The following is a 57,671-nucleotide window of genomic DNA, read 5'->3' as shown; positions in this document are numbered from 1 at the left end:
ATGTTCAACCAAAAAAGTGTCTAAGCCAATTTCACCCACCGCGACACAATGCTGTTGTTGCAAAAAATGTTCTAAATCTTGTAAATGTTGGTCTTGATGTTGTTCGATATAAAAAGGATGCAAGCCTGGTGCAAGATGACTTTGTGGCACATGCTCAAGTTGGTTTAAAAACTGTTGTGTAGAGATTAAATCTTGAAAACGTGATTGTACAAAGCCAATCAGTACCAAATGTTCTACGCCTGCTGCCTTGGCCGCATACGCCAATTGCTCCCGATCTGAGTCAAAATCAGGTACATCAAAATGGGTATGCGTATCAAACAGCGCAATGCTCATATTAAGATTTCGCTTTGGTTGTGTTTACTGCACTGGCTTCGGCAGATTTTGCGGTTGCTTCAGAGGCTGCTTCTGTTACAGGCAAATACGCAGCTTTTAAAATCCCCTGCAGTTCTGCATACGGAATGGTTAAACGCGGTAAACCAACGACATAAGGGCCTATTTCATATTCTGCGTATTGCAGAATTAAACCCTGTTGACCTAAATAGTAATTTTCCGACAGCTTAAATTTCCACGCTTGTTCATATTCTTGCACATTGGTGGAAAGTTCAGATGCGATGACCCATTGTTTAAACGCTTCGTAGGCTTTGCGCTCCAATTGTGGACGCTGCTTCTCTAACAGAATGTCATTTAACAATACTAATTTTTTCTGTTCTAAATCAAAATTATAGTATTGCTGTGCCGATGCACCATGCGCTCCGCCCAAATAACTACTGCTATTCAGTACCACGGTTGCCAAAGGCTGATCTGCATTCAAAATTTTAGGCTTAATCATCAAACTGATTTTATGATTTGAGCTTAAAGCTTTCAGTTCCTGATCAAGTACCAAAAAGCTTTGCACATAAGGCACAGTTTGTTTTTCTAATTTTTGCGCCAAAGTTTCCACTTGTGCAATGGCTGCTGCAGTGGGGTTGCTGGCAGGTGCATCTGCAGCACTGGCTGCTGTATTTTCACTGGCTGCATTCTCAACTGCTATAGCCTCAGAAGCCGCCTGCTGTGGTGCAATTTCTAAAATTTGTGCCAATTCTTGAATAATTTTCTGATCAATAAAATGGTCGATAAAGGCCTGATTACTATTCAAACGCTCAATTGAAATTTCAGGGCAGTTATTCCCTTCACATTTAGGCAACGACAAATTCAGTTTTTCAGTATCCCCGACCAGTTTTAAGCTTTGTTGTTCCGCCTGCGTCTGCTCTGGCTCGACTGTTTCTGGTTCGGTTTTCTTTGGCTGACATGCAGTAATCCCTAGCGTTGTAATTAAAATACTGATCGCCAAAATACTTTTATTTTTCAACATGGATCCAACCTTGATTTCATCTATTTTTGCTTGTCACCGCACTCACCTACTAAAACATAGATGGATAGATGTCTGCTTTTAAAACTTGTTGTGTTTGTGCTTTGCTTAGGTAAATATCTAACTGCGTGCCATCTTTGACAATTTCATGGGTGCGATAATGCAATCCTAAGCCCTGATCATCAAAAAACCAATCTGCCTGCCCCCAGTATAATTTGGCAGGTGCTGCTTTTTGCACGTCACTGCTTTGTGTTTTGAGCCAATCCTGATAGGCCTGCTGTACAAAAGTATTCATACGGGTTTGTTGTTTGGCATCAATCACATCTAAAACAGACAAGGCTTTTTGCTGCTTCCGATCTGCCACAAAGAAATAATAGCGTTCCTTGACTTGCGTGCCTTCCTGTTTGCTATCTACCCCGACTTGCAACAAAACATATTGATTGCGTTGATATGCCATACGGGTGTACATCGCCAATTCATAAGCTTTATTTTGATCTAATTGTGCCTGCCAAGCATCGGATTTTTTCACATAGGCATCTACGGCTTGCTGCAAATTCATGTTTTGTTTTAAGCCAATTTGGTCTTGAATCACCATGGCCTGATTTTTTGCAATCCAACTGTTGAGCCATGTATCTTGGGTATTTAAAGTTTGTACTTCTAATTCAATGCAGTTTTTATTTTCACAAAAAGGTAAGGCAATTTCTGCCGCCTGTTGTTTGATATTCAAATACGGCAAAACATCTGCTTGATCTTTCTGAAAAATAGACGTTTGCTCATCTGAGTTTTGATCTTGTTTAGATGAGTCACAGGCGCTAAGCAAAACCATCCCGCTCAAAATTGCACCCAGATAAACCGATTTTTGCTGCATGATTTCCCCAATTCACTTATCAAAAATAATCTTTAATCTTTTACCGCCCCCATAATAAAACAGCTTCCTAAAGAAGCTGTTTTAATTTTGAAACTTTTAGCAACGCTGAACATTCATCTACGCTACGCTGATCGCACCTGCCAGATCAAACATTAGCAACGGCTTAGTGCTCGCGCGTGTTTCTAAACTCAATGTCAGGGTAACGCTCTTGCATTAACTGTAAATTCACACGGCTTGGCGCGAGATAAGTTAAGTGACCACCACCATCGACAGACAACTGATCGTGGGCTTTTTTCTTAAATTCGTTAAACTTTTTCTCATCGGCACAAGACACCCAGCGTACCGTGTTGATGCTGACAGGCTCGTAAATACAATCGACTTTGTATTCTTCTTTCAGGCGATAGGCGACGACTTCAAACTGTAGCACACCAACAGCACCTACGATTAAATCATTGCTGTTTTGTGGCATAAAGACTTGCGTTGCACCTTCTTCTGAAAGCTCTTTAAGGCCTTTTTGCAGCTGTTTGGACTTCAATGGGTCTTTCAAGCGTACACGACGGAACATTTCAGGTGCGAAGTGCGGAATCCCTGTAAATTGCAACTTTTCACCCGAAGTGAAGGTATCGCCAATTTGAATCGTCCCGTGGTTATGTAGACCAATAATGTCGCCCGGCCAAGCTTCTTCGAGGTGCTGACGGTCACCTGCCAAGAAGGTCAAGGCATCGCTGATACGTACATCTTTATCAATACGCACATGCTTCATTTTTAAGCCTTTTTCATACTTGCCTGAACAGATTCGCATGAAAGCAATACGGTCACGGTGCTTCGGATCCATATTGGCCTGAATTTTAAAAACAAAACCACTAAAGCCTTCTTCATTGGCTTCTACAATACGGTCTTGCGTTGGATGTGCTTTTGGCGGTGGCGCATATTCACTGAATGCATTCAATACATGATCTACACCGAAGTTACCCAAAGCAGTACCAAATAGCACTGGTGTTTGACGACCCGCTAAAAACTCTTCACGGTCTAAAGGCTCATTCGCCATTTGTACCAATTCAAGTGATTCTTCAAATGCCGCCCATGCCAATTCACCTACTTTTTCACGTAGGTCTGCATGGTTATAGCCATCACGTACTTCAATTTCAGGAATGGTTGAACCAAAACCTGATTTGTACACATAAAACTTTTCTTCGATGAGGTTAAACACCCCTGCGAAATCACGCCCTGTACCCATTGGCCAAGTGATTGGCACACACTTAATTTTGAGGACATTTTCAATTTCATCCAACAACTCTAATGGTTCACGAATTTCGCGGTCCATTTTGTTGACGAATGAAATGATGGGTGTGTCACGCATACGACACACATCCATTAATTTAATGGTACGGTCTTCGACACCTTTCGCACCATCAATCACCATCAGTGCAGAGTCCACCGCAGTTAGAGTGCGGTAAGTATCTTCAGAGAAATCTTCGTGCCCTGGGGTATCGAGCAGGTTAATCATTTTGTCTTTATACGGGAATTGCATCACCGAAGTTGTAATGGAAATACCACGTTCTTTTTCCATTTCCATCCAGTCAGATGTTGCGCCACGATCTGACTTACGGCTTTTTACCATCCCTGCAACTTGAATGGCTTGTCCCCATAACAGCAGTTTTTCTGTCATGGTGGTTTTACCAGCATCGGGGTGGGAAATAATCGCGAAAGTACGTCGCTGTGCGACCTGCGCCGCTAACTCATCTTTAAAACTCATGCAAGACACCTACTGCAGAACCGCAGTGTATAAGATCAAAATGATCAATATGAAAAATTGGCGTAATTGTAGCAGATTTGAATCAAATTTTATTGATTGTTGATATGTTCTAATTTACCCACAACTGAGAATATAGTTATTTTTTCAATCTATACTTTTGCTTTTGGCTTTTCGGTTTTTCTGGAATCGTACGTTCAATCAAACCTACTTCTATGGCAGGATTCATATCGTTCTTTTGGAATGTTGCGCTATGAGTTAAACCTAACAACTGCATCAACTCAGCCAAACTATATTCATCTTGTTTCATCACTGAAATTAAACGCTGGACTTGGTCGCTCACTTGTACGCTATCTTGAGCGGTAGCATGATCGCTAGCTTAAGCCGAATGTTTAAACAACTCTTCTAAACGCTCAACATCCATAGGTAAGCCTAATAAATAACCTTGCAACTGCTGACAGCCTAAACGGGTTAAAATCTCAGCTTGCAATGGCGTTTCCACCCCTTCAGCGGTCACAGTTAAACCCAGTTTAATGGCTAACTGAATAATACTTTCTAAAATTAATTCTTCTTTGCTGTCCAAACACAAATCTAAAATAAAAGCACGGTCAATTTTCAACTCATCGACTGGCAATTTTTTCAAATACAAGAAACTCGAATGTCCTGTACCAAAATCATCAATCGCCAATTGAATCCCCATTTGACGCAAACGCTCAAAACTACGAATACTCGATTCAATATGATGCATTGCTGTACTTTCAGTCACTTCAATCATCAAGTGTTGGGGTTGAATCTCATAGCGTTTAAACAAGTTTTCTAACGTCGAAAATAAGTGTTTATGTTCAAACTGCACTGCCGATAAATTCACAGCCACAGGAAATAACGGTGCACCCGATCTTTCCCAAATTTGAATTTGTTTAAAGGCTTCTTCTAGCGTCCAATAGCCAATTTGAATAATCAACCCCGTCTTTTCAGCCCCTTTAATAAACATATTTGGGGTAAGTAAACCATGTACGGGGTGATACCAACGAATTAAAGCTTCTACGCCACAAATTTTATGGTCAGCGGCTTTAAACTTTGGCTGATAGAACAACGCAAATTGTTGTTGTTCAACTGCTTTATATAAATCATTAATCAACTTACTTTGGCTTTTAGCCTCAAGTAACTCCAGATCATAATTAAATATTGAACTGGTGTTACGCCCCTGATATTTAGAGGTCAGCATCGCCGCATCAGCATTCATTAAAATATCTTGCAAATTGGTGCCATGCTCTGGATACATCGCAATGCCAATACTGCCTGAAATATTAATGACCTTGCCTGCAATTAAGAAACTTTGCTGAATCAGTTCTAATATTTTTTCAGAAATGACAGTGGCTTCTGCAATGTCGGTATGTTCAATCACCAAAAGAAATTCATCGCCACCAATTCTTAATAACTGGGTATTTTCGCCCAAGTGGGATTGCACACGTTTAGACAACTGAATCAGCAATTGATCGCCAACATGATGCCCAAATACGTCATTCACCGCTTTAAAGCGGTCTAAGTCGATATACAAAAATGCAATTTTAGTGTTTTTTTGCCGATGCTCAGAAAAAAGCAATTGTGCATATTCAGCTAAATATAAACGGTTGGGCAATTTGGTCAGGTTATCTTTGACTGCCTGATTGGCCAATTCACGGTTGGCTAAAGACAATTGTCTGCTTTTTTTTTCTAAGCGCAGCTCCAGCAGAGATACGCCCACCGCAGCAGCAAAAATCAGACTGGTCACTAAAATAACCACCAACAGAGCTGGCCCTTGCCCGATCTGGAAGTGCCCTGATTGAGGCAAATCTGCTGTAGAGTAAAAATGCAGTGCTTCCATGCCTATATAGTGCATGGCAACAATGCTCAGACTCATGAGCACCGCAATGAAAATTTTATATTGTGCCTGACGCCCCATTCTGCACTTGGAATGAAACATAAACCAAAAGGTAAGTATTGCACCGCCAATGGCCACTAATACAGACAGCAAAACAATGGTAGGATCATAATAACTACGGTAGCCTTCTACCTGAATTCCCATCATGCCCGTATAGTGCATGCCTGAAATACCCAACCCCATTAAAATGCCGCTCAGGATCAAACGCGCCACAGGCAAGGTCGATTGCGTGGTCAGCCAAACCGCAAACGTAGAGGCGATAAATGCAATAACAAAAGATAGGGTCGTAAAGCTAAGATCAAATTGATACGGTGCAGGTAACTGGCATGCCAACATGCCCACAAAATGCATACTCCACACTGCCGCACCCAGCAGCAAACCACTCATGATTAATGCAATTTTTTTTAGTTGTTGTTGTACATTTTGAAAGAGCATTTGCTCAACAGACACTGCAAAATAGCAGGCCAATACTGAGATTGCTACCGAGCCAATTACCAAGCTCAGATCATAATGTACATGCATCATTAGATGTGTCCATCTCTGTCATATTTTATTGTTTTTCGGTTACTCAATCTCACACTCTCTTATAAATAATAACTAAAAAGCAACCTGAACGACGGATTGATCTAGCAAAGACCGCATTGACTTTAGAATCTAATACTATTCCGCTTTGGTCAATAGTCAAATATATAATATGTCATCATGAAATAATGGCAATTTAAAACTGCTGAAAATAGCTGTCTGACTCAAAGCTATATGCATCTTGTCACTTTACTTTTCGCTTTAGCCTGAAAAAACCAGCAACTTTTAGCTGCTGGTTCTATTTGATTAAGATTCTAACATTGTTTTAAGGTTGATTCGGCTCAGAAACACCTTTTTGCAACATGGCATAGTCTTGCAAAACCTGTGCTGCTTCAATCACAAAAGCTTCTTCCTCAGGCAAGGCAGGACGTTGTGCCGCCTTCATTTTGGCACGCGCTTCTGCCAAAGCATCAATAGATGCCTGATAGCTTTCCCAATTAGCAAATGGTTTCAAACCTGTTTCCTGACGGCGTTTGTTTTCCGCAGTCAGCGTTTGTTGCTCCAAAGCTAACAACTCTGCTCTGCGTTGTTCAATATCTAACACAATGCTTTTGCGATCTTCAGTTTGTTTGGCAATTTGCTTACGTTGTTCCAAATATTGAAATTGCGGATCAAGCGTGACACGTTGCTGTGACAATTGCCCTAGCTTGGTGATGTACGGCTGTACTGAACCTTCACGCTTAAATGGCGCAGTTGGAATGGTATCCCACTTCAAGGCATTTTTCGCTTTGCGTTCACCAAACTCCTCATTGTAAATATCCACCAGTTTAATGTCAGGAATCACACCTTTGTTTTGGGTACTTCCACCTGTAATACGGTAGAACTTACGTTGAGTTAAGGTCGCCTGCCCATAGGCTAAGGTGTCGAGTTGTACCTGCGCTGTACCTTTACCTGTGGTGGTGCTACCAATCACAATCCCGCGCTGATAGTCCTGAATTGCAGCAGAGTAAATTTCACTGGCCGAAGCAGAAGCAAGGTTAATCATCACTGCCAATGGGCCTGCATAAGTCTGTGCACCGCCATCGTCATCTTCAAATACGCTCACGTTGCCATTGCCATCACGAATTTGCACTACAGGGCCTGATTTGATTACTTGCCCAAGCATACGTGCCACTTCTTCCAATGAGCCGCCAGGGTTGTTACGTAAATCGACAATAATCCCTGCGACATTTTTGGCCACCAAACTTTTCAGAGCATTGTTGGTATCTTCCGACACCGAGCGATATTCATTACCTGCACGACGCGCACGGTAATTCAAATAAAACGATGGAATTTCAATCACACCATAGGTATAAGTTTGACCATCACGTTTGATGTCAATCGTTCGTGAGCGAACTCCCGCATCTTCTTCCTGAATCACATCACGCACAATGGTCACATTACGCGCCTGATTCATCGCCGCACCCGCACCCAACAAACGCACAGTGACTTTGGTGCCACGTTTACCGCGAATCAGCCCCACAATTTCATTGCTCGGCCAACCCACAACATCCACCATTTTTTCGCCATCTTGCGCTACACCAATAATGCGGTCACCCGATTTCACCTGCCCAGTTTTACTGGCAGGACCACCTTCAACAATGGTTTCAATTTTGGTGTAGTCTTCATTGCCCCGTTCAGGACGAATCGACACCCCAATTCCTTCAAGCTGCAAAGTCGTTTGACGGTTCAGCTCCATCGCATCGACAGGTGGGAAATAATTGCTGTGCGGATCATAAGTCAGCATCATCGCATTCAAAGTTTTATCCAGCACGTCATCGCTCTTTAAACGATCCATTCGCTCTAACTGGCGGGTATAACGCTTGGTTAAAGTCTGAACTGGTGTCAAATCTTCTGGACTTGCCAAATCCTGACCATTGGTCAATTCAGGGTTATCTTTAATGGCTTTTTGTTTTGCCAATTCTTCTTCTTTGCTAATGGTCAGGTTAATGAGCTGCGACACCAGCATTTTTTGCCAATGTGTACGCATTTCTGCTTCAGTATTAAAGAATGGTGCTTTTTCACGATCTGTCTCAATCGTAACATTTGGCTGTTTTAAATTTTGTGGTTTTTTCAGCTCTGCCAACATGAAATGATAAAACTGTTTTAAGCGTTCACGATACTGTGCATGAATTTGATACGGTCCAGCCAAATTGCCTGCTTTTAATGAAGCACCAAAAGTTGCGGCATATTGTTTGCGGTATTGTTCAACTTCTTTAGCCAAAAACAAAGTATGGTCTGGGTCTAAACTGTCGATATAAAAATCAAAAATGCGCTGCGACGTCGCAGCATCTAAACGCTGATTTAAATAATGCTGACGATCGACCAAGGTCGCCAATTGACGCGAAACCAAAGCTTGTTCCTGCGTCGGCACAATACTGTTAGCAACGACAGCGGTATTATTGGCTGCAATTGCCTCGTTAATGGCGTGAGAAAAGAAAAAACCGCCAGTTGCTATTGCAACCGCACAAGCGATGGTTTGAAGTTTCATAAAAATATTTACGTCCTTGGTTTTTGACCAATCTCTGCTTTTCACAATGAATTGAGCAGATTCAAAATCTTATACAACTTAATTTAGGTCTGTCGTGTAGTTTTATCATAATCTGTGCTGTCAAAATGTAGCAAATCATTGCAGAATTCAGGTATTGTTTTTTTATTGATAAAAATCGAATACGGACACCCAATATGATTGGCGCATTGATGCTCGACATCGCTGGCACAGAACTTACTCAAGAAGATATTGAACTATTAAGCGCTCCGCAAGTCGGTGGAGTCATTTTATTTGCCCGAAATATCCAATCTCCTGCGCAAGTACGCGCCTTGACCGACCACATGCGTCAGGTGCGCCCTGATATTTTAATTGCAGTCGATCAAGAAGGCGGACGCGTACAACGCTTAAAACAAGGTTTTACCCTATTACCTGCCATGGGTAGATTTGGCGAGTTATACCAAAACGAACCTGAACGTGCCTTAGATTTAGCCGAAGAATGTGGCTGGTTGATGGCCACCGAAGTATTAGCCGTAGGCATTGATTTTAGTTTTGCACCCGTTTTAGATTTAAATGACATCAGTGATGTCATTGGAGATCGTGCTTTTGCTGCGCGTCCTGCCGATATTATTGCTTTGGCAGATGCTTTTTTACGTGGAATGCATCGTGCAGGAATGGCAACCACAGGCAAGCATTTTCCTGGGCATGGATCGGTTAAAGCAGACTCTCACGTTGCTGCCGCGATAGATTCACGTTCTTTTGCCGAAATTCAGCAACAGGATATGCAAACCTTTATCCAACTGCAAAATCAACTGGATGCGCTCATGCCTGCGCATGTCATTTATGATCAGGTCGATCCGAACCCTGCAGGTTTTTCTGAGTTTTGGTTACAGCAAGTGCTTCGCAAAGACTTGGGCTATGATGGTGTACTCTTTTCGGATGATTTAAGCATGCAGGCGGCTTGTGTAGCAGGCGATGCCGATGCACGTATTCATGCCGCTTTGCTTGCAGGCTGTGACATGGGATTGGTCTGCAACAACCGTGCTGCACAACGATTGGCTTTAAATGCGATTGCCGATTTACCCTTGCCGAATCAGGCACGTTTAGAACGCATGCGCGGTAAAATCCCTGAGCTTAGTGCAGAGTTTAGCATTGCTGAAGTTTTAGACTTGGGTGATGAATGGCGAAGCGTCCGTGATCGTATCTTGGTATTTAAAGAACAAAGTGCCACGCTACTGGCAGCACAAACTAGTCACGACCCGACCAATTATTCAAGTACCACTAAAAACGCTGCGACTTGAGATCACCACAAACTAACTAGGGTCTGTTGACAATTCGTCTATGTTTGCGACGTGAGAGATATATCTCGCAAGATTTTTTAGCTGATATAAGGCATGGGACAGGAAATTTAGTCATTCTAAATGACTGGCACATAACGCAATAGCAGCAAAAAATATGCTCGTCCTGAAAGGCTGTGGCTAAAACTTTCTCAGATTGCGTTATGGAACTTGAAAATAGGTCCACTATTCCCTGCGTTTTATGCCTGATCTGCTCAGTTTTAGCCTACAGCGCAAGCCATTTATGAAATGTCAACAGACCCTATACGCCTTCACTTTTTCACAGCATTTATACGACAAAGGAACACGACAGCTTGTTCCTTTTTGATTATGATAAACTTATTCTATTTTGAGTATATGCCTGACACCGCAGCTTGAGTGTCAAAGCATGCCTAAAAAGACAACGACCACCATACAAACAATTAAGGTCTATACGAAAATGACAAAAACATTGCTGAACAGCAAAATCACGACAGAAAAAAGGACTGAAATGCACAACTCGGATGCCAAGCCAACTCGCTCAGACACGACTGCATTGTCCAAACATCGGCATATTTCTTTTACCGCACATTATACGGGATATATCTGGTATCAAAGGGGGATTTCACATCCTGTATTTGCGACCCGAAAAGGCAAGTTTTTAGCCAAATTGGTACATCCTTTAGAAAACTGGGCAGAACGTCATGTGGGCGGCAGTATGCGCAGCACCCTCAAACAACGTCACCAAATGATTGATGCACACTTAACCGCACTGATTCAGCAACATCCGCAATTACAAGTGCTCGAAATTGCATCTGGGCTGTCACCACGCAGCTGGAACTTTCGACAAAAATATCCTGAACTGAATTACCGTGAACTGGATTTGCCTGATATGGCGCAAATTAAAACTCAAGCGTTACGACAAATTGACCACGACGCACCTGAAGTTCTCACCGCCGATATTTTTAGTGAATCCTTTCAACAGGCCTTTGAATATTTTGATCACTCGCAGCCCTTAGTAATTATTAGTGAAGGTTTAATTAACTACTTCAGCAAAGACATGCTACAACAGCTGTTAAATGGCATGTGTAACTACACCCAAGACTTTCCAGAACTGCATTATTTAACCGATATTTACCCTGAACCCGTCAAAAACAAGCTCGCCAATTTTATTTGGAACTGCAGCCGATTATTGAAATTTATGTCACGCAGTGCTTTCACCTTTCACTTTCAATCTCCGCAGGAATTAACTCAGTTTTTTCAAAATGCAGGTTTTGAGCAAGTGCAGCTACAACAACCACAACTGTATTTTTCCAACAGCTCTTTAGAAAAAACAACCGCAGAACATTTAGGCGATTTAGTCTGGATGGTTCATGCCTACAAAAAAAATAGCGTGGTTTAACACGCTATTTTGATTCTATTTTCTTTGGATAATTTTAAACCAAGCACTGATTTTATCTACTAACGGGCATATTCCAAATTTTGTGCAGCCGCTTTTTGACGTTCCACATAACGCAACAAACGCTCTGCCACCTCAAAACTACCATGCTTAAATAATGCGCGTAGTTGCTGCCCTTGGCTTTCAAAAATTAAACATTCAATGCTAAAACTGCCTTCCTCATCCTGTAATTCTAAGGCCATATCTCGTTCAAACTGTGCTGCTTGTGCCGCCAACGCAGCATTTTCAAAATCAAGCAATACACCAAAGAAGTTTAAATCGACAATGTGCGTGGCAATTTTCAAATCAGAATGACGATACTGCAAATGACTTTGCGGATTTTGCACCCGAATACGCGCTTCTCCACGGCGTTCCATCGTCAATAGTTGCGCACGTGTCATTGGAATAATGCCATCTAAGTCCTGAATAGATTCATCGCTTAAAAAGGTCGCAAATAAATTCATGGTTTCTTTACGGCGCTGTAATTGCGGCACATGATCTGCATTGGCAATCATGGCAAACTCCATGTTCGGGCACTGTAAGGCAAAATTGGCATTTTCATGCGGCAAGGTAAAACTGTCATATTGCCCACACGCCACCAAAACCTTACATTGCGGAATAGGCACATTGGTTAACCGCAATAAACGGTTGCAGTTCACATCGTAGCGATCTTGCTCTGTAGCGGTAAAGTCGGCCATTTGTCGGTAAAACAAACGCTTTGCAGTCGGTGACATGCGAGTTTGTTCCATTTTGGCATGATTGACCAAGTATAAAATCACCGCCTGACCAAATTCATCCATGCGCTGCTCTTTCATTAAATGCAGTGATTCTTCAAGCAACATGCGCCAACTTTTACGGGTCTTTTGCATAACCCCCATTAAAATCATGCGATCAATCAATTCAGGACGCTGATCTGCTAGACACGATGCCACCACCGAACCCAATGACATGCCCATGACGGATACTTTATCTAAGCCGACAATATCCAGCCAATCACCCAACATCTGACCTAAATCATGCAGTTCTAGCGTTCCTGCCGACTCACCTGTTTCCACATTGGTCATTTGCTGATTGGCGCCCATAGATGGCATATCAATTAAAATGATTGGCCCTGCACGAAAAAGCTGCTCGACACAATATTTATATGAATTAAAGTTTTGGAATGCACCACCAATAATCACAATTGGAGTTAAATGTGCGGTTTCTGGCTGAGCAATTGCCATGTATTCCACTTTCCAGCCGTTGATCCAAGTGGTACGAGCGGGTTGTTTAAAGCTGTGTTTATCGTAAATATCAAAAAAACAGACATGCGAACTTGCGTCCTGTACATCCGTGTCCATCTGGATCATGGAATTCATATTCCTTACCTCCATGCGCATTTTATTTTTATTGTGCAAGTGTTCGTCATTGAACGATTACCCACTTATCTGAATTAAAGTGGCATCCTGCTTATTGTTGTGAATGACATCAATGTCGTTATCGCATCATTCTATACAGGTGCTGATTTTATACGCAACATTTTCTATGACCGCTCATCTACTTTTAAATCATAAAGCATTTCAAAATATTAATTTTTGTGATGAAAGCATTGAAAAATATGAAAAGATTGAACAATTTAGTCGATTTTCCGCTGAGACGCTTCATTGTGCAGGCACAGACTGTTAATATCGAGTTGAAATTTCTAAGTGATCAAACCGCTATGCAAGAGTCTATTGAACAATATATGCAAACGGTAGGACAACAAGCACGCCAAGCCTCTCGTGTCTTAGCAAGCGCTTCTACCCAATCTAAAAACAATGCGTTATCGGCTATTTATACGGCATTGGAAAATAGCGAGTCCGCTATTTTAGCTGCCAACCAAATTGATATGACCAAAGGTCGTAACAACAACTTGGATAGCGCACTGCTTGATCGCTTAGAACTTAACCCCGCACGCTTTAAAGGCATGTTACAAGGTCTGAAAGATGTGATTGGTCTCATGGATCCAATTGGTGAAATTACCGATATGGCTTACCGTCCATCTGGTATTCAATTGGGCAAAATGCGTGTACCGCTAGGTGTGGTGGGCATGATTTACGAATCACGTCCAAACGTAACCCTTGAAGCTGCGTCTTTGGCATTAAAATCAGGCAATGCGATTATTTTACGTGGTGGTTCTGAAGCACTGGAATCTAACCAAGCGATTGCTGCCGCGATTCAACACGGCTTAAAAGCATCAGGCTTGCCAGAAACATCGGTGCAAGTGATTAACACCTCAGACCGTGCTGCCGTTGGGCAATTAATTACCATGTCTGAATATGTAGATGTAATTGTGCCACGTGGCGGTAAAAGTCTGATTGAACGCATCAGCAATGAAGCGCGTATTCCAGTGATTAAACATTTGGATGGTAACTGTCACGTATTTGTAGAAGCACAGGCCGATTTACAAAAAGCCCTGCCTATTGCCCTGAATGCAAAAACTCACCGTTATGGCGTCTGTAATGCCATGGAAACATTGTTGGTCGATGAGGCTGTTGCCGCACAATTCTTGCCACGTATTGCCGAGCTATATGCAGAAAAACAAGTCGAATTACGCGGCTGTCCTGCAACCCAAAAGATTTTGGGTACAAGTGTTAAAACAGCAACCGAAGAAGATTGGTACACCGAATATTTAGGCCCAATTTTGGCAGTTAAAGTGGTTTCAGGAATTGATGAGGCAATTGAACATATCAATAAATATGGTTCACATCATACTGATGCCATTATTACTGAAAACTTTAGTTTGGCGCGTCAATTCTTGGCTGCGGTAGATTCTAGTTCAGTCATGATTAACGCTTCTACACGCTTTGCTGATGGTTTTGAATATGGTTTAGGTGCTGAAATTGGAATCTCTACCGATAAAATTCATACCCGTGGCCCTGTCGGTTTGGAAGGTTTAACCTCACAAAAATGGATCGTGTTTGGCGATGGTCAAATCCGCCAATAAAATCCATCTGTAATTTTGCAATATCCAAATATAATGTTCAGTTTCACAGGAAGCTGAACATTATTCCCTTCTATTTTTTAGACATTGTTTTAAGACACAGTTCCACTACACATTTCTGCCTCACGCTCACTTAAAATAAAAACACCATCAAGATTAGAAAAATCATCAAAAAGAGTGGCGATGCTTATGTTTTATTATTTGATTATTAGTACCTTTGCTTTAGCACTGTTGGTGTCGTTCATTGTCATGGGTCTGTTTTCCAGCTCCATCAATGCAATTTTGGCGCGTATCATCCACGACCCAATTCATGAAGCATGGGCAAAGTACACCAAATTTGCAGGCATGGTGGTCGGCACATCTTCAGGCATTCGTATTTACGATATGGAAAAATACATTACCCCACTCACCTATGCCGAAAATGACAAAAGAATTGTGATTGAACTGACGCAAGAACGCTGGGTATTGGAAATTTACCGCACCATTATTGAAACCTTACAAGGCTTGGCGTGGATGATGTTGGTGTTTTTTATGGTGGCACTGATTGCTTATGTGATTGTCCGTTGGTCGGAAATTAAATACGCTGCCAAATCAAAATAAACCGACAAAGATTGAGGAAATAATTTAAAACAGTTTGCCACTCGCCTGCAGAATGAAGTGTGCTATGTTAAGAGAATACAACAGGAATTAAGCAGAAATTTTAGACCATCATTTCATGAAAAAATGAAAGTTTTGGGCTGATAAATTTTAATTATTTCTGATTTCATGGTCGATAATGCTTAAGTCTAATCTCCTAAAGTCTATCTAGGAGCAATAAAAAACCCATGATAAAACATACGTAATGATCAAGATTGCAACACAATAGATTGCCGTTTGCCATATCTTGCAATGCAGCTTGATTGACTAGGGATAACTTCAATTAGAATTCGGGTACATAAAAGTGACTACATCAGTATTAGTGATTAACTGCGGATCTTCTTCTATCAAATATGCGCTTGTATCTGAAAGCGTTGGAGATCGTATCTTTGGTTTGGCAGAAAATCTAGGTTCTGCTGATGCGCGCATTAAAGGCATTACCGCAGGTGGTGAGCCGCTCGAACTTTCTATTCCACATGCTGACCATGAAAAAGCATTGGAAACTATTCTTGGTCGCTTATCTCAATATAAGCCACAAGCCATTGGTCACCGCGTTGTACACGGCGGTACTTTAACCAAAGCAGAATTATTAACTGAAGAAATCGTGCAACGTATTCGTGAAGCAACTCCGCTTGCACCTTTACACAACCCTGCACACTTGGTGGGTATTGAAGCAACAATGCGTTTGTTCCCAGAACTTCCGCAAGTGGCTGTATTTGATACTGCATTCCACCAAACGATGCCTGCTCACGCTTACCGTTATGCAGTGCCTAAATTCTTATATACCGACCACAACGTACGTCGTTATGGCTTCCACGGTACAAGTCACGCATACGTTTCAGAGCGCGGTTCAGAGTTGGCTGGCAGCTTCAAACAAGGTGGCTGGTTAACTGCTCACTTGGGTAACGGTAGCTCGACTTGTGCAATCTGGAATGGTCAAAGTGTAGACACATCGATGGGCCTAACCCCACTTGAAGGTTTGGTGATGGGTACTCGTAGTGGTGATGTAGACCCAAGCTTACACAGCTTCCTTGCAAGCAACTTAGGTTGGGATATCTACAAAATTGACAAAATGCTAAACAGCCAAAGTGGTTTACTTGGTTTGTCAGGCTTATCGAACGACATGCGTACCCTGATTGAAGCATCTGAACAAGGCAACGAAGATGCAACGCTTGCAATTGAAGTATTCTGCTACCGTTTAGCTAAATCTTTAGCTGCACTTAGCTGTGGTTTACCACGCTTAGATGGCTTATTCTTCACAGGTGGTATTGGCGAAAACTCTGCGTACATCCGTGAAAAAACTGTATCTTACTTGCCACACTTTGGCTTTAACTTCAGCAAAGAACGCAATGACAGCTTAAAACGCGGTACCGAAGGTCGTATTGATGCAGGTACAGGCGGTCCACAAATTTGGGTTGTACCAACTGACGAAGAAGGCCGTATTGCGAAAGAAACTGCGCAAGTTGCAGAGGAGCTAAAGTCAGCTGCAAAAAAGTCTGAATGTGACGCTGCGATTGCTTAAGCAATCGTAGTGCTCAGCCACTTTCAATCAGTCCCTTTACGATTTAGAAAAAATTATGAAAACAATACTTTTGGTTCCTACAGAAATTGGTGTTGGTTTAACATCAGCATGTTTAGGTTTAATTTACGCTTTGGAATGCCAAGGCGTAAAAGCAGGTTTCTTAAAGCCTTTTTCACAAGAATTACAACCTGAAGCAGACCGCACAACTGCGTTGTATCGTCACCTGTTCAAGCATGAAACAGTTGAGCCGATTTCTTATACTGCGCTGACTGAGCGTTTAAAAAATGATGAAAATGACGAATTGCTTGAAGATGCAGTTCGTTTACATCGTGAAATTTCTAAACATCACGATATCATTATTGTAGAAGGCGTGTTGCCAAACGGACGTGATCCATTTGCAACTGAATTGAATGCAAATTTGGCTAAAGCACTTGATGCAAAAGTCATTATTGTCAGCAATGCCGACATCAACAATGCTGTTAAAACAGCGTCAAAAGTAGACAATCAATTACGTTTCTTTGGTGGTGCAACTTGTGAGCGTACTGCGGGCGTATTGTTTATGCGTACCAAAGGTTTACCAGAAGATTCTGCACAAATTCCTGTTACGCTTGATCCAAACTTACGTTTAATTAGCGACACCAACCAGTTTGTCAGCAAAATTCAAACTACACATCCAATGATTGGTAAAGATTGCATGCCAGTGATTGGCTTGGTGCCATTCAGCAATACTTTAAGTGTGCCACGCATGTCGGACTTGGCTGCACACATTTCTGCAGAATGGATTAACCAAGGTGAAGCAGCGCAGCGCCGTGTATTACACAGCAGCTTAATTGCATCGAATATTGAACACGAAATGCATAAATTCGTTGCAGGCGAGCTGATTATCAGTGGTTCTGACCGTGTCGATGTATTGCTTGCCAGTAGCTTAGCCAGCAGCAATGGTATTCCACTTGCAGGTTTGGTGTTAACTGAACATCAAGCACCAAGCGCACAAGCTTTAGAGTTCTGCCAAGCAGCAATGAAAAATGGCTTGCCAATTTTACATACTAAATTGAGCACCTTTGAAACTGCACAACAGTTATTAAACCTGAGCAATGAAATTCCTGTAGATGACACTGAGCGTGCTGAACAAGTTACTCGTTTTGTTGCGAGCCACATCAACGCTGACTGGTTAACGCAATTAATCAGCGATACGCATAAACCACGTTTATCGCCTTCTGCGTTCCGCCATGAATTGGTGCAAAAATCAATTGCAGCGAAAAAACGTATTGTATTGCCTGAAGGTGATGAACCACGTACCGTTCAAGCTGCAGCAATTTGTCAATCACGTGGTATTGCCCACTGTATTCTATTGGCAAAACCTGAAGCTGTTGTAGATGTTGCCAAAGCACGTGGCATTGAGCTTCCACACGATTTAGAAATCATTGATCCTGATTTGATCCGTGAAAACTATATCGAAAAAATGGTGGAAATGCGTAAAGGCAAACTTACTGACGATCAAGCACGTGAACAGCTGCAAGACACTGTCGTATTAGGTACGATGATGTTAGCACTTGATCAGGTTGATGGTTTGGTGTCTGGTGCTGTGCATACTACAGCCAATACAGTTCGTCCCGCATTCCAGCTCATTAAAACTGCACCTGATTATTCATTGGTATCTTCAGTATTCTTTATGCTGTTACCAGATGAAGTATATGTGTACGGTGACTGTGCGATTAACCCAGACCCAGATGCTGAACAATTGGCTGAAATTGCGATTCAATCTGCTGACTCTGCAAAAGCGTTTGGTATTGACCCACGTATTGCCATGATTTCTTACTCAACTGGTACTTCGGGTGCAGGTGCTGACGTAGAAAAAGTAGCGAAAGCGACTGAAATTGCGAAACAACGTCGTCCTGACTTACTGATTGATGGCCCATTACAGTACGATGCAGCATCGGTTGAAAGTGTTGGTCGCTCTAAAGCACCAAACTCTCAAGTTGCAGGTCGCGCCAATGTGTTCATTTTCCCTGACTTGAACACAGGTAACACGACGTATAAAGCAGTACAGCGTTCTGCTAACGTGGTGAGTGTTGGCCCAATGCTACAAGGCTTGAACAAGCCAGTGAATGACTTGTCACGTGGTGCATTGGTAGATGACATTGTGTTCACGATTGCATTGACTGCGATTCAGGCAGAGCAACAAGCAGCTCAATAATTCGTAAAGTTAAGTTTTACAAACCACCTGATTGAAAAATTGGGTGGTTTTTTTATTCCACACTGTAGATTCATAGATCACTACAAAAATTGATTAGCTCCATCCAATCTATTTTTAAAACCTCTGCACCAACCACACCGTATGCCCTGCACAGTCCTGATCTTCCGCGAGCATTTTCACAACTTTAAAGCCATAATCTTTTAACAATTGCCGATATTCATCCTGCGACAAACTGGCGTGATAAAGTGCTTCACCAAACATTTCCCCAATCGCCTCACCCGCAGCAGGTCCACTGCTAAACATTAAAACTGTATTGGCGGTAGACCATTGCGCAAATTTCTCGAACATGCAGCGCTGATCGTTTGGCGTTAAATGAAAAAAGCTATCCCACGCCAAAATACCATCAAAGCACCGATTCAAGTTCACTGAGCGCATATCGGCTTCAATCCAGCACTGTTCAGGAAAATGTTCACGTGCCATCTCCAGCATGCTGTCTGCGCTATCTACCCCTGTAAGTTGATACCCATGCTGTAATAGATATGCAGCAATAGGACGCCCCGAACCACAGCCCAAATCTAATATTTTGGCCTGCGCAGGCAAATAAGCAAGAAAACGGTCCAGCCAAGTTTTTTCATATAACAACTGACCGCGCAAGTCTGTCCACGCTTTTGCATGCCGTTGATAAATGGGGATAATCTGAGCAGCTAAATGCGTGTGATCATTCATATTTACCCCTAACATCATTCCAAAGAAGTCTTTGAACATAGCTGAATTTGCACCAACAAAACAGCAAAATCATGGCCCGTTTTGACGACATAATTTTATGGATATTTCACAAATTCTCTCAAGCTAACGACTGATATTAAACTTTCGCCCAAAGCTTGATCAAAGTGCCCACAATCGCTGCATTTTATCTTATAATTTAGCCCGCTAGCTATCCGCCCGCTCAAGAGATTTTTGATATGACAACTATTATCAAGCAAGATGACTTGATCACTTCGATCAAAGACGCGCTTCAGTTCATTTCCTACTATCATCCACAAGACTTCATCCAAGCGATGAGCCGTGCTTATGATCGTGAAGAAAACAAAGCTGCGAAAGATGCGATTGCACAGATCTTAATTAACTCACGTATGTGTGCAGAAGGTCATCGTCCAATCTGTCAAGATACTGGTATCGTAAACGTATTCCTTGAAGTGGGTTTAGACGTTAAATTTGATTTAACCATGAGCTTGGACGACGCGATCAACGAAGGTGTACGTCAAGGTTACCTAGAAAACTCAAACGTACTTCGTGCATCGGTATTGGCTGATCCTGCATTTGGTCGTAAAAACACCAAAGACAACACCCCTGCAGTAATTCACTACAAACTCGTTCCGGGTAACAAAGTAGATATTACAGTTGCTGCCAAAGGTGGCGGTTCAGAAAACAAATCTAAATTGGCGATGTTGAACCCATCTGACTCAATTGTAGATTGGGTACTTAAAACTGTTCCGACTATGGGCGCAGGCTGGTGTCCACCGGGTATGCTTGGTATTGGTATTGGTGGTACTGCCGAAAAAGCCATGATGCTTGCAAAAGAAGCACTCATGGAAGAAATCAACATGGACGAATTATTACGTCGTGGCCCACAAAACAAAATGGAAGAACTCCGTATCGAGATCTTCGAGAAAGTGAACGCACTTGGTATTGGTGCACAAGGTTTAGGTGGTTTAACCACAGTTCTTGATATTAAAATCAAAGACTACCCTTGCCACGCTGCAGGCAAACCAGTGGGTATGATTCCAAACTGTGCGGCAACTCGTCACGCACACTTCCAGTTAGATGGTTCAGGTGTTGCACACATTCAAGCACCTAAACTGGATGACTACCCAGAAGTGACTTGGGACTCTTCTAAATCTAAACGTGTAGATTTAGACAACATCACTCAAGAAGAAATGAACACTTGGCAGCCGGGCGATACTTTATTATTAAACGGTACGATTTACACAGGTCGTGATGCTGCACATAAGCGCATGGTCGACATGATCAACAATGGTGAAGAATTACCAGTCGACTTAAAAGGCAAATTCATTTACTACGTTGGCCCTGTTGATCCTGTTGGTGATGAAGTCGTTGGCCCTGCAGGTCCGACAACTGCAACTCGTATGGACAAATTTACTCGCCAAGTCTTAGAACACACAGGTTTGTTCGGTATGATTGGTAAGGCAGATCGTGGTCCTGCAGCAATTGAAGCGATCAAAGATCACAAAGCGACTTACCTCATGGCTGTAGGTGGTGCGGCTTACCTCGTATCTAAAGCAGTACGTGAAGCAGAAGTGGTTGCTTTTGAAGACTTAGGTATGGAAGCAATCTACAAATTCAAAGTTGAAGATATGCCTGTATCTGTTGCGGTAGATGTCAATGGTACATCTATCCACGCGATTGCACCAAAAATCTGGCAAGCTAAAATTGGCAAGATTCCCGTTGTAGATGCTGCAGCAGAATAATATTCCAATTTAGTAATAAGCGAAAAAGCACCCAACATTGGGTGCTTTTTTATGCTTACTGGAAATAAATAAAAGCAATGCATGAGATAAAGATGCAAAACCTTACCACGTTCTCGGATCCCACAATTTAAAGGGTTGGGTTAAGTGCACATCTTCCGCAGGGTCATATTTCTCATGCTTGATTTTTTGTGGCTTTTTACGCAACTTGCCTGTGGTTTGATCTTCCGCGACAAAGTTATAGCTTTCTGTTTTTAGTTGAGTAAATGCAATTTCCTGTTGTGCCGTACTTGCAGGCATGAGCATTAAAGGCCCAGAAACTTCTTTGCGAGTACTTAGGTTTTCTTCATCATACTTAATAAAATACGACTGCCCTGCCTGCACCTGAAAATCCAAATACTTCGGTTTTTGGAAATGTAATGCCCCCAAAGGACGGCTCACACTCAGACGATACGCACCTGGTGCCAGTTCAACCCAGTAATAATGATTGTGTAGTAAACTTGGAATCCGATGTTTGTTGATAAACATACTGGTCGCGACAATTTCCTGTCTGTTCCATTTGGAATCTGGACGATATAAATACACGATGGCAGCATCGGCATGTTGAGCCTGAACAGGTTTAAAATTTTGCCCTAGTTTTTGATTGACCCAACCACCAATGGTCATCATGCCCAAACGGTGTTGTTCTACAAAACCAGGTTTTTGTTCTAAATCTAAAACTTTTAAGGTACTAGGTGGTTGCGTTTGTTGCACCACGTTTTTTTTGCCATGACATCCCAGCAACATTAAACTGGTCACGACCAAGATTGCGACACCACGCATGTCTATCCCTCACTGCGTTTCTTATTTTTGTAAATCACGTTTTTGAAATCACGCTGCAAATTCATTTTGCAATTGTTGTTTTGAATAATGGGCATCCACGCCTAGGTCTAAGATTAACACTGCCTTGATTTTTTTGACAATAAAAAACGTGCCGAAACCTAGCGTTTCGGCACGTTTCAGACGAATAGCGTATTAAGCAGTTTTGCTGTCTAATACTTTTAAGTCAATTTTTTCTGCTGCAGGTTCTTCTGTTTGAGGCTGACGTTCGGTCTGAAATTCAGGTTTAGCACCTTCTTCAATCACCGCTTCAGTCACTACCACTGTGCCAACATCGGTACGGCTTGGCAAGTCGTACATGGTTTCGAGCAAGGCATTTTCCAGAATTGAACGCAAACCACGCGCACCTGTATTACGTTCAAGGGCTTTTTTCGCCACTGCACGTAATGCCGCATCTTCAAAGACTAAATCGACATTTTCCATCTCGAATAAGTATTGATATTGACGGGTTAAGGCATTTTTCGGCTCGGTCAGAATTTGCATCAATGCATCTTCATCTAGCTCGTCTAGCGTTGCAATTACAGGCAAACGACCAATGAACTCTGGAATTAAGCCAAATTTCACCAAATCGGTTGCTTCTACCTGACGAAATAAATCAGACAATTTCTTGCCTTCATCTTTTTTCTTCACGTCTGCCGTAAAACCAATGCCGCCTTTTTCTTGGCGTTGCTGCACAATTTTCTCTAAACCAGAGAATGCGCCACCGCAAATAAACAAGATATTTGAAGTATCAATTTGAATGAATTCTTGCTGCGGATGCTTACGTCCACCTTGAGGCGGAATAGAAGCCACCGTGCCTTCAATCATTTTGAGCAAGGCTTGCTGAACACCTTCACCAGACACATCACGAGTAATTGATGGGTTTTCAGACTTACGCGTGATCTTGTCAATTTCATCAATGTAGATAATGCCTTTTTGTGCTTTTTCTACATCGTAATCGGCTTTTTGCAACAGCTTTTGCACGATGTTTTCGACATCTTCACCCACATAACCCGCTTCGGTTAAAGTCGTGGCATCTGCCATTGCAAAAGGCACATCTAATAGACGTGCTAAGGTCTGTGCAAGTAAGGTTTTACCCGAACCCGTTGGACCTACCAACATGATGTTACTTTTTGAGATTTCGACAGCATCTCCTGCTTTATGCGCCTGATTGCTCACTTTTAGGCGTTTGTAATGGTTATATACTGCAACCGATAAGGTTTTTTTCGCAGTATCTTGACCAATTACATACTGATCAAGCGCAGCACGAATTTCATGTGGTTTTGGCAATGGACGTGTTGCCCAATCACCCGACTCAACTTGTTGACTGGTCTGAACCAAGTCTAAGCATACGTCCACACATTCATTACAGATGTATGCGTCCTCGCCTGCAATCAGCTTCCCGACTTCAGACTGCGTTTTACCGCAAAATGAACAATGTTTTTGTCCCTGAGGATGTTCGGACATAGTCACTCCAATATCTCAATCTTTAAAACTTATGGACGTTTTGTTAAAACTTCATCCACAAGACCGTATTCCTTCGCTGCCTGCGCAGTCATGAAGTTGTCACGGTCGGTATCTCTTGCGACAGTTTCATAGTCCTGACCACTATGTTCTGCCATTAAACGGTTCAAACGCTCTTTAATGAATAGAATTTCACGCGCATGAATTTCAATATCTGATGCCTGACCACGGAAACCACCCAATGGTTGGTGAATCATAACGCGGGCATTCTCAAGACAGTAACGCTTACCTTTTGCGCCTGCATTTAACAGGAATGCACCCATAGATGCTGCTTGTCCCATACAGTAAGTCACGACGTCTGGTTTAATAAATTGCATGGTATCGTAAATTGCCATACCTGCAGTCACAGAACCGCCTGGTGAGTTAATGTATAGGTGAATATCTTTATCCGGGTTTTCTGCTTCTAAAAACAACATCTGCGCCACAATTAAGTTGGCCATATTATCTTCGACTTCACCCGTCAAAAAAATGACACGTTCACGTAAAAGACGTGAATAAATATCAAAAGAACGCTCACCACGAGAGGATTGTTCAACCACCATGGGCACTAAAGCATTTTCAATTGTTGGAACATACATATGGTTATTTATTCCTAAATTCTTGTGACACGACTCATGTTCACAATATGAGGGATAATTGTCTAAATTGCAAAATATTCACAGCTTAAATCGTAGATATTTTGAGTTAAATGTTGTCGATCTGTGAAAAACCCAAAAACTGCGATGCAATAAAAAAGGCGCACAAAGCGCCTTTTTTACCTAAAGCCTATTAGCCTTGTTGACGAGCTTGTTGCTCTTTCAATAAGTCTTCATAGCTTACAGATGTATCAGTCACTTTTGCAGAAGCCAAGATGTGATCTACAACCTGATCTTCTAAAACAACTGCTTCGATTTGTGAACGCTGTTGTTTGTCATTTTTGAAGTATTCAATCACTTCGTTTGGATCTTCATAAGAAGAAGCCATATCTTCGATGTAAGCATCTACACGCGCTTGATCTACTTCAAGTTTAGCATCTGCCAATACTTTGCTGACCAATACGCCTAGTTTTACAGATTTTTCAGCTTGTTCTTTGAACAATTCATCTGGAAGCATGCTTGAGTCAAATGCTTTTGCACCTTGCGCACCAAACTGCTGAGTGAATTGCTGAATCATTTGCTGACGTTGACGGTCAACTTCTTGAGCAACCATCGCTGCTGGAAGTTCAACTTCGTTTGCCGCAACGAGTGCATCAAAAGTTGCACCTTTTACTTGGTTACGTAAACCGTTTTTCACTTCACGTTCCATGTTTTTACGAACGTCAGCTTTTAACTTTTCTACGCCTTCTTCTTCAGAAATACCGAAGATTTGTAGGAATTCAGCATCAATTTCTGGAAGTTTTTGCTTTTCAACCAGCTTCAATGTGATTTTGAATTGTGCTGCTTTACCTGCAAGGTTCGCTGCTTGGTAGTCTTCAGGGAAAGTTACATCAATCACTTTCTCTTCGCCTTTTTTCATGCCCACGATACCATCTTCAAAACCAGGAATCATGCGACCAGAACCAAGTACCAGTTTAAAGTCTTCAGCTTCACCGCCTTCAAACTTCTCGCCATCTACAGTACCTTCAAAGTCAAAAGTCACTTGCATGTCTTTTTTCGCCATGCCTTTGGTTTCAACCCAAGAAGCACGTTGCTTTTGAAGGTTTTCAAGCATTTGTTCAACATCGCTATCATTTACTTCAGAAGACTTGCGTTCAACTTCCAAACCGTCAAATTTCACTTCAACTTCTGGATAAACTTCAACAGTCGCTTCATATACTAAAGCGTCGTCTTTCATTTCAGTTTTTTCGATGTTTGGCATACCCACAGCATTGATTTTTTCTTGTTGGATTGCTTCAAACACGGTGTCACGAATAATGTCGTTGACCACTTCTTGATAAATACCCGCACCGTATTCACGACGAACAACGTTTAGAGGCACTTTACCTGGACGGAAGCCGTTGATCTTCACAGTTTTGGCAGTGCGTTTCAAGCGAGCTTCAAACTGCTCGTTAATACGGCTCGTCGGTACAGATACATTTAAACGACGGGCAACGCCCGAAACCGCTTCAGAAGTTACTTGCATGGCTTCCTCGATATAGTTAGTAATAACAGTTTATAAAAAAGTGCCACATTATATGACAACATTAAAGGATATACAAAATACGTTCTGATCTCGACTGAATTTTTTTAATCGGAGCGCTATTTTCTGTAAATTTTCAACTTTGTGTATATTTCTTGTTGTAAATAAGAATCCTTATCATTATTATTAGCCAACTCCTTCATGAATGATTCTAATTACCATATAGGTCTAAATTAGGATCATTGATTCATATTAGAGATATAATTTTATGGCTAAGTTCAACCTACACCCGCTGTGTCTTGCATTACTTGGGGCAACCTCTACTGCTGTTTTCGCAAATACCTCTACCGATGCGACTTCAACCCACCAACTTTCCACAATTGTGGTTTCAGCGGCAGGGTTTGAACAAGAACTAAAAAATGCCCCTGCTTCTATTAGTGTGGTCACCAAAGAAGATATTGAAAAGAAAAATGCCACTAGCATTGCTGACTTACTGGCTGATGTCCCTGGAGTCGATATTCGTAACGGCGTAGGTAAAACCTCAAACTTAAATATCGGTTTGCGTGGTATGGGGCAAGAGTACACGCTGATTCTGATTGATGGACGTCGTCAAACCACATCTTCAGATGTCACTCCGAATGGTTTTGGTGAAACATCAAATGGATTTTTGCCACCACTTGCTTCAATTGAACGCATTGAAGTAATTCGTGGCCCTATGGCAACGCGCTATGGCTCAGAGGCAATGGGCGGTGTGATCAATATCATTACCAAAAAAGTGTCAGATGAATGGAATGGTAATGTCACTATCAGCGGTAATGTAATGGAAAACAATGCCGAAGCCGACTCATGGAAAACCAATTTTGTTGTCAATGGCCCACTGATCAATGAACGTTTAGGCTTACAACTACGTGGTAGCTATTTAGACCGTCAGCGTTCAGAACGCATTCAGGGCTCAACAGGTCGTGACCCACGCCCAAGTACAGCAGACAATTACGATGTTGGTGCTAAACTCGACTTTAAACTGGATGATCAAAATTCATTTTGGATAGATGGTTTTCATTCTAGCCAGCAATATAAAAATGAAGATAACCGTTTAGGGACTTTAGATACCGCAACCAAAGCATCAGGTTATAAAGATGAATTAGAATTCAACCGTACTCAAATTTCTTTGGGACATGAAGGTAATTACGATTTTGGGATTTGGAAAAGCTATGTTAGCCATTCAGACACTGAAACTAAAGGTCGTACTCTACCAACCGATGCTTTTGACAAAACTGCGCAGCAGAACAATCCACTCATTGGCAGTGACCGTACTTTAGAAAATACCGATCTGGTTGCAGATAGCCATCTAATTTCCACCTTTGGTGCGCACAAAGTTACAGTCGGTGCAGAATATAAAAAGCTCACCATTCGTGACAATATTGCTCAACATAAAAGCGGCAAAGATGAATTTGAGAAAGACTCTTGGGCAATCTATGCCGAAGATGAGTGGAGCTTACTCGACAATTTGACCTTCACGTTTGGTACACGCTATGAAGACCACTCTGGTTTTGGTGGCGAGTTTAGTCCACGTGCTTATTTAGTCTGGAATACCAATGATATTTTAACCATTAAGGGTGGTGTCAGCACAGGTTATAAAGCACCTTCGCCTAAGGCACTCTACGATGGTTTAATCAATATGAGTGGTCAGGGTTCGACCTATGTATTTGGTAACTCTGCTTTAAAACCAGAAACATCAACCAATTACGAACTTGGTTTTAATTTACAGCCTAATGATCAGCTGAATTTTACCGCCACAGGCTTTTACAGCCAAATTGAAGATGCTATTGTTTCCCAAGACATCTCTAATTTAGCGATTTGCCCTGTAGATGATTGCTCTAGAAGTGTAAATGCCAACGAAGCCAAAATCTATGGTGCTGAAGCTTCTTTGCAGTACAGCATTATTCCTGAATGGAATGTTAAAGCGGCCTATACCTACACCAAAAGTGAAATTACAGATGGTAAAGATGAAGGATTAAATTATAACAATAATCCACGCAATGCCTTTAACCTAACCTCGACTTGGCACATTAATCCGAACGTTGATATATGGTTACAGCATGAATATAAATCAGAGCGTACTCGTTTTAGTTCTAAACCTACAGGTGGTAATAACCTAATTATTTATAATATGTATGGAGATAAATTAGCTGGCTATAACTTGTTTAATTTAGGTGCAAGTTACTCACCGACAGACAAGATACGCTTCAATATGGCTGTGAACAATCTTCTAGATAAAGACTTCACTGAACATAAAACAAATGGCAATGTTACTGGCTACAAGTACCTTAGCTTAGGTTCAAGCATACAAGGTACTTACATTTCAGGTCGCAACTACTGGCTTTCTGTTTCTTATGACTTCTAAGCCTTAAATTTCTTTTTTCAACCCTGCTTCGGCAGGGTTTTCTACCTTTTCTCACTCCTTTTTTTACTGTTGTATCGTTTTTTTAAATAAAAATATTGATAATGATTATTATTTTCAAATAAAAACCACACAAACCCACCCCTCACACATTGAGATTGATAATGATTCTCAATACAATTAGCAACACTTGTTATAGACGTCATAACAATAACTTCACACTTTATTCACATTTTGAGCTTGAACCAACGAATAAAGCTTGACCTCGTGTTGGTACATACTTAGGGAAATCGCATAAATGGCACAGATCAAAAGTCGCAAACACAACCGCTCTGCGCAACTGATGGCTTTAGCCGCCTCTCTTCCACTACTTGCTCATGCAGCAAACCCTGAAGATGACGTCACCCAGCTTCCCACTATTACCGTTAAATCTGAAGCTGAAAGCAAATACAAGGCAGATAACTTAAGTTCCGCAAAACACACTCAGCCGTTGTTAGATACCCCACAAACAATTTCTGTGATTAAAAAAGAAATTCTACAAGAACAAGGCGCAACGTCATTGGTTGAAGCCTTACGCAATACACCAGGCATTACTCTACAATTGGGAGAAAATGGCAATACTAGTGCTGGCGATGCCTTTCAAATGCGTGGTTTTTCCACCCAAACATCGACCTATGTTGATGGTGTCCGAGATTTAGGCGCAATCAGCCGTGATGTATTTAACATTGATCAAATTGAAGTTGTCAAAGGCCCATCGGGTTCAGAAGCGGGTCGTGGTGCAGCATCGGGTTATATCAATTTGGTCAGCAAATTACCGCAAAGTGAAAGCAGTCAGGAAATTTCTGCAACTTACAACACAGCACAACATACAAGACTTTCTGCAGATATTAACCAGGCTATCAATCCAAATACCGCCTTTCGCCTGAATGTGATGGGTCAAGAAGGCGGCATAGAAGGACGCGACTATATTGAAAACAATAGTTATGCCATCGCCCCTTCTATTGCCTTTGGATTAAATACTGCCACACGCCTGTATTTATATTCTCAACACATCAGACAACGCAATATTCCAGATGGTGGCATTCCAACTGTGGGCATGCAAGGCTTTTACAATACCGATTCACTGTTAGCCACTGCGCCTAAAGTCAATCGGGAGAATTTTTATGGCCATGTCAATGACTATGAAGATGTCGATGCTGATATGTTCACCGCAAAAATTGAAAGTGATTTAACCGATCAACTCAAACTGACCAATATCACCCGTGTAGCGAAAACCCACATGAATCGGGTTTTAACAGGCATCAATACAGGTGCAAATGGTCTTCGAACCAATGGTTCATCAAACCCTGCCGAATGGGAAGTGAACCGCTCCCGCCAAGGCGTCGATCAAGAAAATAAAATTCTGGCCAATCAAAGCACTTTAAACTGGAGTGTCAAAACGGGGGCAGTACAGCATGATGTTGTTGCAGGCATGGAGTTTTTAAAAGAACAGCAATCTAGCAAACTCATGGCAACTCAGCTGCCTGGCGAAGCCACTGCCGATACACCGTGGGCCAATCTTTATCACCCAGACCGCAATCAAGCCATGCCAGCGCTTATTTATAATGGCGGTTATACCGATGGTGAAACCCAAACGGCAGCCGCATATTTATTTGATACTCTAAAATTTGGGGAGCGTTTTCAACTGAATGGTGGCGTACGGGTCGATTATTATGAAACAGATTATCAAGGGCTTACTCTGCCACGTGGGGGAAATGCTTTGGTGGCCACAGATCTGAGCACCCACGATACGCTGTTCAGTTGGAAACTTGGCGCTGTGTATAAGCCTACGTTAAATAGCAGCATTTACGCTGCGTATGCAAAATCACTAACGCCACCCGGCAGCACCAACTTTACCCTGTCTGAATCAGGCAATGACGCGATCAATGCGCAGCCTCAAGAAACTCATCATTATGAAGTAGGCAGCAAATGGGAGTTACTCCAAGGCAAGCTGGCTCTGGCTGCTGCAGCGTATCGTACAGAAAATGAAAACCAATCAACCATAGATCCAATTTCTCAGCTTGCAGTACAAGAAGGTAAAAAGCGAGTCGATGGCGTTGAGCTGAGTGCCGTTGGTCAAATGACCGATAACTGGAATTTGTCTGCAGGCGTTGCGCACATGAAAGTGAAACAACTCAATCAACGTTCAACGAGTGCCACAACCGTATCAGAACGTTGGTCGCCTGAATGGACTGCAAGTTTATGGTCAACCTACGACTGGGCGGGCTTTAAATTAGGTTTGGGCGCGCGTTATGTCGATGAACAAAAACGTGTTGTGACTGACAGCAACGCACCAGCCAACATGCCAAATATTCCAGGCTATGTCGTGTTTGATGCATTGGCAGGCTACAACTTCAACAAAAATGCCTCGTTAAATTTAAACCTTTATAACCTTGCCGATAAAGAATACATCAGCACACTAAACAATGGTGGTGGTCGCGTCGTTCTTGGGCAGCCACGCTCGGCAGCAATCAGCTTAAACTACAAGTTCTAAGTTATAGCAAATCTGTAGTAGCCCGCTTAAAACAGGCTACAGATTTAGATTCGAGCGATAGATTATTTTTCATACCATCTATTGCTCGAACTTTGCATGCTGAACAACGGTGTAGAATGTTCAGCAGTTTGAATTCAAACTTTTTCAGGAAGAATCGGTATGATGCTTCACATTCCAGAAGTCCTCAGCAAAGTGCAAGTCCAACGAATTCGTGCTGAATTGGACACCGCATCTGCATGGCAAAATGGTCAACTCAGTGCAGGTGCACAAGCACAGAAAATTAAACAGAATTTGCAGTTTGACCTGCAACATCCGAGCTATGCAACACTGTCACAAGACATCCTCAGCGCACTGAAACAACAGACTTTATTACAGTCGTTCGCGCTCCCTTTGCATATCCTCCAGCCGATGTTCAATTGTTATCAAAACACAGCAGCCTATGGCAATCATGTTGATAATGCCGTGCAATATTGCGCACAGGTACAACGTCCGATTCGCACGGATGTGTCCATGACCCTGTTTTTAAGTGAGCCTGAAGAATATCAGGGCGGTGAACTGATTATTGAAGACAATTACGGTAGTCATGAAGTCAAACTCAGTGCAGGTGATGCCATCGTGTACCCTGCTACCAGTTTACATCGGGTCGAACCTGTCACCGCAGGTCAAAGAATTGCAGCGTTTACATGGTGTCAAAGTATGGTTAAAGATGACTGGCAACGCAGTATGCTGTTCAATTTAGATATGACTATTTTGCAATTGCGTCAACAACTTGGAGATACAGCAGAAGTATTGGCACTGACTGCACATTATCACAATCTGATTCGTCAATGGAGTCAGTTATGAATACCACGCCATTGGCAGCTTTGAATCACATCCCGCCACATTTACACACCATTGCCGACTATCAAAAACAGGCTCAATTACATTTAGATGCAGCCACTTGGGCCAATTTAGAAGGCGCTGCAGGCGATGAATATAGTCTGAACAACAATTTACGTGCGTTTGCCGATATTCAATTATTGCCCCGTCATTTAAATACTTTTGCAGGGGCAAATACGCAAATTCAGCTCTTGGGCGAACAGTATCCACACCCAATTTTTTTAGCGCCCGTGGCTTACCAACAACTGTTTCATCCACAGGGGGAAATTGCTACAGCGCAAGCGGCAGCCGCCCTACAAGCCCCCATGATTCTCAGTCATTTAAGTACCACTTCAATGAGCACACTGAATCAGGTTTCGGGCGCGGCAAAATGGTTTCAACTGTATTGGCAAGGCAGTCGTAAAGCTGCTTTGGATTTGATTTTTCAAGCGCAACACTATGCCTATCAAGCCATTGTACTCACGGTTGATGCACCGCACATGGGCATTCGAGATCGGGAACGTCGCGCTGCTTTTCAATTGCCTGCACATATTCGGGCGGTATATCAATCATCTGTAAATACCACTCCGCTTAAGGAAAATCAGCACCCTCTTTTTGATGGATTGATGCAGCAGGCTGCCACATGGGAAGATATTGCTTGGTTGCTACAACACAGTCCACTGCCTATTTTACTCAAAGGTATTTTACATCCTGCCGATGCGCAGCAGGCATATCAGTACGGAGCACACGGTATTATTGTGTCTAATCATGGTGGCCGAATTTTAGATACCGCGGTCAGCCCAATTCAAATTTTAGGCACGATGCGAAAAATTTTATCGCACGATTTCCCAATTTTATTAGACAGTGGGATTCGTCGTGGCACAGATATTTTTAAAGCACTGGCCTTGGGAGCAAGTGCGGTTTTGGTCGGTCGTCCATATATTTATGGCTTGGCAGTTGCAGGCGCGCTAGGGGCAGCGCATAGCATTAAACTGTTAAAGGAAGAATTTGAAGTCACAATGGCACTTATGGGAACAAGCTGCATCAAACAAATCAACAGCAGCTATATTTATCACCAAAATAGCTAATATCAGAAAAATATTTCACAACACATGCCGTATCTGTAAAAAACAGGGAATTATTACCCTTGCAGATCGATTAACATACAGATATTGGTTTACAAGTGCCATGATTCTACTTTTAGCGATAGCCTCCTGAAAACAGCTTGTAAATTGATAGAATAGACACAATCTATATTTATAGTAAGTTGCCGTTATCCACGCGATGCAACCGCTACTATTCAAGGAGTTTTCACATGATGTTGGCAGATCCAAGCAAAAAATACCGTCGTATGTACCAGCGTGTCGATTTACCAGACCGCCAATGGCCGAATAACGAAATTACCAAAGCGCCAATTTGGATGAGTACCGACCTACGTGACGGTAACCAAGCGATCTTTGAGCCAATGAACATCGAACAAAAATTCAAAATGTTCCAAATGCTTGTGAAAATTGGTTTTAAACACATCGAAATTGGTTTCCCATCGGCATCTCAAGTTGACTTCGATTTCACCCGTAAATTGATTGAAGAAGGTCATATTCCAGATGACGTGTATATTGAAGTCTTGGTACAGGCGCGTGACCACTTAATTCAACGTACTTTTGAATCTTTACAAGGTGCTAAACGTGCGATTGTGCATATTTATAATGCCAACTCACCAACCTTCCGTAACAAAGTCTTGAATGTTGATGTTGAAGGTGCCAAACAATTGGCAATCAATGCAGCAAGCAAAGTAAAAGAATACGCAGCGAAGCAACCTGAAACAGAATGGGTATTCCAGTACAGCCCAGAATGTTTTACTGCAACTGAGTTGGAAGTGGCTAAAGATGTTTGTGATGCCGTGACTGAAATTTGGGAAGCATCGCCAACCAATAAAGTAATTTTAAACTTGCCTGCAACGGTAGAAGTGTCTACACCAAACGTGTATGCCGACCAAGTGGAATGGATGCACCGCAACATTGCGCGTCGTGATGGCGTGATCATTTCAGTACACTGTCACAATGACCGTGGTTGTGGTATTGCCGCATCTGAATTGGCAATCATGGCAGGTGCAGACCGTGTAGAAGGCTGTGTATTTGGTAATGGTGAACGTACCGGTAACGTAGACGTTGCTGCAATTGCCTTGAACATGTACACCCAAGGTGTTGCACCAGAATTGGATTTCTCGAACATCAACGAAATTATTGCCACAGTTGAAGAATGCACAGGTTTGCCAGTGCATCCACGTCATCCGTATGCAGGTGATTTGGTGTTTACTGCATTCTCTGGTTCACACCAAGATGCGATTAAGAAAGGTTTTGAATTCCAGAAAAACGAAGAAATTTGGGATATGCCTTACTTGCCAATCGACCCGAAAGACTTAGGTCGTGACTATGATGCGGTGATTCGTGTCAACTCACAATCGGGTAAAGGCGGGATAGCTTACTTGTTAGAATCGAACTACAACGTGACTTTACCACGTCGTTTACAAATCGAATTCTCGCAAATTGTGCAACAACGTACCGATGAGCAAGGCACAGAAATTAGCGCAAGTGAAATCTGGAACTTGTTTAAAGACACTTACGTTGCAGTAAAAGATGCGCACTATGCGACGCAAAACTACAAATTGTCTGATGAAAATGGCAATCAAGTCATTGAGTTAGATGTGGTCGTGAACGGCGAAACACAACGCTTACGCGGCGAAGGCAATGGCCCAATTTCAGCAATTTTGAATGCACTTCAATTGCCAATTGATGTCTTGAACTATGAAGAACGTAGCATTAGCTCAGGCGCACACGCAAAAGCGTTGGCATTAATTGAGTTGCAAGTCAAAGGCACAGGTAAATCTGCCTTTGGTGCAGGGGTACATGACAACATCGTGACCTCATCTATTGATGCGATTATTGCCTGTACCAACCGCTTGATTGAACAAGATGTGTTAAGCACAGATCAAGTGGTTGCAGCGGCAGTGTAATCTTGCGCTAACATGTAAAAGCATTTTGAAAAGGATACCCCAAGTGGTATCCTTTTATTTATTCATCCTCAGGATTTAAGGCGAATTATTCCCGTGTCTTTTCCAGCTGACTCAGTAGGTATTGTTGTTCCAGAAAAATTCCAATTTGAAGAACCTTTAGAACTCGAATGCGGTCGTGTTCTGCCCCGCTTTGAACTCATGGTCGAAACTTATGGCACGCTAAATGCCGATAAATCCAATGCGATTCTGATCTGTCATGCACTATCAGGGCATCATCACGCTGCAGGTTATCATCATGCCGACGATAAAAAAGCAGGCTGGTGGGATGCCTGTATTGGCCCTGGAAAAGCCATTGATACCAGTCGTTTCTTTGTGGTGGCGCTAAACAATATTGGCGGCTGTAACGGTTCTACTGGCCCCACATCGCCTAACCCTGAAAATGACAACCGTCCTTATGGCCCAGACTTCCCGTTAGTTACGGTGCGAGATTGGGTAAAAACCCAAGCCATGCTGTCTGATCGTTTAGGCATTGAGGTCTGGTATTCGATTATTGGCGGCTCTTTGGGTGGTATGCAGGCCTTGCAGTGGTCGGTAGATTATCCTGACCGTCTGAAAAAATGCGTGATTATTGCCAGTGCACCAAAACTGTCTGCACAAAATATTGCCTTTAACGAAGTCGCACGTCAGTCCATTTTATCTGACCCAGATTTTCATCATGGGCGTTATTTGGAACATGACAGCTATCCAAAACGTGGATTGATTTTGGCACGCATGGTCGGACACATCACCTATTTGTCTGAAGAAGCCATGAAACAGAAATTTGGTCGTGACTTAAAATCTGGCAAGTTTATGTATGGTTTTGATGTCGAATTTCAGGTCGAAAGCTATTTGCGCTATCAGGGCGAACAATTTAGCCGTAATTTTGATGCCAATACCTATTTAATTATGACCAAGGCACTGGATTATTTCGATCCTGCACGTGAATACGAGCAATCCTTACAAAAAGCCATGGCGAATACAAAATGCAAGTTTTTAGTGGTGTCTTTTACCACCGACTGGCGCTTTAGCCCTGAGCGTTCGCAGGAAATTGTGGATGCGCTAATTAGCAATCATAAACCTGTCAGCTATTTAGATATTGATGCCGAACAAGGACACGACTCGTTCTTGTTCCCAATTCCACTGTACGTGAAAGCCATGCGTGCATTCTTGGGCGGAACAGAACATCTTCAAGCAACCCCACAGGAGGCCGTGTAATGCGTCTTGATCAGCAACTTGCCGAAAAGTGGATTAAACCCAATTCTAAAGTACTCGATTTGGGTTGTGGCGATGGTGAACTGTTGGCACACATGAGCAAACAGCATAATATTCGTGCATACGGATTAGAAATTGATCAAGAAAAGATTGCAATTGCGATCAGTCGCGGGTTAAATATCATCCAACAAGACTTGAATTTGGGGCTTAGCCGTTTTGCCGACCAGTCTTTTGACTATGTGGTCATGGCACAAGCCTTGCAAGCAGTAGATGCACCTGACGTATTATTAAGAGATATGGTACGTGTGGGTAAACAGGCGATTATTACCTTTCCAAACTTTGCGCATTGGAAGACTCGTTCTTTTCTTGCCTTAAAAGGAAAAATGCCTGTTTCAGATGCATTACCTTATATGTGGTACAACACCCCAAATATTCATTTATGTACGTTTCGTGATTTTGAGGCACTTTGTGCTGAAAATAATATTCGCATCATTAACCGACTTGCCGTGAATGGGAATCAACAAGATAGTTTACTCAGTAAGCATCTGCCTAATTTGTTTGGTGAAGTCGCAATTTATCGAGTGAGCGCTCTATGAAAAAACTATTATTAAGCACCACGCTATTGGTTGGACTGTTGAGCATTCAAGCCCATGCAGATTATGTTTCACCGTCATCTTCTGTAGCGAGCCAAGCGGCTCAATATTCAACCATGGATATTAATGGCTTGATTAAGGCAGCTAAAGCAGGTCAGGCAGGCGCACAATTTTACTTAGCGACAAAATATCAACAAGGTAAAGACGTTCAACAAGACAGCCGTCAAGCGTTTGCTTGGTACAAAGCTGCGGCAGATCAAGGTTTATCGGCTGCGCAATTAAATGTAGGTCGTATGTTGGCAGATGGTATTGGCACGAAAAAAGACGAAGTCTTAGCACGTCAATATTTTGAAAAGGCGGCTAGCCGTGGTGATAACCGTGCCAGCTTTAACCTTGCCATGATGGAAGAACAAAAGAAAAACTATATGGGTGCGTATCAGTGGTATGAGTTATCTACCCGTGATGGCATGCTCGACAATAAAGTAATTTCTTTGTCTGAAGGTAAGAAAACCGCTTTGGCAGCTAACTTAACTCAAGAACAAATTCGTCAAGCACGTGACCGCGCAGACCAATGGATTCAAGCGCAATAAATTTAACTACGTTTGAAGTGATCTCAAAGCACCTTCGGGTGCTTTTTGTTTTATCCGAAATAAACTGCCTGCATGGCCTGTAGCAGTTCAGGACTGAATTCTTCTAGTGCAGCAGAACCTAATACCGCATCTATACCACAATGCGGACAAATTGCGGTTTGCTCATCATCACACCAATCTTCAATTTCGCTATAAGCAAAAGTTTCCAGACAGTAAAAACAGCCAGAACGCTCACTTTGCTGCAATAATGTACGGTGCTGACTCGAATAACGGTAGATCTCTGAAATTTTGCTCATCATGATTCCCCTATTTTTTTATATCTCAGCATAATTGGTATGTATTAAAACAAATCTATCTAAGATTAAACTTTTAAGTCTGCAAAATCCGTTAAAATATCCAAGATTATTTTGAATTAAGATCTGAATTATGGCTGCAACTGATTGGCGTGCTCAAGGTACTTTGGTTTTAGCAAGCAATAACAAGGGAAAAATTGCAGAATTTGAAACCCTGTTTGCGCAATTAGACTTGCCTGTGCAAGTGATTCCGCAAGGTCAACTAAATATTGAAGATGCTGTTGAAGATGGTTTGAGCTTTGTTGAAAATGCCATTTTAAAAGCACGCCATGCCGCAAAAATTTCAGGAAAGCCTGCCATTGCAGATGACTCTGGTTTATGTGTGCCTATTTTAGGCGGCGCACCGGGGATTTATTCTGCACGTTTTGCAGGCGAACATGGCAATGATGCAGCCAACAATGAAAAACTTTTGAATAAACTCAAACCACTACGTCAAGACGGCGCAGCAATTGAAGGTATGTTTGTTTGTGTTTTGGCTTTGGTTGAACATGCCGATGATCCATTACCACAAATTTTCCAAGGTATTTGGAAAGGCGAGATTTTAGCAGAAGCTCGTGGTGAAAATGGTTTTGGCTATGACCCGCTCTTTTGGTTGCCTGAATTGGGAGTGTCGAGCGCAGAAATGTCGAAAGCAGAAAAGAATAAAATCAGTCACCGTGGTCAAGCGATGCAACTGTTTAAAGCAAGTTTACAAGCTTAGATTTAACAGATGTGATTGATCTTACAGCCCGTTTTCAAACACGGGCTGTTTTATTTTCAAGCTTTACAAATCAGGTCAAACATCCCTTGTCGTCAAATCGCAACACATTCGTCACCGCATTGTCATACAGACCTGTTGAGATAGGCTCAACTATTGAGAGGTCTAAATCATGGCAGGATTATCTATTTGGCACGTGCTGATTTTTGCAATTGTGGTCATTTTATTATTTGGTACATCTAAGCTTAAAAACTTAGGTAAAGATGTAGGTGGCGCGGTCAAAGATTTTAAAAAATCAATAAAAGATGATGAGGCAGAAGCGGCGCAACTGAAAGAACCTCGTACGATTGAACATCAAGCCAATAGCAGTGATGTAAATTCGACTGTAAAGCATTAAGGCTGAGGGTTTGAGATTATGCTCAATATTGGAATGACGGAACTGCTGATTTTCGGCATCATTGCATTATTGGTGCTGGGTCCTGAAAAACTCCCTGAAGCAGCGCGTTTTGTCGGCAAGTGGTACGCTAAAATTAAACGTATGGTCAGTAATGTTCAAAATGACATTGACCGCGAATTGCGTTTATCTGAATTACGCGAGCAAATGCAGCAAGAAATGGCGCGTATTCAGGAACTTGAAGCAAAGATGCAAGCACAAATGCATGAAATGCAGCAAGAAAAAATATTTGAAGATATAACTGCAAAAAGCACACATTCCCCGCATGCCGTATCAAAAAATACCTTACAACAGCATCATTACACCTTGGTTTTAAATAATGAAAAAACCTCTGCGGTGTTACTCCCTAAAACTAAAATGACATCACATTCAAATTTATCTGCGCTACAACATACTACAGCGCCCTATACTGAAATGAAGGTTGCAGTATGAGCCAATCAAACGCTTCTGAGCTTTCGCATTTGCCTGTGAAGGCAGAGCAAGCCGCATTAGAAGAAATGCCAATTACCAAGCACTTGATGGTGCTGCGTAATCATCTTTTTAAAATTGTAGGGCTTATTCTTGCCTTATTCTTCTGTTTATTGCCCTTTGCCAATAAAACTTATCAAGTATTGTCGGAACCATTACGTGCACAGTTGCCACATACATCAACCATGATTGCGACTGATGTTACCGCAACCTTTATGGCGCCGTTTAAACTAAACTTTTTTGTCGCGCTGTTCATTGCGATGCCATTTATTTTGTATCAGATTTGGGCATTCGTAAAACCAGCGTTATATGAAAAAGAAAAAAGTTTGGCGCTGCCTTTGCTGATCGGCAGTATTTGCTTGTTCTATATCGGAATTAGCTTTGCTTACTTTGTCGCCTTGCCATCCATTCTGCACTTTTTCATTAGCGTTTCCCCTGAAACAGTCGCCCCGATGACCGACATTAATAGCTATCTTACGTTTTGTTTGAAGCTGTTTTTGGTTTTTGGTTTTACCTTTGAGATTCCAATTGTCACACTTTTGCTGATTATGATTGGTGTCGTGTCTACGCAAACTTTGGTTGAAAAACGTCGCTTTATTATTGTTGGCTGTTTTTTTGTGGCCATGTTTGTCACACCGCCAGACGCTTTATCGATGATCATGCTTGCCATTCCGATGTGGATGCTGTTTGAAATTGGTTTGTTTTTTGGCAAATTAATTGAGAAGCGCCGAGTCAGTCACAGCTAATCTAAAATATTGAATTTTAAAAAGAAGCACATAGTTGCTTCTTTTTTTGTGCGTGTAGATCACAACTGAACGGATTTAATCAGTTTGACACATAAGCTTAACCCGCATGTCATGTTTAGCCACTAATTTACATATAACTTTCAAACGACTAAGCAATTTGCTAGGAAAAAAAATGACTGATTTTATGCCTTACAATGAAGATCAAGAGTTAGATAATAACACTTCAGACAATACGCACTTTCGTGACATTCTAGAACAACGCATGAGCCGTCGCAGTTTAATTAAAAAAACTGCAAGCGGTGCAGCAGCTTTAGCTTTAGCTTCTTCTTTATCTGCATGTAGTGATGATGATGAAGATACAAATGTAACACCACCAACAAGTAAAGAAGAACCCAATACCAAGCCTGAAACATTAACATTTAAAGCTGTAGATAAAAATTTAAATGATATTGTTACTGTTCCTGAAGGTTACCAAGCAACTGTATTATATGCTTTAGGTGACTCAATCAATCCTTCTTATAGCAATTGGAATGCAGATGCAGATGTTCCATCTGGCCCAAGTTTCCAATTCCGCTCTGGTGACTGTCACGATGGCATGAGCTATTTTGGCTTAAGTACTAAAACTGGTCGTTATGATGAAAATGCATCAGATCATGGCTTATTGGTTTTGAACCACGAATATATCAACCAAACCTTCTTACATCCAAAAGGCGCAACTAAAAAGGATGGACGTCGCCCAGAAGATGAAGTGATTCGTGAAGTAAATGCACACGGTGTTTCAGTCGTTCATATTAAGAAAAATGCTGAAACTCAAGCTGTAGAGATTGTGAAGTCATCACCATTTAACCGTCGTATTACAGCTTCGACTGTCATGGATTTTGCAGGGCCTGTAGCTGGTTCTCCATTACTGCACACAGCATTCTCTCCCGCTGGTCGTCAAACTCGAGGCACACAAAATAACTGTGGTAATGGTTATACACCATGGGGCACTTATTTAACTGCTGAAGAAAATTTTATTGGTTATTTCCAACGCTCAGGTACAGACCAATACTCAGCCCGTAGTGAAGCTGAAAAAATAGCACTTAAACGCTATGGCTTAGGCTTAGAGATCTCTTATCAAACTGAAAAAAATGCAGACGGTAGTGTTAAACGTGATGCGAAAAACAACATCATTTATATTTTAGATGCTGATAGTAAAAAAATTCCAGAACGCGATGAGCAAGATCGCATCGTGTATTTGAATAAATCTTCACGCTATGGTTGGGAAACAGCAGAAGCTGGTTTTGAATCTCAAGACATGTATGATCGTTGGGCTGCTAACGTAACCAAAGAGTCTGCAACTCAAGACTATCGTAATGCGCCAAATACATTTGGCTGGATTGTAGAAATTGATCCATTCGATAGCCGCTCAAACCCAGTAAAACGTACTGCATTAGGTCGTTTTGCTCACGAAGACTGTCGCGCCAGCCGCGCAATTGAAGGGCAAAAATTTGCATTCTATATGGGCGATGACTCGCGCGGTGAGTACATCTACAAATTTGTATCAGATGCAACATGGGATCCTAAAGATGTGAATGGTGGTTATCGAGCTGGCGACAAATATATGAATTCAGGGAAATTCTATGTCGCTAAATTTAATGCATCAGGCACAGGAGAGTGGATTGAACTGGCTTATGGTAAAAATGGCTTAACCGAAACAAACGCTATTTACCCATTTAGCTCACAAGCGGATGTCCTTACTTTTGCTCGTCTTGCAGCAGATGCTGTAGGAGCTACAAAAATGGATCGTCCAGAATGGGTTGCTGTAAACCCTGAAAATGGTGAAGTGTACGTGACTTTAACCAATAACTCGAACCGTGGTTCAAGCTATGCAACAGATCCTGCAAACCCACGTAACTACACCGATCCTGAAGGTGGTAAAGGTAACGTCAATGGTCATATTATCCGCTTTAAAGAAGAGAATACTGCAGCAACATCATTTGAATGGGATATCTATCTATTTGGTGCTGAAGCAAGTATGGATCCGACAATTAACCTTTCTAATTTAAGCGATGCAAACGACTTCTCAAGTCCAGATGGTATGTGGTTTGACCCACGTGGTGTTCTTTGGATTCAAACAGATGATGGCGCATATACAGATGTTACAAACTGTATGATGTTAGCAGCACTACCTGGTCAAGTTGGTGATGGAGGTGTTGTAAAAACTGTTGGTGATCAAAGTACAATTGCTGGTGCTCAAGTCACCGATAAAAACTTACGTCGCTTCCTTGTTGGGCCAAAAGAATGTGAAATTACAGGTGTAACCATGACACCTGACTACAAAGCAATCTTTATTAACGTTCAGCACCCAGGTGAAGATTCAAAGAGTTTTGATGCGCCAAGCAGCCATTGGCCTGCAACACAAACTGACATGAACAATAAAACTGCACGTCCTCGTTCAGCAACGGTTGTCATCACCCGTAAAGACGGCAAAGCAATTGCTGGATAACATCCATAAATTAAAAATGCCGACACCTCGTCGGCATTTTTTATGCCTCAATGTTCAACTGTTGCTGCACAATATTTCCTTTTTGCTCACCATATTGTGTTTTTTCCAACCATATAAATTGCTGCGCCTGCATACGTAAAAAATTGGAGCAACGTGTACCGTACAGTGGACTTTGAATAAAAGTCGATGACAACAACGCTTCCATCTCCAATGAAATCCCTGTTTGCGGTAACAGTTCAAATGCAACCTTGCGTTCATCTTGTAAAATATCCCACGCCGCAGCATTTAGCTCTGCCGTTGCAAGATCAGGCAATTGCAGCATCGGTAAAAACTCCTGCGTAAAGCGTTTGCGTAAGCGTGCAGTTTTCTCCCAAGGGTCACTCATCAATCCATTCGACACCACATAAACGCCTTTAGCTAAAACCTGCGGCGCTTCTCCACGGTTACTCATGTACACCGCTTGAGTGGTATCGCCCACAAATAAATTAAAACCTGCATATTCACATTGCTGTTTTTCTAAGGCTTGCGCAAAACGGATAGGTGTTTGCTCAGATTCTAAAAAAGCCTGAATAATATGCCCGCGTGAGGTTGGATATTCACGAACATCATTCGCATCACGATAATTGGTAATCACTGCCCAACGACCCGACTGAGTAATGCCCATCCACGTACCGCCCGATTCTAAATCTTGCCCTGCAACAATTGGACTATCAGACCATGCTGCCAGTGCTGCTGTCGGACGCCGATAGAACTCATCTCGATTTGAAATCAAACACAGTGGTGTGTCTGTCAAGACCTGCCAAGCCAATGCCACAATACACATAATTTAAACTCTTGATCTTTACACATTGAATGTACAACATTTTTCATCACATTCAGCTAAAATCTGTGCAAAACAGAATCACAAGGAACAGGAATGCTCACCTATCCAAATATTGACCCCGTTGCTATTTCGCTCGGGCCTTTACAAGTCCATTGGTATGGCTTGATGTATTTACTGGCATTTTTATTTGCATGGGGTTTGGCAACTTACCGTGCCAAACAACGTGGCTGGACACCAGACATGGTTTCCGACCTGATCTTTTACGGCGCTTTGGGCGTGGTGATTGGTGGACGTGTCGGTTATGTGTTTTTCTACGGCTTTGAACAATTTTTGGAAAATCCACTGTGGTTATTCCAAGTCTGGACAGGCGGCATGAGTTTCCATGGCGGCTTTCTGGGCGTGATTTTAGCCATGCTGTTCTGGTGTAAAAAATACAAAATGACGTGGTTTCAAACTTTGGATTTTATTGCCCCATGTGTACCTACAGGTCTAATGTTTGGTCGTATTGGTAATTTTATTGGTGGTGAATTATATGGTCGCCCTGTGACCGATCCAAATTTTGCTTTGGGGATGATTTTCCCGACCGATCCTTTACAATTGGTACGTCATCCATCGCAATTGTATCAAGCCTTATGTGAAGGTCTAATCCTGTTTATTGTACTGTGGTGGTTTAGTTCAAAGCCACGTCCACGCATGGCAGTGTCTGCCCTATTCCTGATTGGTTATGGTTTGGCGCGCTTTGTTGTCGAATTTTTCCGCGAACCCGATCATGGTCAGCTCTTTATTGCATGGATGAGTAAGGGACAATTCCTGAGCTTGCCAATGATTTTGGTCGGTTTCTGGATGATGTGGTATGCCTATCAAAAGAAAATTTATGATTGGGGGCCGCAAAAAAACAGCTAAGCTACTACCCATTTAAATGCAGGTTTCATCCATTCAGGCGAAGTCAATCTTCGCCTTTTTTATGCTACAGTGCTATCTATTACTTACACTTTTCAGACATCAATATCTCACATGCTTGAATTTTGGTTTAACCCACAGGTTGCGGTCACAAAGAAAATTGCCCTGCTGATGCTGATCGCGCTGGTCACTGCAGCGGTATACTTCTTAGAACCCTTAAAGCTCGATGCGATTTTAATGTTTCTGGCCACAGGTATTGTTTTTTTAATTTGTCGTTACTGCAAAATTCATTTTACTGCACAACATCCCACAGGTTGGTTGGCACGACTATTGACTTGGATTCCACTGGCGTTGTTACTCGCAATAATTTTCATGCAGATTCAACACGGTGAAATTTTACTGTCGGGCGCTCAAGGCATTGGCTTTACCGCTTTGGCTATTTGCCTGTTTTCGCCGTTGGCTTTACTGCATCAACATCAAGCTTCCGACACACAATAAAGTCACAACTTTAAAAACTCTGCTATTATTCTTTCTGATTTACTGGGCATCGAATCGCCCAAACAAAAAATATTCACTTTTGCTTGACCAGAGAACGCTATGCGCCAGTATTTAGACCTACTCCAACATATTCTTGACCATGGTGGCGACAAAGGTGATCGTACCGGAACAGGTACGCGTTCAGTGTTTGGGCATCAAATGCGTTTTAACCTTGCGCAAGGTTTTCCACTACTGACCACCAAAAAAGTACATTTCCGTTCTATCGTAATTGAGCTGTTATGGTTTTTAAAAGGCGATACCAACGTCAAATATCTACAAGAACATAAAGTCAGTATTTGGGATGAATGGTCTACCGCAGAACAAACCGCGCGCTTTGGTCGTCCTGAAGGTGAACTTGGCCCAGTGTACGGACATCAATGGCGTAATTTTGGTGCAACACAAAAAGCCGATGGTCTGTATGAGCAAGATGGTTTTGACCAAATTGCATGGTTAATCAATGAAATTAAAACCAATCCAAATTCACGGCGTTTAATCGTGTCAGGCTGGAACCCGAAAGAAGCAGGTCAAGTTGCTTTACCGCCTTGCCATACTTTATTCCAGTTTTTTGTGCACAACGGAAAACTCTCATGCCAGCTATATCAACGCAGTGCCGATGTGTTTTTAGGCGTGCCTTTTAATATTGCCAGCTATGCTTTACTAACCCACATGATCGCGCAAGTCTGTGATTTAGAAGTCGGAGATTTTGTCTGGACAGGTGGCGATACGCATTTATATGCCAACCACTTTGAACAGGCACAGTTACAGCTAAGCCGTGAACCACTGGCGTTATGTCAGTTAAAACTCAATCCTGAAATCAAAGATATTTTCGATTTTAAATTTGAAGATATTGAAATTGTAGGCTATGAGTCACATCCTGCAATTAAAGCACCTGTCGCTGTTTAATTGCCTGTTGCTAGATTTATCATCTCAACATTTAAATTGCCCCAACGTCCCCAAAAGATGCTTGGCAGACTAAGAAAATACGAGCCTAATTATGTCATTTCAAAATTTAGAAGTTGTACACGTAGTCGCTATGGATCAACAACGCTGCATTGGTCAGGGTAACCAATTGCCGTGGCATATTTCGGCAGACTTAAAACACTTCAAAGAAATCACCCAAGGTGGCGTGGTGATTATGGGACGCAAAACCTTGGAGTCGATGGGACGCACCCTGCCTAAACGTGTCAATTGGGTGATTACCCGCGACCCAAACTGGGCATTTGAAGGCACAAAAGTGGCGCATAGCATTGAAGATGCCTTGCAACAAGCCGTTGCCGATGTTCAAGCCTCAGAAAAACCAAACACTTTATTTATTATTGGTGGTGGTGAAATTTTTAGCCAAACTATGCCGATTGCTGACCGTTTGGAACTGACGCATATTGAACTAGATGTTCAGGGAGATGCGCATTATCCTGCCATTCCTGCCGAGTTTAAAAAAGTGGCCTCAGAACAGCATGTCGATGAAAAATCAGGGATTGCCTTTGAGTTTGCCCGCTATCAAAAATAATGCTGACAGCTTTGGCAATCTTTGATTATCATAACTTAAACGGAATTTAACTTGCCTCAGGAATGGCGGATGCTGCATTTCATCTTCAGTTTAGGTGTCGTTCTTTCTTCTATTTGGCTCAGTATGGCCTTGTGGATTCATCAGCCTTTGGGTTGGTTAATGAGCCGTGTGCTGATTGGGACTTGGCTAGCCTTCACCCTCAGCATTTTGGGCATTTATATCACTCAGCATTTGCTCAGTCGCAATCAGGATATTTTGGTTTATCTTTTGGGTTTTACCTTGGGGCTGTTTTGGTATTTTGGGATGGATGCCAAGCAAGACCGTGACTGGAACCCTGAAGTAGCCCGTATGCTGCATTATGAACAAGTACAAGATCAGGTCACGCTGCACAATGTCCGCAATTTTGACTGGCATGCCGATGGCAGCTATACCGAACGTTGGGAAACCCGCCAATTTAACCTGAAACAGATTACGGGGGTGAATATCATCACCTCTTACTGGATGGGGCCAAAAATTGCGCATACCTTAGTCAGTTTTGACTTTGCCGATCAAGCGCCACTCACCTTTTCCATTGAAATTCGCAAAGAAAAACACGAAGAGTTTTCTGCGATTGGTGGCTTCTTTCGGCAATATGAACTCAGCCTTGTCGCTGCCGATGAAAAAGATATCATCTACACCCGCAGCAATATTCGGGGTGAGCAAGTTTATTTTTTCCCGATCCAGCTCAATCCACAAGAAGCACAAGCACTGTTTCAGGAATATCTGCATAAAGCCGATGCTTTAGCCGCCAAAGCGCGTTGGTATAATACGTTGACCAGTAATTGCACCACGCTGCTGTTTGACATGATTCAGGCAGTATCTCAAAAACGTTTCCCTGCCGACTATCGTCTGTTTGCTTCGGGTTATTTACCCAATTATTTATATGATTTGCATGCGCTGGATCATCGTTGGGATATGCAAACTTGGTATCAACGTGCCCACATTAACCCACGTGTGGAAAACTTAAAAGATATCCACAGCCAAGACTTTTCCGCGCTCATTCGACAAGGCGTGCAGCTCGATTCTTCAGCAAACATCAGCACGCCTTATTCGCATCCGACTTATCAGAACAAAGTGCTGCCCTGACCTATTTTGGTCATTTTGCGCAGATACAATCAATTCAGAGAAAAAACCACACCATATCTTGGAAAAAGTTGCAGCAAACATACAAATTTAACTAGAGCCACGGCGCATAATTTGTTTAGATAGCAACAATTTCAAAAAATTAGAGATCATTCCATGCTAAAAAAATACTTCGGGATCACCTTATTGGGTGCAATGATTGCTTTATCAGGATGTGAAACTATGCCAACTCAAACGAGTGCAAGCCAAATTAGCGCAATCAATCAAGCCAACTTAGTACAACGTACATGGACTGCTACGCAATTGGGCAACAGCATGTTAAAAACAGAAGCAAACCGCCAAAACTTGCCATATTTAAACTTTGATGCCGCCACACAAACAGTCACAGGTTCAGATAGTTGTAACCGACTCAGCGGTAGTTATGTCGCAGGACGTGACACCCTACAATTGGGGCAATTGACAACCACGCGAATGACTTGCTTAAATAACAACAACTTAGATCAGAAATTTCATGAAGCCCTAAATAAAGTGACGCATTATCAGGTCTATGGTAAAACCCTGAAATTGCTAGATCGCCATGGAAATTTACTGATTCAATTTGAAACACCAACGGCTGCACGTTAACGGCTAAGCCTAATAATAGACAGGCTTAAAATGGTTGATTCATAAAATATAAGGACAAAATCATGCAACAAGCATTGTTTGGTGGCGGATGTTTCTGGTGTGTCGAAGCTGTATTTTTACAACTGCAAGGCGTAGAAAAAGTCACCAGCGGTTATGCAGGTGGACATACCTTAAACCCAAGCTATGAAGATATTTGCCGTGGCGACAGCGGACATGCAGAAGTCATTTTGATTGATTTTGATGAGCAGCAGATCAGCTATTCACAATTACTTGAGGTGTTTTTTGCCACACACGACCCAACCACATTAAACCGTCAGGGCAATGATGTCGGCACACAATACCGCTCTGTGATTTATTATTTAGATGCTACACAGCAACAAGCTGCCGCCGAGATGATTGCAGCCTTACAAGCTGAAGGTGTGAATGTTGTGACTGAACTCAGTGCAGCACCTGAATTTTACCCTGCAGAAGACTATCATCAGAATTTCTTTGCCAAAAATCCAAATCAGGGCTACTGCAATTTTTCCATTCCACCGAAACTGAATAAATTACGCAGTAAATTTCAGCATTTACTGAAAGTATAACCATTGGATTTAAAAGCAAGTACAAAACGGTGATACTCATCTTTTGATGACATCACCGTTTACACCACTATTTATTTTACAAAAGTCGTCCAGACAAATGCCTGAGTACGTCCTTGTAAGGTCATCTTCAACTGATCGCCCGACTGTAATGCTGCCACCCCTGCAGGTGTACCAGTCATTACCACATCACCAGGTTCTAAACTAAATACTTGGCTAATATCTGCCAACAATGCCGCAATATCAAAAATCAATAAACTGGTATCGCCTTGCTGACGTAATTCATCATTAATGTCCAAACGATATTGCACGTTTTTCCAGTCCTGAATTTCCGATACATCCACCCAATCTGCCAACACACAAGAACCGTCAAACGCTTTGGCTCGTTCCCACGGCTGTCCTTTTTTCTTAAGTTCATCCTGCAATTCACGCAAAGTTAAATCCAAGCCCAAAGTCACTGCACTTACAGCATCCAATACTTTGGCAGGATCTGTGTCTGCATTTAAAGGCTGGTCAATGCGTAAACTCAATTCACATTCATAGTGACAATTGCCCCAGACCTTATTCCACGTAATCCCATCACTTAAACTGCGTAAACTGCTTGGCGGTTTAATAAATAACACAGGATGATCAGGTACAGCATTACCTAATTCTTTGGCATGGTCTGCATAACTGCGACCGACACAGACAATTTTAGATGGACGTGTACTCATGATCATCCTCGAATAACTCGTAAATTGGGAAAATTAGAACTTACTTTTTAAAAGTATTTTCAAAAACCGTTTGTTCTGCAGGCAGATTAAATGCACGTTTCGGTACAATCACCACTGTACGATTTTTTAATTCCAGCATATAGGTGAGTTTACCCACAGCGAAATTTTGCACCTCGTTATAATGAAATACCTGTTTACGACCATTGGCATACAGCTCGGCATAGTCCTGAAACAAATCAATGCCTTGCTCGCTTTTTCCAAATTGGTATTTTACAAACTGGCGTTTAAACATCATTGGCAAAAACCAATAACGCATTAAAGTTTGCAAGATTAAAAAGAAAGCACCGAGTGCAACATAATAGCGACCTACCCCATCGAAACCCAAATAAAAGCCCCAAGCAATAATCGCCACACTAATCAACGGTGTAATAAAACGGGTAAATTGTTTTTTACCAAAAGTCGCAAGGGCAAAGCCGTCTTGAGATTCTTCTAAATTTAAAAAATAGCGCAAAGACAATGCTGGCTGCGTGTCAGACATAAGCTCATCATCAAGTCATTCAAATTGAGCTAAATCTTACACTAGATTGAGCACTTTCCTTATTTTTTTCGTGTTTATTCGCTCAAAGCCAGACGTAAAACAATGGTCATGCTTTTGACACAGAAATTTCATCATTTTTAGATAGTGTAGATGCAAAAAAACCGCATCAAAAGTGCGGTTTTTTATTTCAAGTTGGTGCGCTCAGAGAGATTCGAACTCCCGACCCCTTAGTTCGTAGCCAAGTGCTCTATCCAGCTGAGCTATGAGCGCGACGACTTGATGGGGTGTATTATACGTGTTTTTTTCTGGCTGTTAAGTATTAATTCATCATTTTGCAATCAAATGCACAGATATTGGACGATTCAAAAGAATTTTAACGTAAAACCATGAGTACGCTATTCTTTTTAATAAACTGATTATTGTTTGAGTTTACTAAATTTCAGGCACAAAAAAACCGCATTTAAGCGGTTGATTGTTCAAGTTGGTGCGCTCAGAGAGATTCGAACTCCCGACCCCTTAGTTCGTAGCCAAGTGCTCTATCCAGCTGAGCTATGAGCGCATTACTTGTGTGCCAATTTAGGCGATACGTTACTGTTCGGTTTACTTATTGGTGCGCTCAGAGAGATTCGAACTCCCGACCCCTTAGTTCGTAGCCAAGTGCTCTATCCAGCTGAGCTATGAGCGCGACATAAGTAAAGCGTGGCGGTGAGAGAGGGATTCGAACCCTCGATACAGTTACCCGTATGCGTCCTTAGCAGGGACGTGGTTTCAGCCACTCACCCATCTCACCGTAACGTGCCGCCATAATACAAATTAAGTGCTAGCACTGCAAGCTTCGATACCACAATTTTTGCATATTTTTGCTCAATTAAATATTTTTTAAACAATTTTCAGGATTCATCACCAGAATTACGCCTGAACTTTTGGCAATCGCTGCACAAAAACTAGAAACATCGTAAAATAACGACAGAAAACACATTATTGCAATCATTTACGTGCAGTCTTTCCGTACATGACTTATGCTAAACCTATCTTCTGACATGAAGTTTATTCCATGATGAAAAATTGGGTCGATCCTGAAGCGAAAGCTGAAGCCGAACGCTACGAAAATCCTATTCCAAGCCGTACCTTAATCTTAGAAACCATTGAAACCTTGCAAGCGGCACAGTCACATGCAGACTTGGTAGAGCATTTTGCGATTGCCGATCAAAAAAGTATTGACGCCCTGAGCCATCGTTTAATTGCCATGGTACGTGATGGTCAGCTCATGAAAGATGGATTCAAGTTCCAGCTGGCTGCAGAACAACCGACTCATGACGCCACGGTTTACATCAACAGTAAAGGTTTAGGCACAGCCAATATTGCAGGTCATGAAGATATTTTATTGCCTGAACGCGAACTACGTTTGGTGTTTAATGGCGATCAAGTCAAAGTCCGCCAGACATCGGTAGATCGTAAAGGCAAGGCATGGGGGTTTATTACCGAAGTCACCCAGCGTCGTGTCAAACAAATCATTGGTAAATTGTCAGAATACGATGGTGAATATTTTATTCAGCCTGCCCAGCCAAATAGCCATCAACCCATTACCCTTGAAAAAGAATTAATTGAACATGCCCAAGTTAAATTGGGCGATTCTGTGCGCATTGCGATTGACGACTATCCAACCCGCGAAGAATTTGCCACAGGACATATTATTCAGTCGATGGCAGACAAAGCCGAAACTGAAATTATTATTCCGCAAACCATTTTAGAATTTGGTCTGCCGTATGAATTTCCTGAAGATGTCATTCAAGAAGCTGAAAGCTTTCAAGAACCGACTGCCCAAGACCGTGAAGGACGTGTTGATTTACGCGATTTAGCCTTAGTGACTATTGATGGTGAAGATGCCCGCGACTTTGACGATGCAGTATATGCAGAAAAACGTCCAGGCGGTGGTTACCGTGTCGTGGTCGCAATTGCCGATGTCAGCCATTACGTCCGCACAGGCAAACCTCTGGATGATGAAGCTCAGGAACGTGGGACTTCAGTCTATTTCCCGCATTTTGTATTGCCGATGTTGCCTGAAGCTTTATCGAATGGCTTATGTTCGCTGAATCCGCAGGTTGACCGTTTGTGTATGGTCTGCGATTTAAAACTGTCACGCGCAGGTCGTGTCACAGGTTTTGAATTTTATCCATCGGTCATGCATTCCAAAGCACGTTTAACCTATACTCAAGTGGCACAATATTTTGAGGGTGATAGTGCGGCAATTCCAGAAGATCGGGAGGTGCGCAAATCATTAAATACTCTGTTCCAACTGTATCAAGTGCTGAAAGGTTTACGTGCTGAACGTCATGCCATGGAGTTTGAAACCGTTGAAACCTACATGACCTTTGATGAGTTAGGTGGAATTAAAGAAATTTTGCCGCGCAGCCGTAACGATGCGCATAAACTGATTGAAGAATGTATGTTACTCGCCAACGTCGCAGCAGCAGAATATGCACTCAAACATGATGTGCCGATGCTGTACCGTGTGCATGAACCGCCAGAGTTTTCACGTATTCAAAAAGTCCGTGATTTTGTCAAATTACTTGGGCTACATTTCCCAGAACAACCCACTCAGACCGACTATCAAGCGGTGATTGAAGCCACTAAAGATCGTATTGATGCGCCAAGTATTCACGCGGTGTTATTACGCTCAATGATGCAAGCCTATTATGGCGCCAATAATTCAGGTCACTATGGTTTAGCTTACGATGCCTACACGCATTTCACTTCGCCAATCCGTCGCTACCCTGACCTATTGTTACACCGTGCCATTAAAGCGCATTTAAAACAAAAGCCATCTCCACTTTCAGGCGCAGCTTTAGATGATGCAGGCGAACATTATTCTGCAACTGAACGTCGTGCCGATGAAGCCTCGCGCTCTGTCACCACATGGCTAAAATGCCACTATATGCAGCAGCATTTGGGTGAAGAATTTGTGGGCGTAATTTCTGCAGTAGCCGAATTTGGTTTATTTGTTACTCTCAAAGACCTTTATGTCGATGGCATGATTCATGTCAGCCAGTTGGGCGATGACTTCTTTGTATTTGACCAAGCCAGCCAAAGTCTAATTGGACAAGCACGTGGTCAAAGCTTTAGCTTGGGCGATGAAGTTAAAATTAAAGTCGCGACTGTCAATTTAGAAGATCGCAAAATTGATTTTGAGCTCATGCAGCAACTCACCCATGCAGGTCGTGCTATTCGTATGCGCGCACCGCGCGTGGCAAAACCGTTCAGCCGTGAAGCCACTGAAGAAGTTTTTTCTGAGCGTCCAAGCAAGGCGACTTTAAGTGAAAACGGTGAGCAACCTGTGCCGAAGAAAAAGCCAAAAAGCAAACCGAGCTCTTACGGTAAAAAAACCTCAGCGAAGTCGGAAGCCAAACCGAAAGACAAAGCCAAAAAAAAGACCAAGGTGAAAAAGAAAAAAGCCAATGCCAAGTCTAAATTGGACTAGCATCAACTATTTTCAACTTCTTTCTAACAACTTCAAAAAGAGCTACGGCTCTTTTTGTTTTTGGGGATTGCGTCAAACAGCCGTATTGTGCTGAATTTATCACCTTGATTAGCTAAATCTGCCCTTATGCCTTGATTTCAGCCCTCAAAAGCCCTACATCTATAAATCATGAAAGAAATTTAGATGGCACTCAAAAAATGAAATTACAGCAAGCAACTTTACCTGTTCCACAGTTTGATCAAATTACCCTGGCAGATTTAAAACAAAAAATTGAGCATGCCATTCAGCAGGGACAAAACTTTTTAAATAATCTGACTGCAGTACCTGAAAATACGACGGCGCAATTAAATGTTTTAGAACAGATTGATCAGCTCGAAAATAACATAAGCGAAGCATGGGGCGTGCTGTCACATTTAAATGCGGTCATGAATAATCCTGAAACCCGCGAAGTGTATCAAGCGCTGTTACCAAGTTTAAGCGACTACTACACTCAATTGGGTCAGCACACGGTGTTGTATCAAAGCTATCAACATATTCACGACGCCAACACCTTTAAAGATTTGCCTGCTGCACAACAAAGCGCAATTCAACTGGCATTGCGCGACTTTAAACTGTCAGGTGTGGCCTTAGAAGGTGAAGCTAAAAAACGCTATGCTGAAATTTCAGCGCGTTTATCGCAACTGTCATCAGACTTTTCCAATCATGTGTTGGATGCCACCCAAGCCTATTACAAAGTATTGTCCGAAGATCAGCTCAAAGGTTTACCGCCAAGCAGCGTTGAATTGCTGAAACAATATGGTCAGCAACGCGAATTGGAACAAGCTGTGGCAACACTGGATATTCCTGCCTATTTAGCCATTATGACCTATGCCGATGATCGTGCTTTGCGCGAAACCTTGTATCAGGCATACACTACTCGCGCGTCCGATCAATCAGCCCAGTCTGAATTTGACAACACCCCGATCATGGAAGAAATCTTGCGTTTACGTCAAGAAATGGCGCAATTGCTCGGTTTTAACAACTATGCAGAATTATCCCTTGCCAGCAAAATGGCACCAAGTGTCGAAGCAGTCGATCAATTCCTGCGTGAACTGGCAGAACATGCTCGTGCACCTGCAGAACAAGAAATTGCCGAACTCAAAGCCATTGCCGCCCAAGATGGGATTGATACCTTACAACCGTGGGATACAGGCTACTATTCTGAAAAATTAAAATTACAGCAATTTAACCTTTCACAAGAAATGTTAAAACCATATTTCCCTGCACCGAAAGTGGTTGAAGGTCTATTTAGCATCGTCAAGCGTTTATACGATGTCGATATTATTGAGCGCGCTGCCTCTGTTTGGCATCCTGATGCACGTTATTTTGAACTTGAAGATCAAGGTCAAGTGATTGGTGGTTTTTACTTTGATCTATATGCCCGTACAGGCAAACGCGGCGGCGCATGGATGAGTGGTTTCCGTTCACGCATGCAATTGGCACAAGGTTTACAAAAACCAATTTGCTATATGGTGTGTAACTTTACCCCGCCTGTGGCAGATCAACCCGCGCTTTTAACGCATGATGAAGTCATCACCCTATTCCATGAATTTGGACATGGCTTACATCACATGCTGACTGAAGTAGATAATATTGCTGTGGCAGGTACACACGGTGTCGCTTGGGATGCGGTGGAATTACCAAGCCAATTCATGGAATTCTGGACTTGGGATCAAGACAGTTTAGATATGCTGAGTGCGCATATTGAAACCCAAGACACCCTGCCAGAACACCTGCTTAAAGCGCTGTTAGATGCACGTTTCTTCCAGTCGGGAATGCAAAGCCTGCGCCAAATTGAATTTGCCCTGTTCGATTTAAGTATTCACCGCAGCAACCCTGCTTTAAATGCAGAACAGATTCAAGCCATGCTGAATGATATCCGCCAAAACTATGCCGTTGCGCCAACTACAGCCTACAACCGCTTCCAGCACAGCTTCAGCCATATTTTCGCAGGCGGTTATGCTGCAGGATATTATTCATACAAATGGGCAGAGGTTTTAGCCAGCGATGCCTTTGATCGCTTTGAAAATGAAGGGCTATTTAATACTGAAACTGGCAAGCAGTTTAGACAGTTTATTCTAGCAGTTGGCGGAAAAGATTCAGCGCTTGACGCATTTATCAATTTCCGCGGACGCGAGCCAAAAATAGACGCACTATTACGTCATCAAGGTTGGACGAACACAGTCAAAAACGCTTAAACTAAGAACTTTAGATGAAGTTAGGGGAGTCGTGATGACCATTAAACGTCGTTTCATTGCAGGCGCAAAATGTCCAAAATGTCAGGCGATGGATCGGGTTGTCATGCTCACCGCTGGCGAAGCTGAATGGATCGAATGTATCGAGTGTGATTATACGGAAAACCGTCCGACACATATTGATGAACCTGAAATCCCAGAGGTTTCAGATGAAATTGGGGTGATCCAGTTTAAGCCGCGTCAGTCAAAGTAAAACAATAAGGTTCAACAACGCATGACTGAAGATCAACGACATAACCCTAAGCTCTTATGGGCCATTACGGGCGGGTTAATTATTGTCATTATTGCCGTATTTATCTTTCAATGGATGGGCGATAGCAACAATACTGCGCCTATAGAAACTGCCCCAACTACGGCGCCTGTAGCGAAAGCTGCACCTGCTGAAGCAACGCCATTGCAAGAAGATAAAGCAGCACCAAAACAGTTGGTCACAGAAGATTTACTCAAAGCACCTATATCTGAGAATGCAGCGCTTGCCAAAGAAGAAGTGGCTAAATTAGATGACATTCAAAATCAGCTGAATGATCAACGTGCCTTATTAAAACAGCAACATAACGATGCCGATGAATTGATTAAACTGAAAGAAGAACAAATCAAAATACTGGAAGCCCAACTGGCACAGTAAGCCTCCTCTGCTTCACATCAGTCATTTTAAAATACGATAAAGGGTCAGTGTTGTAGCCAATTTAAGCTAGAATAGCCAGAGGTTATTCTGGCTTTATTTGTATGACATCTTCTGGTTCTGCCCAACAAAATTTGCTCAAAGCAATTATGCTGTTGACCTGCTCTGCCTTTCTGTTTTCACTCATGGGAGTGTGCGTTCGTTACGCATCAGAAACGGTAGATAATGCCACAGTGGTATTTTTCCGTAATTTCATTGGTTTGTTTATTTTTATCCCGCTCATTTTCAATAAAGGCTTGGGCTTTTTTAAAACTGAAAAGTTATGGATGCACACTTGGCGTTCGGTAGTCGGATTAACCGCCATGTATGGTTTTTTCTACGCGATTGCCAATCTAAAACTGTCCAATGCGATGGTCTTCACCTATTCATCGCCTATTTTTATTCCCTTAATTGCATGGCTATTCCTTAAAGAAAAAATCACCAAACCAATGCTATGGGCTGCGTTCATTGGTTTATTTGGCGTGTTATTTGTCGCCAAACCCGATGCAGGTATGTTTAATAGCATGTCCGCGATTGGACTCAGTGCTAGTTTTTTAGCAGCGATGGCTTTTGTCACGGTACGCGCCCTGACTCAAACCGAACCGCCTGAACGCATTGTGTTTTATTTTTGCATGATTGGGACACTCATTTCTGTTGTACCGATGTTCTGGTCATGGCGTCCTTACAACTTAAAAGAATTGAGTTTTTTAATTGGTGCAGGATTGCTGGCCAATATCAGTCAGATCTTTATGTCCAATGCCTACCGTCTTGCCCCTGCTGGGCAAATTGGCCCTGTAAATTACATTGCGATTATTTTTGCAGGGATTTGGGGCTTTAGCTTTTGGCATGAAACGCCAGACTTATTTAGTTTAATTGGCTTTGCCCTAATTTTGCTTGCCATTATTTTGTGCAGTCCACTGTTACAAAAACACCTGAATCACCACTCACCACATTCTTAATGCTGTTTTTGTATTCCCTACACATCAGCCTCTTGACATCCTCCCCGACCTAAAGGACGGAGATTCCTACTGCTAGACGCTCATGCCCGAGCGCAAGAATATTCAGTGCGGAATTTACATCCCGATCATGGAGCGTACCGCACTCCACACACTGCCATTCTCTTATTCCAAGTCCTGCTCTACCTTGTATCTTAGTTTGTATAGTGATTAGCTATCACTATATGAAAATTGTAGAGCTTGTGTTCTACCTAAAACTTCTAAGTTTGTCCGAAAGAGTAAGTCTACAATTTTCCCCTAATTACTCCTTTCAACTCTGAACGGTAACTAAGCACTTTGATGTTGTATTCACAAGGTTAGATCGTGATTAGTGAGTAATTAAAACACTATATGGATTGTAGAGGTACACATGATTACATTGGGTATTGATGTCAGTAAAGCCAAAATTGATTGTTGTATTTTTCCTTCTGGTCTAACTGGAAAGAGAAAAACCAAAAGGTTTGATAATGCACAATCT

Annotated in this window: 48 protein-coding genes, 4 tRNA genes and 3 pseudogenes (1 of these 55 running past the window's edge); 33 read left to right on the top strand and 22 right to left on the bottom strand. The window is 42.2% G+C overall.

Annotated features, from left to right (window positions below; translation table 11 throughout):
* The 7 genes and pseudogenes from AC07E5_RS02785 to AC07E5_RS02755 all read right to left on the bottom strand — a co-directional run.
* Positions 1-333: the 5' portion of a TatD family hydrolase gene (locus AC07E5_RS02785; protein WP_253115692.1), read on the bottom strand. The gene continues 492 nt to the left of window position 1, outside the view; the window shows 333 of its 825 coding nt (coding positions 1-333); the start codon lies at positions 331-333; the stop codon falls past the left edge of the window.
* Position 334: 1 nt separating this feature from the next.
* The gene (locus AC07E5_RS02780; protein ID WP_096901396.1) at positions 335-1,351 is read right to left on the bottom strand and encodes an RsiV family protein; all 1,017 of its coding nucleotides are present in this window, start codon (positions 1,349-1,351) and stop codon (positions 335-337) included.
* 49 nt (positions 1,352-1,400) lie between these two features.
* A complete protein-coding gene (locus tag AC07E5_RS02775; protein ID WP_004974888.1) occupies positions 1,401-2,216 on the bottom strand; it encodes a hypothetical protein in 816 nt (271 codons plus the stop codon).
* Between the two features lie 163 nt (positions 2,217-2,379).
* Positions 2,380-3,972, bottom strand: a complete 1,593-nt coding sequence (locus AC07E5_RS02770; protein ID WP_004974887.1) for a peptide chain release factor 3 — start codon at positions 3,970-3,972, stop codon at positions 2,380-2,382.
* A gap of 136 nt (positions 3,973-4,108) precedes the next feature.
* Positions 4,109-4,345: pseudogene (locus AC07E5_RS02765) on the bottom strand (Fic family protein); the annotation flags it as partial.
* A gap of 3 nt (positions 4,346-4,348) precedes the next feature.
* The gene (locus AC07E5_RS02760) at positions 4,349-6,415 is read right to left on the bottom strand and encodes a putative bifunctional diguanylate cyclase/phosphodiesterase (protein WP_253131854.1); all 2,067 of its coding nucleotides are present in this window, start codon (positions 6,413-6,415) and stop codon (positions 4,349-4,351) included.
* A gap of 322 nt (positions 6,416-6,737) precedes the next feature.
* Positions 6,738-8,942 (bottom strand): carboxy terminal-processing peptidase, encoded by a 2,205-nt coding sequence (locus AC07E5_RS02755; protein WP_253131855.1) that lies wholly within the window; start codon positions 8,940-8,942, stop codon positions 6,738-6,740.
* Between the two features lie 194 nt (positions 8,943-9,136).
* On the opposite strand from AC07E5_RS02755, the gene nagZ reads away from it, so the two are divergent.
* Positions 9,137-10,240, top strand: coding sequence for a beta-N-acetylhexosaminidase (gene nagZ, locus AC07E5_RS02750; protein WP_180037420.1), 1,104 nt, complete (start codon positions 9,137-9,139; stop codon positions 10,238-10,240).
* A 526-nt stretch (positions 10,241-10,766) separates the two neighbouring features.
* Positions 10,767-11,657: a class I SAM-dependent methyltransferase gene (locus AC07E5_RS02745; protein WP_004974878.1), complete on the top strand. Its 891-nt coding sequence runs from the start codon at positions 10,767-10,769 to the stop codon at positions 11,655-11,657.
* A 59-nt stretch (positions 11,658-11,716) separates the two neighbouring features.
* On the opposite strand, the gene AC07E5_RS02740 is transcribed toward AC07E5_RS02745, so the two are convergent.
* A complete protein-coding gene (locus tag AC07E5_RS02740; protein ID WP_004974874.1) occupies positions 11,717-13,051 on the bottom strand; it encodes an alpha/beta fold hydrolase in 1,335 nt (444 codons plus the stop codon).
* Between the two features lie 341 nt (positions 13,052-13,392).
* Between AC07E5_RS02740 and AC07E5_RS02735 the strand changes: the two genes are divergently transcribed.
* From AC07E5_RS02735 to pta, 4 genes are all read left to right on the top strand, one after another.
* Complete coding sequence (locus AC07E5_RS02735) at positions 13,393-14,658, top strand: glutamate-5-semialdehyde dehydrogenase (protein WP_096901406.1); 1,266 nt, start codon at positions 13,393-13,395, stop codon at positions 14,656-14,658.
* Positions 14,659-14,844: 186 nt separating this feature from the next.
* On the top strand, positions 14,845-15,255 hold the full coding sequence (locus AC07E5_RS02730; RefSeq protein ID WP_253131856.1) for a hypothetical protein: 411 nt from the start codon (positions 14,845-14,847) through the stop codon (positions 15,253-15,255).
* Between the two features lie 340 nt (positions 15,256-15,595).
* Entirely contained in the window at positions 15,596-16,813 is a 1,218-nt protein-coding gene (locus AC07E5_RS02725; protein ID WP_096901391.1) for an acetate/propionate family kinase, read from the top strand.
* 55 nt (positions 16,814-16,868) lie between these two features.
* A complete protein-coding gene (pta, locus tag AC07E5_RS02720) occupies positions 16,869-19,010 on the top strand; it encodes a phosphate acetyltransferase (RefSeq protein ID WP_253131858.1) in 2,142 nt (713 codons plus the stop codon).
* Between the two features lie 114 nt (positions 19,011-19,124).
* Here the strand turns inward: pta and AC07E5_RS02715 are convergent, their stop codons facing one another.
* Complete coding sequence (locus AC07E5_RS02715) at positions 19,125-19,736, bottom strand: class I SAM-dependent DNA methyltransferase (protein WP_253131859.1); 612 nt, start codon at positions 19,734-19,736, stop codon at positions 19,125-19,127.
* A gap of 236 nt (positions 19,737-19,972) precedes the next feature.
* Between AC07E5_RS02715 and AC07E5_RS02710 the strand changes: the two genes are divergently transcribed.
* Positions 19,973-21,499: a fumarate hydratase gene (locus AC07E5_RS02710; protein ID WP_168417897.1), complete on the top strand. Its 1,527-nt coding sequence runs from the start codon at positions 19,973-19,975 to the stop codon at positions 21,497-21,499.
* Positions 21,500-21,601: 102 nt separating this feature from the next.
* Here AC07E5_RS02710 and AC07E5_RS02705 read toward each other — a convergent pair whose 3' ends face one another.
* The 4 genes from AC07E5_RS02705 to tig form a co-directional block, all read right to left on the bottom strand.
* Complete coding sequence (locus tag AC07E5_RS02705; protein WP_096901390.1) at positions 21,602-22,318, bottom strand: DUF2846 domain-containing protein; 717 nt, start codon at positions 22,316-22,318, stop codon at positions 21,602-21,604.
* Positions 22,319-22,510: 192 nt separating this feature from the next.
* Positions 22,511-23,821 (bottom strand): ATP-dependent protease ATP-binding subunit ClpX, encoded by a 1,311-nt coding sequence (gene clpX / locus AC07E5_RS02700; protein WP_004974856.1) that lies wholly within the window; start codon positions 23,819-23,821, stop codon positions 22,511-22,513.
* 29 nt (positions 23,822-23,850) lie between these two features.
* A complete protein-coding gene (gene clpP / locus AC07E5_RS02695; protein ID WP_004974855.1) occupies positions 23,851-24,456 on the bottom strand; it encodes an ATP-dependent Clp endopeptidase proteolytic subunit ClpP in 606 nt (201 codons plus the stop codon).
* 190 nt (positions 24,457-24,646) lie between these two features.
* Positions 24,647-25,978, bottom strand: a complete 1,332-nt coding sequence (gene tig / locus AC07E5_RS02690; RefSeq protein ID WP_253131860.1) for a trigger factor — start codon at positions 25,976-25,978, stop codon at positions 24,647-24,649.
* Positions 25,979-26,243: 265 nt separating this feature from the next.
* Here tig and AC07E5_RS02685 point away from each other — a divergent pair, with 265 nt between their 5' ends.
* The 8 genes from AC07E5_RS02685 (at position 26,244) to AC07E5_RS02650 (ending at position 37,214) form a co-directional block, all read left to right on the top strand.
* A complete protein-coding gene (locus AC07E5_RS02685; RefSeq protein ID WP_253131861.1) occupies positions 26,244-28,379 on the top strand; it encodes a TonB-dependent receptor domain-containing protein in 2,136 nt (711 codons plus the stop codon).
* A gap of 295 nt (positions 28,380-28,674) precedes the next feature.
* The gene (locus AC07E5_RS02680; protein WP_253131862.1) at positions 28,675-30,909 is read left to right on the top strand and encodes a catecholate siderophore receptor Fiu; all 2,235 of its coding nucleotides are present in this window, start codon (positions 28,675-28,677) and stop codon (positions 30,907-30,909) included.
* A gap of 159 nt (positions 30,910-31,068) precedes the next feature.
* The gene (locus tag AC07E5_RS02675) at positions 31,069-31,752 is read left to right on the top strand and encodes a Fe2+-dependent dioxygenase (protein WP_253131864.1); all 684 of its coding nucleotides are present in this window, start codon (positions 31,069-31,071) and stop codon (positions 31,750-31,752) included.
* Positions 31,749-32,855: an alpha-hydroxy acid oxidase gene (locus tag AC07E5_RS02670; protein WP_004974839.1), complete on the top strand. Its 1,107-nt coding sequence runs from the start codon at positions 31,749-31,751 to the stop codon at positions 32,853-32,855. Before AC07E5_RS02675 ends, AC07E5_RS02670 begins: the two co-directional genes overlap by 4 nt.
* A 227-nt stretch (positions 32,856-33,082) precedes the next feature.
* Complete coding sequence (gene leuA / locus AC07E5_RS02665) at positions 33,083-34,780, top strand: 2-isopropylmalate synthase (RefSeq protein WP_004974837.1); 1,698 nt, start codon at positions 33,083-33,085, stop codon at positions 34,778-34,780.
* 93 nt (positions 34,781-34,873) lie between these two features.
* A complete protein-coding gene (metX, locus tag AC07E5_RS02660) occupies positions 34,874-36,034 on the top strand; it encodes a homoserine O-succinyltransferase MetX (protein ID WP_004974835.1) in 1,161 nt (386 codons plus the stop codon).
* Positions 36,034-36,627 carry a methionine biosynthesis protein MetW gene (metW, locus tag AC07E5_RS02655; protein ID WP_004974832.1) on the top strand — a complete coding sequence of 198 codons (594 nt, stop codon included), beginning with the start codon at positions 36,034-36,036 and terminating at the stop codon, positions 36,625-36,627. Before metX ends, metW begins: the two co-directional genes overlap by 1 nt.
* Positions 36,624-37,214: a tetratricopeptide repeat protein gene (locus AC07E5_RS02650; protein ID WP_070153255.1), complete on the top strand. Its 591-nt coding sequence runs from the start codon at positions 36,624-36,626 to the stop codon at positions 37,212-37,214. The genes metW and AC07E5_RS02650 overlap by 4 nt, the downstream gene beginning before the upstream one ends.
* 50 nt (positions 37,215-37,264) lie before the next feature.
* Here the strand turns inward: AC07E5_RS02650 and AC07E5_RS02645 are convergent, their stop codons facing one another.
* Complete coding sequence (locus tag AC07E5_RS02645) at positions 37,265-37,510, bottom strand: cytoplasmic protein (RefSeq protein ID WP_225530200.1); 246 nt, start codon at positions 37,508-37,510, stop codon at positions 37,265-37,267.
* A gap of 130 nt (positions 37,511-37,640) precedes the next feature.
* Here AC07E5_RS02645 and rdgB point away from each other — a divergent pair, with 130 nt between their 5' ends.
* From rdgB to AC07E5_RS02620, 5 genes are all read left to right on the top strand, one after another.
* On the top strand, positions 37,641-38,267 hold the full coding sequence (gene rdgB, locus AC07E5_RS02640) for an RdgB/HAM1 family non-canonical purine NTP pyrophosphatase (RefSeq protein ID WP_004974822.1): 627 nt from the start codon (positions 37,641-37,643) through the stop codon (positions 38,265-38,267).
* Positions 38,268-38,436: 169 nt separating this feature from the next.
* Positions 38,437-38,661: a Sec-independent protein translocase subunit TatA gene (gene tatA, locus AC07E5_RS02635; RefSeq protein WP_004974820.1), complete on the top strand. Its 225-nt coding sequence runs from the start codon at positions 38,437-38,439 to the stop codon at positions 38,659-38,661.
* A gap of 18 nt (positions 38,662-38,679) precedes the next feature.
* Entirely contained in the window at positions 38,680-39,150 is a 471-nt protein-coding gene (tatB, locus tag AC07E5_RS02630) for a Sec-independent protein translocase protein TatB (protein WP_253131865.1), read from the top strand.
* Positions 39,147-39,932 (top strand): twin-arginine translocase subunit TatC, encoded by a 786-nt coding sequence (gene tatC, locus AC07E5_RS02625; RefSeq protein ID WP_004974811.1) that lies wholly within the window; start codon positions 39,147-39,149, stop codon positions 39,930-39,932. The genes tatB and tatC overlap by 4 nt, the downstream gene beginning before the upstream one ends.
* A 172-nt stretch (positions 39,933-40,104) precedes the next feature.
* Complete coding sequence (locus tag AC07E5_RS02620) at positions 40,105-42,420, top strand: PhoX family protein (protein ID WP_180169810.1); 2,316 nt, start codon at positions 40,105-40,107, stop codon at positions 42,418-42,420.
* Between the two features lie 40 nt (positions 42,421-42,460).
* On the opposite strand, the gene AC07E5_RS02615 is transcribed toward AC07E5_RS02620, so the two are convergent.
* Positions 42,461-43,243: an NRDE family protein gene (locus tag AC07E5_RS02615; protein WP_253131867.1), complete on the bottom strand. Its 783-nt coding sequence runs from the start codon at positions 43,241-43,243 to the stop codon at positions 42,461-42,463.
* A gap of 93 nt (positions 43,244-43,336) precedes the next feature.
* Here AC07E5_RS02615 and lgt point away from each other — a divergent pair, with 93 nt between their 5' ends.
* The 7 genes from lgt to msrA all read left to right on the top strand — a co-directional run bounded on the left by lgt (position 43,337) and on the right by msrA (position 48,517).
* On the top strand, positions 43,337-44,146 hold the full coding sequence (lgt, locus tag AC07E5_RS02610) for a prolipoprotein diacylglyceryl transferase (protein WP_096901379.1): 810 nt from the start codon (positions 43,337-43,339) through the stop codon (positions 44,144-44,146).
* A gap of 111 nt (positions 44,147-44,257) precedes the next feature.
* Positions 44,258-44,641, top strand: a complete 384-nt coding sequence (locus AC07E5_RS02605; RefSeq protein ID WP_253131870.1) for a hypothetical protein — start codon at positions 44,258-44,260, stop codon at positions 44,639-44,641.
* Between the two features lie 99 nt (positions 44,642-44,740).
* Positions 44,741-45,583 carry a thymidylate synthase gene (gene thyA, locus AC07E5_RS02600; protein WP_004974795.1) on the top strand — a complete coding sequence of 281 codons (843 nt, stop codon included), beginning with the start codon at positions 44,741-44,743 and terminating at the stop codon, positions 45,581-45,583.
* Positions 45,584-45,674: 91 nt separating this feature from the next.
* Positions 45,675-46,187, top strand: a complete 513-nt coding sequence (locus AC07E5_RS02595) for a dihydrofolate reductase (protein ID WP_004974792.1) — start codon at positions 45,675-45,677, stop codon at positions 46,185-46,187.
* Positions 46,188-46,256: 69 nt separating this feature from the next.
* Positions 46,257-47,312, top strand: coding sequence for an Lnb N-terminal periplasmic domain-containing protein (locus AC07E5_RS02590; protein WP_253131872.1), 1,056 nt, complete (start codon positions 46,257-46,259; stop codon positions 47,310-47,312).
* 153 nt (positions 47,313-47,465) lie between these two features.
* Positions 47,466-47,933: an META domain-containing protein gene (locus AC07E5_RS02585; protein WP_253131874.1), complete on the top strand. Its 468-nt coding sequence runs from the start codon at positions 47,466-47,468 to the stop codon at positions 47,931-47,933.
* Between the two features lie 62 nt (positions 47,934-47,995).
* Positions 47,996-48,517: a peptide-methionine (S)-S-oxide reductase MsrA gene (gene msrA / locus AC07E5_RS02580; protein WP_004974785.1), complete on the top strand. Its 522-nt coding sequence runs from the start codon at positions 47,996-47,998 to the stop codon at positions 48,515-48,517.
* A gap of 71 nt (positions 48,518-48,588) precedes the next feature.
* Here msrA and AC07E5_RS02575 read toward each other — a convergent pair whose 3' ends face one another.
* The 6 genes from AC07E5_RS02575 to AC07E5_RS02550 all read right to left on the bottom strand — a co-directional run bounded on the left by AC07E5_RS02575 (position 48,589) and on the right by AC07E5_RS02550 (position 50,555).
* Positions 48,589-49,227 (bottom strand): fumarylacetoacetate hydrolase family protein, encoded by a 639-nt coding sequence (locus tag AC07E5_RS02575; protein ID WP_154320311.1) that lies wholly within the window; start codon positions 49,225-49,227, stop codon positions 48,589-48,591.
* 40 nt (positions 49,228-49,267) lie between these two features.
* The gene (locus AC07E5_RS02570; RefSeq protein ID WP_096901373.1) at positions 49,268-49,765 is read right to left on the bottom strand and encodes a YcxB family protein; all 498 of its coding nucleotides are present in this window, start codon (positions 49,763-49,765) and stop codon (positions 49,268-49,270) included.
* Between the two features lie 193 nt (positions 49,766-49,958).
* A tRNA-Arg gene (locus AC07E5_RS02565) sits at positions 49,959-50,035 on the bottom strand.
* Between the two features lie 212 nt (positions 50,036-50,247).
* A tRNA-Arg gene (locus AC07E5_RS02560) sits at positions 50,248-50,324 on the bottom strand.
* Between the two features lie 49 nt (positions 50,325-50,373).
* Positions 50,374-50,450 (bottom strand) — tRNA-Arg (locus AC07E5_RS02555).
* A 15-nt stretch (positions 50,451-50,465) separates the two neighbouring features.
* A tRNA-Ser gene (locus AC07E5_RS02550) sits at positions 50,466-50,555 on the bottom strand.
* Between the two features lie 264 nt (positions 50,556-50,819).
* Here AC07E5_RS02550 and rnr point away from each other — a divergent pair.
* The 5 genes from rnr (at position 50,820) to AC07E5_RS02525 (ending at position 57,157) form a co-directional block, all read left to right on the top strand.
* Positions 50,820-53,243 carry a ribonuclease R gene (gene rnr, locus AC07E5_RS02545; RefSeq protein WP_179989890.1) on the top strand — a complete coding sequence of 808 codons (2,424 nt, stop codon included), beginning with the start codon at positions 50,820-50,822 and terminating at the stop codon, positions 53,241-53,243.
* A gap of 197 nt (positions 53,244-53,440) precedes the next feature.
* On the top strand, positions 53,441-55,480 hold the full coding sequence (locus AC07E5_RS02540) for a M3 family metallopeptidase (RefSeq protein WP_179989888.1): 2,040 nt from the start codon (positions 53,441-53,443) through the stop codon (positions 55,478-55,480).
* Positions 55,481-55,520: 40 nt separating this feature from the next.
* Entirely contained in the window at positions 55,521-55,730 is a 210-nt protein-coding gene (locus tag AC07E5_RS02535) for a YheV family putative zinc ribbon protein (protein ID WP_171062592.1), read from the top strand.
* A gap of 21 nt (positions 55,731-55,751) precedes the next feature.
* On the top strand, positions 55,752-56,162 hold the full coding sequence (locus AC07E5_RS02530) for a hypothetical protein (RefSeq protein ID WP_179989886.1): 411 nt from the start codon (positions 55,752-55,754) through the stop codon (positions 56,160-56,162).
* A gap of 101 nt (positions 56,163-56,263) precedes the next feature.
* The gene (locus AC07E5_RS02525; protein WP_004974770.1) at positions 56,264-57,157 is read left to right on the top strand and encodes a DMT family transporter; all 894 of its coding nucleotides are present in this window, start codon (positions 56,264-56,266) and stop codon (positions 57,155-57,157) included.
* A 49-nt stretch (positions 57,158-57,206) separates the two neighbouring features.
* Here the strand turns inward: AC07E5_RS02525 and AC07E5_RS02520 are convergent.
* Positions 57,207-57,344: pseudogene (locus AC07E5_RS02520) on the bottom strand (zinc ribbon domain-containing protein); the annotation flags it as partial.
* Between the two features lie 219 nt (positions 57,345-57,563).
* On the opposite strand from AC07E5_RS02520, the pseudogene AC07E5_RS02515 reads away from it, so the two are divergent.
* Positions 57,564-57,671, top strand: a pseudogene (locus AC07E5_RS02515) (IS110 family transposase); the annotation flags it as partial.

It is taken from the genome of Acinetobacter seohaensis, assembly GCF_056431365.1.
Note: the sequence above shows the minus strand (reverse complement) of the source record. Positions and strands in the feature narration are given on the sequence as shown.

What these genes read in the sequence shown, in the direction of transcription:
- AC07E5_RS02595 (WP_004974792.1), top strand. Translation starts at nt 45,675, where the DNA reads ATGTCATTTCAAAATTTAGAAGTTGTACACGTAGTCGCTATGGATCAA.
- nagZ (WP_180037420.1), top strand. Translation starts at nt 9,137, where the DNA reads ATGATTGGCGCATTGATGCTCGACATCGCTGGCACAGAACTTACTCAA.
- tatB (WP_253131865.1), top strand. Translation starts at nt 38,680, where the DNA reads ATGCTCAATATTGGAATGACGGAACTGCTGATTTTCGGCATCATTGCA.
- tig (WP_253131860.1), bottom strand. Translation starts at nt 25,978, where the DNA reads ATGCAAGTAACTTCTGAAGCGGTTTCGGGCGTTGCCCGTCGTTTAAAT.
- AC07E5_RS02675 (WP_253131864.1), top strand. Translation starts at nt 31,069, where the DNA reads ATGATGCTTCACATTCCAGAAGTCCTCAGCAAAGTGCAAGTCCAACGA.
- AC07E5_RS02685 (WP_253131861.1), top strand. Translation starts at nt 26,244, where the DNA reads ATGGCTAAGTTCAACCTACACCCGCTGTGTCTTGCATTACTTGGGGCA.
- AC07E5_RS02715 (WP_253131859.1), bottom strand. Translation starts at nt 19,736, where the DNA reads ATGAATGATCACACGCATTTAGCTGCTCAGATTATCCCCATTTATCAA.
- AC07E5_RS02540 (WP_179989888.1), top strand. Translation starts at nt 53,441, where the DNA reads ATGAAATTACAGCAAGCAACTTTACCTGTTCCACAGTTTGATCAAATT.
- AC07E5_RS02770 (WP_004974887.1), bottom strand. Translation starts at nt 3,972, where the DNA reads ATGAGTTTTAAAGATGAGTTAGCGGCGCAGGTCGCACAGCGACGTACT.
- AC07E5_RS02730 (WP_253131856.1), top strand. Translation starts at nt 14,845, where the DNA reads ATGTTTTATTATTTGATTATTAGTACCTTTGCTTTAGCACTGTTGGTG.
- AC07E5_RS02570 (WP_096901373.1), bottom strand. Translation starts at nt 49,765, where the DNA reads ATGTCTGACACGCAGCCAGCATTGTCTTTGCGCTATTTTTTAAATTTA.
- AC07E5_RS02780 (WP_096901396.1), bottom strand. Translation starts at nt 1,351, where the DNA reads ATGTTGAAAAATAAAAGTATTTTGGCGATCAGTATTTTAATTACAACG.
- AC07E5_RS02775 (WP_004974888.1), bottom strand. Translation starts at nt 2,216, where the DNA reads ATGCAGCAAAAATCGGTTTATCTGGGTGCAATTTTGAGCGGGATGGTT.
- tatC (WP_004974811.1), top strand. Translation starts at nt 39,147, where the DNA reads ATGAGCCAATCAAACGCTTCTGAGCTTTCGCATTTGCCTGTGAAGGCA.
- AC07E5_RS02585 (WP_253131874.1), top strand. Translation starts at nt 47,466, where the DNA reads ATGCTAAAAAAATACTTCGGGATCACCTTATTGGGTGCAATGATTGCT.
- AC07E5_RS02670 (WP_004974839.1), top strand. Translation starts at nt 31,749, where the DNA reads ATGAATACCACGCCATTGGCAGCTTTGAATCACATCCCGCCACATTTA.
- AC07E5_RS02650 (WP_070153255.1), top strand. Translation starts at nt 36,624, where the DNA reads ATGAAAAAACTATTATTAAGCACCACGCTATTGGTTGGACTGTTGAGC.
- rnr (WP_179989890.1), top strand. Translation starts at nt 50,820, where the DNA reads ATGATGAAAAATTGGGTCGATCCTGAAGCGAAAGCTGAAGCCGAACGC.
- AC07E5_RS02735 (WP_096901406.1), top strand. Translation starts at nt 13,393, where the DNA reads ATGCAAGAGTCTATTGAACAATATATGCAAACGGTAGGACAACAAGCA.
- AC07E5_RS02760 (WP_253131854.1), bottom strand. Translation starts at nt 6,415, where the DNA reads ATGATGCATGTACATTATGATCTGAGCTTGGTAATTGGCTCGGTAGCA.
- thyA (WP_004974795.1), top strand. Translation starts at nt 44,741, where the DNA reads ATGCGCCAGTATTTAGACCTACTCCAACATATTCTTGACCATGGTGGC.
- rdgB (WP_004974822.1), top strand. Translation starts at nt 37,641, where the DNA reads ATGGCTGCAACTGATTGGCGTGCTCAAGGTACTTTGGTTTTAGCAAGC.
- metW (WP_004974832.1), top strand. Translation starts at nt 36,034, where the DNA reads ATGCGTCTTGATCAGCAACTTGCCGAAAAGTGGATTAAACCCAATTCT.
- AC07E5_RS02680 (WP_253131862.1), top strand. Translation starts at nt 28,675, where the DNA reads ATGGCACAGATCAAAAGTCGCAAACACAACCGCTCTGCGCAACTGATG.
- leuA (WP_004974837.1), top strand. Translation starts at nt 33,083, where the DNA reads ATGATGTTGGCAGATCCAAGCAAAAAATACCGTCGTATGTACCAGCGT.
- AC07E5_RS02525 (WP_004974770.1), top strand. Translation starts at nt 56,264, where the DNA reads ATGACATCTTCTGGTTCTGCCCAACAAAATTTGCTCAAAGCAATTATG.
- AC07E5_RS02740 (WP_004974874.1), bottom strand. Translation starts at nt 13,051, where the DNA reads ATGAATTCCATGATCCAGATGGACACGGATGTACAGGACGCAAGTTCG.
- AC07E5_RS02710 (WP_168417897.1), top strand. Translation starts at nt 19,973, where the DNA reads ATGACAACTATTATCAAGCAAGATGACTTGATCACTTCGATCAAAGAC.
- AC07E5_RS02615 (WP_253131867.1), bottom strand. Translation starts at nt 43,243, where the DNA reads ATGTGTATTGTGGCATTGGCTTGGCAGGTCTTGACAGACACACCACTG.
- AC07E5_RS02645 (WP_225530200.1), bottom strand. Translation starts at nt 37,510, where the DNA reads ATGAGCAAAATTTCAGAGATCTACCGTTATTCGAGTCAGCACCGTACA.
- AC07E5_RS02745 (WP_004974878.1), top strand. Translation starts at nt 10,767, where the DNA reads ATGCACAACTCGGATGCCAAGCCAACTCGCTCAGACACGACTGCATTG.
- tatA (WP_004974820.1), top strand. Translation starts at nt 38,437, where the DNA reads ATGGCAGGATTATCTATTTGGCACGTGCTGATTTTTGCAATTGTGGTC.
- AC07E5_RS02620 (WP_180169810.1), top strand. Translation starts at nt 40,105, where the DNA reads ATGACTGATTTTATGCCTTACAATGAAGATCAAGAGTTAGATAATAAC.
- clpX (WP_004974856.1), bottom strand. Translation starts at nt 23,821, where the DNA reads ATGTCCGAACATCCTCAGGGACAAAAACATTGTTCATTTTGCGGTAAA.
- AC07E5_RS02575 (WP_154320311.1), bottom strand. Translation starts at nt 49,227, where the DNA reads ATGAGTACACGTCCATCTAAAATTGTCTGTGTCGGTCGCAGTTATGCA.
- lgt (WP_096901379.1), top strand. Translation starts at nt 43,337, where the DNA reads ATGCTCACCTATCCAAATATTGACCCCGTTGCTATTTCGCTCGGGCCT.
- AC07E5_RS02755 (WP_253131855.1), bottom strand. Translation starts at nt 8,942, where the DNA reads ATGAAACTTCAAACCATCGCTTGTGCGGTTGCAATAGCAACTGGCGGT.
- AC07E5_RS02590 (WP_253131872.1), top strand. Translation starts at nt 46,257, where the DNA reads ATGCTGCATTTCATCTTCAGTTTAGGTGTCGTTCTTTCTTCTATTTGG.
- AC07E5_RS02705 (WP_096901390.1), bottom strand. Translation starts at nt 22,318, where the DNA reads ATGCGTGGTGTCGCAATCTTGGTCGTGACCAGTTTAATGTTGCTGGGA.
- pta (WP_253131858.1), top strand. Translation starts at nt 16,869, where the DNA reads ATGAAAACAATACTTTTGGTTCCTACAGAAATTGGTGTTGGTTTAACA.
- clpP (WP_004974855.1), bottom strand. Translation starts at nt 24,456, where the DNA reads ATGTATGTTCCAACAATTGAAAATGCTTTAGTGCCCATGGTGGTTGAA.
- AC07E5_RS02605 (WP_253131870.1), top strand. Translation starts at nt 44,258, where the DNA reads ATGCTTGAATTTTGGTTTAACCCACAGGTTGCGGTCACAAAGAAAATT.
- msrA (WP_004974785.1), top strand. Translation starts at nt 47,996, where the DNA reads ATGCAACAAGCATTGTTTGGTGGCGGATGTTTCTGGTGTGTCGAAGCT.
- AC07E5_RS02530 (WP_179989886.1), top strand. Translation starts at nt 55,752, where the DNA reads ATGACTGAAGATCAACGACATAACCCTAAGCTCTTATGGGCCATTACG.